This is a genomic window from Gammaproteobacteria bacterium, from assembly GCA_030949385.1.
Taxonomy (GTDB): Bacteria; Pseudomonadota; Gammaproteobacteria; order JAUZRS01; family JAUZRS01; genus JAUZRS01.
In genome coordinates this window covers 166685-224355 of the sequence record JAUZSP010000003.1, presented here as the reverse complement: position 1 = coordinate 224355, position 57671 = coordinate 166685, and the positions used below count along the sequence as shown (strand labels likewise).

General features: G+C 48.9%; 55 protein-coding genes, 1 pseudogene and 1 riboswitch (2 of these 57 running past the window's edge). Of the genes and pseudogenes, 18 read left to right on the top strand and 38 right to left on the bottom strand.

The window, feature by feature from the left end; genetic code table 11:
* From recF to dnaA, 3 genes are all read right to left on the bottom strand, one after another.
* Positions 1-871, bottom strand: the 5' portion of a protein-coding gene (gene recF, locus Q9O24_04750) for a DNA replication/repair protein RecF (protein ID MDQ7074460.1). Its footprint begins 206 nt before the window's first position; 871 of the gene's 1077 nt are visible here — the first part of the coding sequence; it begins with the start codon at positions 869-871; its stop codon lies off the left edge, out of view.
* Position 872: 1 nt separating this feature from the next.
* The gene (gene dnaN / locus Q9O24_04745) at positions 873-2054 is read right to left on the bottom strand and encodes a DNA polymerase III subunit beta (protein ID MDQ7074459.1); all 1182 of its coding nucleotides are present in this window, start codon (positions 2052-2054) and stop codon (positions 873-875) included.
* A gap of 148 nt (positions 2055-2202) precedes the next feature.
* The gene (gene dnaA, locus Q9O24_04740) at positions 2203-3573 is read right to left on the bottom strand and encodes a chromosomal replication initiator protein DnaA (GenBank protein ID MDQ7074458.1); all 1371 of its coding nucleotides are present in this window, start codon (positions 3571-3573) and stop codon (positions 2203-2205) included.
* Positions 3574-3788: 215 nt separating this feature from the next.
* Between dnaA and rpmH the strand changes: the two genes are divergently transcribed.
* The 10 genes from rpmH to Q9O24_04690 all read left to right on the top strand — a co-directional run bounded on the left by rpmH (position 3789) and on the right by Q9O24_04690 (position 11505).
* Entirely contained in the window at positions 3789-3923 is a 135-nt protein-coding gene (gene rpmH, locus Q9O24_04735) for a 50S ribosomal protein L34 (GenBank protein MDQ7074457.1), read from the top strand.
* Complete coding sequence (gene rnpA, locus Q9O24_04730; protein ID MDQ7074456.1) at positions 3916-4320, top strand: ribonuclease P protein component; 405 nt, start codon at positions 3916-3918, stop codon at positions 4318-4320. The genes rpmH and rnpA overlap by 8 nt, the downstream gene beginning before the upstream one ends.
* A complete protein-coding gene (yidD, locus tag Q9O24_04725) occupies positions 4302-4529 on the top strand; it encodes a membrane protein insertion efficiency factor YidD (GenBank protein ID MDQ7074455.1) in 228 nt (75 codons plus the stop codon). Before rnpA ends, yidD begins: the two co-directional genes overlap by 19 nt.
* Positions 4530-4549: 20 nt before the next feature.
* Positions 4550-6226, top strand: a complete 1677-nt coding sequence (gene yidC / locus Q9O24_04720) for a membrane protein insertase YidC (GenBank protein MDQ7074454.1) — start codon at positions 4550-4552, stop codon at positions 6224-6226.
* 12 nt (positions 6227-6238) lie between these two features.
* On the top strand, positions 6239-7588 hold the full coding sequence (gene mnmE / locus Q9O24_04715) for a tRNA uridine-5-carboxymethylaminomethyl(34) synthesis GTPase MnmE (GenBank protein MDQ7074453.1): 1350 nt from the start codon (positions 6239-6241) through the stop codon (positions 7586-7588).
* A 255-nt stretch (positions 7589-7843) separates the two neighbouring features.
* On the top strand, positions 7844-8011 hold the full coding sequence (locus tag Q9O24_04710; GenBank protein ID MDQ7074452.1) for a DUF2782 domain-containing protein: 168 nt from the start codon (positions 7844-7846) through the stop codon (positions 8009-8011).
* Between the two features lie 54 nt (positions 8012-8065).
* The gene (locus Q9O24_04705; GenBank protein MDQ7074451.1) at positions 8066-9019 is read left to right on the top strand and encodes a homoserine kinase; all 954 of its coding nucleotides are present in this window, start codon (positions 8066-8068) and stop codon (positions 9017-9019) included.
* Positions 9009-9521: a TRAP transporter small permease subunit gene (locus tag Q9O24_04700; protein MDQ7074450.1), complete on the top strand. Its 513-nt coding sequence runs from the start codon at positions 9009-9011 to the stop codon at positions 9519-9521. The genes Q9O24_04705 and Q9O24_04700 overlap by 11 nt, the downstream gene beginning before the upstream one ends.
* The gene (locus tag Q9O24_04695) at positions 9521-10894 is read left to right on the top strand and encodes a TRAP transporter large permease subunit (GenBank protein MDQ7074449.1); all 1374 of its coding nucleotides are present in this window, start codon (positions 9521-9523) and stop codon (positions 10892-10894) included. The genes Q9O24_04700 and Q9O24_04695 overlap by 1 nt, the downstream gene beginning before the upstream one ends.
* Before the next feature lie 98 nt (positions 10895-10992).
* On the top strand, positions 10993-11505 hold the full coding sequence (locus Q9O24_04690) for a hypothetical protein (GenBank protein ID MDQ7074448.1): 513 nt from the start codon (positions 10993-10995) through the stop codon (positions 11503-11505).
* 31 nt (positions 11506-11536) lie between these two features.
* Here Q9O24_04690 and Q9O24_04685 read toward each other — a convergent pair whose 3' ends face one another.
* The 17 genes from Q9O24_04685 to gshA all read right to left on the bottom strand — a co-directional run bounded on the left by Q9O24_04685 (position 11537) and on the right by gshA (position 26426).
* Positions 11537-12202: a hypothetical protein gene (locus Q9O24_04685; protein MDQ7074447.1), complete on the bottom strand. Its 666-nt coding sequence runs from the start codon at positions 12200-12202 to the stop codon at positions 11537-11539.
* Between the two features lie 54 nt (positions 12203-12256).
* Complete coding sequence (locus Q9O24_04680) at positions 12257-13024, bottom strand: hypothetical protein (GenBank protein ID MDQ7074446.1); 768 nt, start codon at positions 13022-13024, stop codon at positions 12257-12259.
* 12 nt (positions 13025-13036) lie between these two features.
* Positions 13037-13708, bottom strand: a complete 672-nt coding sequence (locus tag Q9O24_04675; GenBank protein MDQ7074445.1) for a prepilin-type N-terminal cleavage/methylation domain-containing protein — start codon at positions 13706-13708, stop codon at positions 13037-13039.
* 746 nt (positions 13709-14454) lie between these two features.
* Positions 14455-15600: a HupE/UreJ family protein gene (locus Q9O24_04670; protein MDQ7074444.1), complete on the bottom strand. Its 1146-nt coding sequence runs from the start codon at positions 15598-15600 to the stop codon at positions 14455-14457.
* Between the two features lie 106 nt (positions 15601-15706).
* The gene (locus Q9O24_04665) at positions 15707-16111 is read right to left on the bottom strand and encodes a hypothetical protein (GenBank protein ID MDQ7074443.1); all 405 of its coding nucleotides are present in this window, start codon (positions 16109-16111) and stop codon (positions 15707-15709) included.
* Between the two features lie 208 nt (positions 16112-16319).
* The gene (locus tag Q9O24_04660) at positions 16320-17309 is read right to left on the bottom strand and encodes a PD-(D/E)XK nuclease family protein (GenBank protein ID MDQ7074442.1); all 990 of its coding nucleotides are present in this window, start codon (positions 17307-17309) and stop codon (positions 16320-16322) included.
* Positions 17310-17531: 222 nt separating this feature from the next.
* Complete coding sequence (locus tag Q9O24_04655; protein MDQ7074441.1) at positions 17532-18818, bottom strand: dihydroorotase; 1287 nt, start codon at positions 18816-18818, stop codon at positions 17532-17534.
* A complete protein-coding gene (locus tag Q9O24_04650) occupies positions 18815-19825 on the bottom strand; it encodes an aspartate carbamoyltransferase catalytic subunit (GenBank protein ID MDQ7074440.1) in 1011 nt (336 codons plus the stop codon). Before Q9O24_04650 ends, Q9O24_04655 begins: the two co-directional genes overlap by 4 nt.
* A gap of 10 nt (positions 19826-19835) precedes the next feature.
* A complete protein-coding gene (gene pyrR, locus Q9O24_04645; protein ID MDQ7074439.1) occupies positions 19836-20303 on the bottom strand; it encodes a bifunctional pyr operon transcriptional regulator/uracil phosphoribosyltransferase PyrR in 468 nt (155 codons plus the stop codon).
* A gap of 35 nt (positions 20304-20338) precedes the next feature.
* Positions 20339-20773 (bottom strand): Holliday junction resolvase RuvX, encoded by a 435-nt coding sequence (gene ruvX / locus Q9O24_04640; GenBank protein MDQ7074438.1) that lies wholly within the window; start codon positions 20771-20773, stop codon positions 20339-20341.
* Positions 20774-21325: a YqgE/AlgH family protein gene (locus Q9O24_04635; GenBank protein ID MDQ7074437.1), complete on the bottom strand. Its 552-nt coding sequence runs from the start codon at positions 21323-21325 to the stop codon at positions 20774-20776. It lies immediately after the preceding gene.
* Between the two features lie 13 nt (positions 21326-21338).
* Positions 21339-22232 carry a TonB family protein gene (locus tag Q9O24_04630; protein ID MDQ7074436.1) on the bottom strand — a complete coding sequence of 298 codons (894 nt, stop codon included), beginning with the start codon at positions 22230-22232 and terminating at the stop codon, positions 21339-21341.
* A complete protein-coding gene (locus Q9O24_04625) occupies positions 22229-22750 on the bottom strand; it encodes a Gx transporter family protein (GenBank protein ID MDQ7074435.1) in 522 nt (173 codons plus the stop codon). Before Q9O24_04625 ends, Q9O24_04630 begins: the two co-directional genes overlap by 4 nt.
* Complete coding sequence (locus tag Q9O24_04620) at positions 22750-23121, bottom strand: NusG domain II-containing protein (protein ID MDQ7074434.1); 372 nt, start codon at positions 23119-23121, stop codon at positions 22750-22752. The genes Q9O24_04625 and Q9O24_04620 overlap by 1 nt, the downstream gene beginning before the upstream one ends.
* Positions 23121-24152 (bottom strand): FAD:protein FMN transferase, encoded by a 1032-nt coding sequence (locus Q9O24_04615; GenBank protein ID MDQ7074433.1) that lies wholly within the window; start codon positions 24150-24152, stop codon positions 23121-23123. Before Q9O24_04615 ends, Q9O24_04620 begins: the two co-directional genes overlap by 1 nt.
* Positions 24152-25108 carry a glutathione synthase gene (gene gshB, locus Q9O24_04610; GenBank protein ID MDQ7074432.1) on the bottom strand — a complete coding sequence of 319 codons (957 nt, stop codon included), beginning with the start codon at positions 25106-25108 and terminating at the stop codon, positions 24152-24154. Before gshB ends, Q9O24_04615 begins: the two co-directional genes overlap by 1 nt.
* A 10-nt stretch (positions 25109-25118) precedes the next feature.
* Positions 25119-26426 carry a glutamate--cysteine ligase gene (gene gshA, locus Q9O24_04605; GenBank protein MDQ7074431.1) on the bottom strand — a complete coding sequence of 436 codons (1308 nt, stop codon included), beginning with the start codon at positions 26424-26426 and terminating at the stop codon, positions 25119-25121.
* Between the two features lie 226 nt (positions 26427-26652).
* Here gshA and Q9O24_04600 point away from each other — a divergent pair, with 226 nt between their 5' ends.
* The 6 genes from Q9O24_04600 (at position 26653) to Q9O24_04575 (ending at position 36260) form a co-directional block, all read left to right on the top strand.
* Positions 26653-27048 carry a response regulator gene (locus Q9O24_04600; GenBank protein MDQ7074430.1) on the top strand — a complete coding sequence of 132 codons (396 nt, stop codon included), beginning with the start codon at positions 26653-26655 and terminating at the stop codon, positions 27046-27048.
* An 85-nt stretch (positions 27049-27133) separates the two neighbouring features.
* Positions 27134-27499, top strand: a complete 366-nt coding sequence (locus tag Q9O24_04595) for a response regulator (GenBank protein MDQ7074429.1) — start codon at positions 27134-27136, stop codon at positions 27497-27499.
* The gene (locus Q9O24_04590; GenBank protein MDQ7074428.1) at positions 27499-28056 is read left to right on the top strand and encodes a chemotaxis protein CheW; all 558 of its coding nucleotides are present in this window, start codon (positions 27499-27501) and stop codon (positions 28054-28056) included. Before Q9O24_04595 ends, Q9O24_04590 begins: the two co-directional genes overlap by 1 nt.
* A gap of 222 nt (positions 28057-28278) precedes the next feature.
* Positions 28279-30216 carry a methyl-accepting chemotaxis protein gene (locus tag Q9O24_04585; protein ID MDQ7074427.1) on the top strand — a complete coding sequence of 646 codons (1938 nt, stop codon included), beginning with the start codon at positions 28279-28281 and terminating at the stop codon, positions 30214-30216.
* A 46-nt stretch (positions 30217-30262) separates the two neighbouring features.
* Positions 30263-35806 carry an Hpt domain-containing protein gene (locus Q9O24_04580; GenBank protein ID MDQ7074426.1) on the top strand — a complete coding sequence of 1848 codons (5544 nt, stop codon included), beginning with the start codon at positions 30263-30265 and terminating at the stop codon, positions 35804-35806.
* Positions 35799-36260: a chemotaxis protein CheW gene (locus tag Q9O24_04575; protein MDQ7074425.1), complete on the top strand. Its 462-nt coding sequence runs from the start codon at positions 35799-35801 to the stop codon at positions 36258-36260. Before Q9O24_04580 ends, Q9O24_04575 begins: the two co-directional genes overlap by 8 nt.
* Position 36261: 1 nt before the next feature.
* Here the strand turns inward: Q9O24_04575 and Q9O24_04570 are convergent, their stop codons facing one another.
* The 14 genes and pseudogenes from Q9O24_04570 to Q9O24_04505 all read right to left on the bottom strand — a co-directional run bounded on the left by Q9O24_04570 (position 36262) and on the right by Q9O24_04505 (position 51073).
* Positions 36262-36993 carry a 16S rRNA (uracil(1498)-N(3))-methyltransferase gene (locus tag Q9O24_04570; protein ID MDQ7074424.1) on the bottom strand — a complete coding sequence of 244 codons (732 nt, stop codon included), beginning with the start codon at positions 36991-36993 and terminating at the stop codon, positions 36262-36264.
* Between the two features lie 22 nt (positions 36994-37015).
* Positions 37016-37865: pseudogene (metF, locus tag Q9O24_04565) on the bottom strand (methylenetetrahydrofolate reductase [NAD(P)H]).
* Positions 37866-37909: 44 nt separating this feature from the next.
* On the bottom strand, positions 37910-39313 hold the full coding sequence (gene ahcY, locus Q9O24_04560; GenBank protein ID MDQ7074423.1) for an adenosylhomocysteinase: 1404 nt from the start codon (positions 39311-39313) through the stop codon (positions 37910-37912).
* A gap of 7 nt (positions 39314-39320) precedes the next feature.
* Positions 39321-39396, bottom strand: a riboswitch (S-adenosyl-L-homocysteine riboswitch).
* A gap of 57 nt (positions 39397-39453) precedes the next feature.
* On the bottom strand, positions 39454-41214 hold the full coding sequence (gene dnaG, locus Q9O24_04555) for a DNA primase (GenBank protein ID MDQ7074422.1): 1761 nt from the start codon (positions 41212-41214) through the stop codon (positions 39454-39456).
* Between the two features lie 38 nt (positions 41215-41252).
* The gene (locus Q9O24_04550; protein ID MDQ7074421.1) at positions 41253-42929 is read right to left on the bottom strand and encodes an SPOR domain-containing protein; all 1677 of its coding nucleotides are present in this window, start codon (positions 42927-42929) and stop codon (positions 41253-41255) included.
* Positions 42930-43001: 72 nt separating this feature from the next.
* Positions 43002-44078: a 3-dehydroquinate synthase gene (aroB, locus tag Q9O24_04545; protein MDQ7074420.1), complete on the bottom strand. Its 1077-nt coding sequence runs from the start codon at positions 44076-44078 to the stop codon at positions 43002-43004.
* Positions 44079-44135: 57 nt separating this feature from the next.
* Positions 44136-44648, bottom strand: a complete 513-nt coding sequence (gene aroK, locus Q9O24_04540) for a shikimate kinase AroK (GenBank protein ID MDQ7074419.1) — start codon at positions 44646-44648, stop codon at positions 44136-44138.
* A gap of 39 nt (positions 44649-44687) precedes the next feature.
* A complete protein-coding gene (locus tag Q9O24_04535; GenBank protein MDQ7074418.1) occupies positions 44688-46868 on the bottom strand; it encodes a type IV pilus secretin PilQ in 2181 nt (726 codons plus the stop codon).
* A gap of 16 nt (positions 46869-46884) precedes the next feature.
* The gene (locus Q9O24_04530) at positions 46885-47397 is read right to left on the bottom strand and encodes a pilus assembly protein PilP (protein MDQ7074417.1); all 513 of its coding nucleotides are present in this window, start codon (positions 47395-47397) and stop codon (positions 46885-46887) included.
* Positions 47394-48008, bottom strand: coding sequence for a type 4a pilus biogenesis protein PilO (pilO, locus tag Q9O24_04525; GenBank protein MDQ7074416.1), 615 nt, complete (start codon positions 48006-48008; stop codon positions 47394-47396). The genes Q9O24_04530 and pilO overlap by 4 nt, the downstream gene beginning before the upstream one ends.
* A gap of 3 nt (positions 48009-48011) precedes the next feature.
* Positions 48012-48569 carry a PilN domain-containing protein gene (locus Q9O24_04520; protein MDQ7074415.1) on the bottom strand — a complete coding sequence of 186 codons (558 nt, stop codon included), beginning with the start codon at positions 48567-48569 and terminating at the stop codon, positions 48012-48014.
* Complete coding sequence (locus tag Q9O24_04515) at positions 48569-49630, bottom strand: pilus assembly protein PilM (GenBank protein MDQ7074414.1); 1062 nt, start codon at positions 49628-49630, stop codon at positions 48569-48571. The genes Q9O24_04520 and Q9O24_04515 overlap by 1 nt, the downstream gene beginning before the upstream one ends.
* A 321-nt stretch (positions 49631-49951) precedes the next feature.
* Positions 49952-50461 carry a DUF302 domain-containing protein gene (locus Q9O24_04510; protein ID MDQ7074413.1) on the bottom strand — a complete coding sequence of 170 codons (510 nt, stop codon included), beginning with the start codon at positions 50459-50461 and terminating at the stop codon, positions 49952-49954.
* A gap of 15 nt (positions 50462-50476) precedes the next feature.
* Positions 50477-51073 (bottom strand): c-type cytochrome, encoded by a 597-nt coding sequence (locus Q9O24_04505; GenBank protein MDQ7074412.1) that lies wholly within the window; start codon positions 51071-51073, stop codon positions 50477-50479.
* A 218-nt stretch (positions 51074-51291) separates the two neighbouring features.
* On the opposite strand from Q9O24_04505, the gene Q9O24_04500 reads away from it, so the two are divergent.
* Positions 51292-53769, top strand: coding sequence for a penicillin-binding protein 1A (locus Q9O24_04500; GenBank protein ID MDQ7074411.1), 2478 nt, complete (start codon positions 51292-51294; stop codon positions 53767-53769).
* 32 nt (positions 53770-53801) lie between these two features.
* On the opposite strand, the gene Q9O24_04495 is transcribed toward Q9O24_04500, so the two are convergent.
* The 4 genes from Q9O24_04495 to rpsU form a co-directional block, all read right to left on the bottom strand.
* The gene (locus tag Q9O24_04495; protein MDQ7074410.1) at positions 53802-54626 is read right to left on the bottom strand and encodes a hypothetical protein; all 825 of its coding nucleotides are present in this window, start codon (positions 54624-54626) and stop codon (positions 53802-53804) included.
* Positions 54627-54897: 271 nt separating this feature from the next.
* Positions 54898-55965 (bottom strand): uroporphyrinogen decarboxylase, encoded by a 1068-nt coding sequence (hemE, locus tag Q9O24_04490; GenBank protein ID MDQ7074409.1) that lies wholly within the window; start codon positions 55963-55965, stop codon positions 54898-54900.
* A gap of 122 nt (positions 55966-56087) precedes the next feature.
* Complete coding sequence (locus tag Q9O24_04485) at positions 56088-56543, bottom strand: GatB/YqeY domain-containing protein (GenBank protein MDQ7074408.1); 456 nt, start codon at positions 56541-56543, stop codon at positions 56088-56090.
* 20 nt (positions 56544-56563) lie between these two features.
* Positions 56564-56779 carry a 30S ribosomal protein S21 gene (gene rpsU / locus Q9O24_04480; GenBank protein ID MDQ7074407.1) on the bottom strand — a complete coding sequence of 72 codons (216 nt, stop codon included), beginning with the start codon at positions 56777-56779 and terminating at the stop codon, positions 56564-56566.
* 213 nt (positions 56780-56992) lie between these two features.
* On the opposite strand from rpsU, the gene tsaD reads away from it, so the two are divergent.
* Positions 56993-57671: the 5' portion of a tRNA (adenosine(37)-N6)-threonylcarbamoyltransferase complex transferase subunit TsaD gene (tsaD, locus tag Q9O24_04475; GenBank protein ID MDQ7074406.1), read on the top strand. It continues 338 nt past the right edge of the window; the window shows 679 of its 1017 coding nt (coding positions 1-679); the start codon lies at positions 56993-56995; its stop codon lies off the right edge, out of view.

Genomic DNA, 57671 nt, shown 5'->3' with positions numbered 1-57671 from the left:
ACAACTGAAGCTGCGCTAATTTTATTGCAAAAGTGATCAACTTGACCTGCCCTCTCGAAAGCACACCTTTCACGGACAAGCCGTTCATCTTAAACATCAGATCGGCTCGATGCGCCCCGACAGAACTGTAACCTTGTTTAAAATCTTGTGGCAACTGTTTCAGTAAAGCATCAGACAAATCAATATCTGGATGCCAACCTGGGTAAAAAATCAGCTCCAAACTGTTTTCAGGCATCAAATATTCAATCGTGGCATTGAAACGTTTTCGTAGTGCGGCAACGTAATTCGTTCTAAAACGAGTCAACTCCAACGCCAAAGGAATCAACTGCTGATCCCAGCTGGCAATTATTTTAGCCGTAAGCCGAGATTTTAGAGCACGGTTCCTCTGTTCCAGAACACGGGCATACGTTCTCCACACCGTTTGAAATTGATGTTCCACGTGAAACACACCCCAATCAATCAACTGTCGTCTCAACTTGGATTGAGACAGAATCAAATTGGAACTGGTTGGATGAAGTGTTTGGATCGGAAACAGTTGAACCAAGTCAGACAATTTTTGAGTTAGATCACGATTGATTTGAATTTTTGATTTCTGGGATTTTGATTTTGAAAAACCCACATTCATCAATAGAGATCGTTCTTCATCAAAGACCTCGGCATTAACAACAAATTCACGACTGCCGTGATGGATTAGGTCATTGAGCTTTACATGGGTAAAAGATTTACCAAACCCCAACAAATGAATTGCCTCCAGAACAGAACTTTTACCAGAGGCATTTTCACCATACAAATAATTAAGATGAGGATCCGGAAGCAAACACGTTTGTTTATGATTTCGAAAATGGTGCAGAGTTAATTTCTGAATCTGCATACTACAAACGCATCGGCATCACCACGTACTGAGAGGTAGTATCACCCTCGTTATGAATCAGGCAACTGCTGCCTGAGTCTTTCAGATTAAATTGCACCAACTCAGAATCAATCACATTCAAAATATCCATCAGATAGTTAATATTGAATCCGACCTCAACTGCACTACCAGGATAATTTACTTCCAACTCTTCTTCCGCCTCTTCCTTTTCAGGGTTATGGGTTTTTATTTTTAACAGGTGATTATCGAGCTGAAAACGAACGCCCTTGTATTTGTCATTGGTCAAAATGGCGGTACGAATAAGAGCACTGCGTAACTGCTCTCTGTTTGCCAGCATCATGTTTGGACAGTCCGAAGGCACGACACGGGAATAATCAGGAAATTTGCCATCAATCAACTTCGAAGTAAAACGGGCATCTTTTAATTCAACTTGAATATGATTTGAAGTCAAAGAAATTTCCACTTCATCATCTGAATCATCAATGAGACGCAATAATTCAATAATCCCTTTGCGTGGCAGAATAATTTGCTGGTTGGAATCAATATCCAATGATTGCTCCACGCTAGACAATGCCAAGCGATGCCCATCGGTGGTGACACTTTTGATTGAATTTGAATTAATTTCCAACAGCAAACCATTCAAATAATAACGAACATCCTGTTGAGCCATAGCAAAAGCTGTTTTATCCAATAGCTTTTTTAACGCCGATTGGCTGATTTTAAAAACAGTTGGGTTTTGCAGCGCATCGAGTACCGGATACTCTGTGGCAGGTAATGTTGACAATACAAATCGACTTCGATTGGAGACTATGTAAACACGCCCCTCCTTCAAAGTAAACTTAATTTGACTGTCGGCAGGTAGAGTACGGCAGATATCGAATAACTTACGGGCTGGAACTGTGATTTCTCCAGTCTCATGAGTTTCCAACAGAATTGCTTCTGAACCGATTTCTATTTCCAAATCGGTTGCTTTGAGCTTTAATCTGTCTTCATCGCAAATAAGCAGAACATTGGCGAGTATTGGGAGTGTCTGACGTTTCTCAATAACCGTAATGGTTTTTTGTAAAGCAGCCAACAAATTTTCAGTCTGTATTATATAGTACATATATATATATACCTTATAGTTATAGTTATAAGGGAGCCCATTTTCTGTGGATAAGTCATTTTTCTCTTTTAAATTCATGCCATTAGCATGTAGATAAACCTCTGGATAAGTTGTTCATAAGTGGCCTGTTTCCTGTGGATAAGCTGTGGATTAAATTGTGGATAAGTATTTGTCTTTCTTATCAACAGCTTTTGCACAGCTTATCCACAGGGTTATACATGGGTTATCAACAGGCTAAAATACGATTTAAATTAATATAATCTTCCGCTATAGAGGCATCACTCTGCTTGAGTTCTTCCACTTTTCTACAGGCATGAAGTACAGTTGTATGATCCCTACCTCCAAACGCATTACCGATTTCAGGAAGGCTGTGGCTGGTTAATATTTTCGCAAGACTCATGGCAATTTGGCGTGGTCGAGTAATGGAACGAGTGCGACGTTTGGAGAGCAGATCTGCCACTCGGATCTTATAGTATTCTGCTACGGTCTTCTGAATATTTTCAATGGTTACCAATTTGTTTTGTAAAGATATTAAATCTCCAAGCGCCTCTTCAGCAAAAGCTTGGGTAATGGCGCGACCAGTAAACTGGGCATTTGCAACCACTCGTCGTAATGCGCCTTCAAGCTCTCGAACATTAGAACGTATACCCTTGGCGATGAAAAAAGCCACATCGCTGGGTAGGTCAATGTGATTTTGCTCCGCTTTGTTTTTCAAAATTGCGACGCGGGTTTCCAGTTCAGGAGGTTCGATGGCAACCGTCAAACCCCAGCCAAAGCGAGATTTGAGCCTCTCCTCAAGACCATTAACCTCTTTGGGATAACGATCACAAGTAAGAATAATCTGTTGCTTGCCCTCTAAAAGCGCGTTAAAGGTATGAAAAAATTCTTCTTGTGAGCGCTCTTTTCCGGCAAAAAACTGAATGTCATCTACCAACAGAGCATCTAAGGATCGATAGTAGCGTTTAAAGGCGTTCATTGTATTGCGTTGTAGACCCTTGATCATATCAGCCACAAAGCGTTCTGAATGCAGATAAAGCACACGTGCTGCTGGGTTTTTTTGCAATATGCTATTGCCTACCGCATGCATCAAATGGGTTTTACCCAACCCGACTCCACCGTAAATAAACAGAGGATTGTAAGCTGAACCTGGATTATCTGAGATTTGCAAAGAGGCTGCTCTGCCAAGCTGGTTGGATTTACCTTCAACAAAGGTTTCAAAGGTAAAAATAGGGTTTAAATTGCTTTCTATTGGTTGTAAAGGAGAGTTGTCTTTTTTGAGAAAATTGATATGTTCTTGGCTGGGTTTTTCAGCAGGTGCTTTTGGTTTTTCAATAACAGTGGTGGCTGTCGGTTGTTTGTTAACCCCGACTTCCAGCATCACAACAACGTTGTTTTGATCCAGTTGAGCAATAATACGTTCTATGTTTTCTAGGTAATTATTTCTCACCCAATCTTGAACAAAACGATTTGGGGTAAAAAGATGCAGGCAGCCATCCTTTAGCTCTGCTTGTAAAGGGCGAATCCAGGTGTTGAGTTGTTGCTCATCCAGTTCGGTCTCTAATAACAAGAGACAACGGTTCCACAGAGATGTGCTCACAACATCACTCCTAGTTAAGGGTTAATAACGGGCTCAGCGGCGCAGTTTAACGTTGTTTAAAAAAGTTATCCACAGGTACGATGGGGAGAAAATGAGATCTACGGATAAGTAATTGATTGACAACTGGGGGTGTTTGAATGTACGTTTCGCCGTTTTGCAGTTGCCGCTGATAGAACGTCGTGGCCGTTGCTGTTTTTCAAATTGAGGTCATAGCCATGAAAAGAACATTCCAACCCAGCACCCTGCGTCGTAAACGTACTCACGGTTTCCGTGCTCGCATGGCCACCCGTGGTGGTCGCGCTGTCTTAAGAGCCCGTCGTGCTAAGGGTCGTGCTCGTCTGAGTGCTTAATCAGCACGATGGTGGTGCAGCCTCACCGAACGAGGCTTTTCCTCGTTCGGTGAGGCTGTTAACACCAGAAGATTACAAAAACGTATTTCAGCAACCCATTCGTGCTGGTGATCGCCTGCTTACTGTTTTAGCACGTGTCAACGGAGAACAGCCTTCTCGATTGGGTTTGGCTATTGCCAAAAAAAATGTGCGCCATGCTAAGGGTCGAAATCGCATCAAACGTATTGTGCGTGAGAGTTTTCGCCTGAACCAAGCGCAGATTGAACACCTGGATATTGTAGTCATGGCTAAGCGGGCGGCTGCGGATGCCGATAAATCGGAGCTAAGAAAGAGCATTGATCGCCAATGGATTTATCTGTGTAAGCAGTTAAAAAAACAGTGCGAAAAATCCTCTTAGCGCTGGTGCGTTTTTACCAATATGGGATCAGTCCTTACTTGGGTAATCGTTGTCGCCACATTCCAAGTTGTTCTGAATACACTTTTGTCTCGATTCAGCGTTTTGGCAGTGCGCGTGGCTCTTGGCTGGCTTTAAAACGTATTTTTCGTTGTCACCCTTGGGGAAGCAGTGGTTACGATCCTGTGCCCGAAAAACCTCACAAACATTAGATGGGAACCTTTACAGACTCATGGATAATCAGCGCCTTTTTCTTTTTGCCGGTTTAGGTTTTCTTTTGCTGTTAATTTATCAAAATTGGCAGATGGATTATGGCGTTGATCGCCAAACTGCGGTTCAAAGCAGCACTCGTATCTCTCCAATGGGTCAAACCGATTCCGTTGCTAATGATATTCCTCAGGCGGCCTTGCAGTCCAAGTCGGTACCTTCAATGAAAGGTGGGGTGGCGCAAGAAGAGGTGGTGAGCAAAGGGCAGCGTATTGCTGTTTACACAGACACCTTTCAGATAATTATTGACAGCCAAGGTGGCGGTATCAATCAGGTGCTGTTGTCAGAGTACCCCATTTCTCCTGATCAGCCTGATGTGCCGTTTCAGTTGATGGATGATCGTTCGGGTAGCTTTTTCATCGCGCAGTCTGGTCTACAGGCAGCAAAAGGGGATGCGCCTACCCATCACGCTCTGTTTCAGGTTAAGGCTTCTGAGTTTCGTCTAGAAGAGGGCAAAGATGAGTTGCGAGTGCCACTTTATTGGAGTGGTGATAACGGTGTGGAGGTGATCAAAACCTACGTCTTTCATCGAAATAGCTATCTGATTGATGTGGAATATCAGCTGAAAAACGGCTCTGATCAGCCGTGGCGGGGTCGTCAATATCGTCAATTGCAGCGTAAATTTGTCGGTGAAGATGAGCAGCCCGCGTTTATTTACACCTACATTGGTGGGGTGTTGTACAGCGAGGCAGAAAAATACGAGAAGATTGATTTCTCCGATATGGAAGAGGCCGATCTCAATCGCAGTTTTAAAGGCGGTTGGGCGGCGATGATTCAGCACTATTTCCTCGCTTCTTGGGTTCCTGCTGTCGATGAAGAGAACACCTTTTACACCAAGGTGGTGCAGAGCAATTTTGGTAAACGTTACGTGATGGGGTTGTATTCAGCCGCAGTAGAAGTTGCGCCTAACGACAGTGTTAATTTGAGTTCTCAGCTCTTTGTCGGGCCGAAAGATCAGGCGCGTCTGGAAGCAATTCAGGAGAGTCTCAAGTTGACCGTTGATTACGGTATCTTGACCATTATTGCCCAGCCGATTTTCTGGCTATTGAAATGGCTGCACAGCTTCTTGGGTAACTGGGGTTGGGCCATCATCTTCGTTACCTTGATCATTAAGCTGATCTTCTACAAATTGTCGGAAGCCAGTTACCGTTCGATGGCCAATATGCGCCGCCTGCAACCCAAATTGCAGGCGCTTAAGGAGCGTCACGGTGATGATCGGCAGAAGATGGGTCAGGCAACCATGGATCTTTATCGTAAAGAGAAGATCAATCCACTGGGTGGTTGTCTGCCGATGTTGGTGCAGATCCCCGTTTTCATTGCTCTCTACTGGGTGTTATTAGAAAGTGTTGAGATGCGCCAAGCGCCCTTTATGCTCTGGGTGACGGATCTCTCGGCGAAAGATCCCTACTTCGTTCTGCCGTTGATTATGGGTGTGAGTATGTTTGTTCAGCAAAAACTCAATCCAGCGCCGATTGATCCAGTGCAGCAGAAAATCTTTATGATCATGCCGGTAGCCTTCACCTTTTTCTTTGCCTTCTTCCCTTCAGGTCTGGTGCTGTATTGGGCGGTAAACAACCTACTCTCCATTGCTCAACAGTGGTACATCACGCGCCATGTGCTGGCTGGTGAAAAGAAAAAATAAGCGTTTTTTATTTTGAGCGACAATGACACCATTGCAGCATTGGCCACCGCGCCAGGTCGTGGCGGCATCGGTGTGGTGCGTGTTTCTGGTGGCAGAGTTGCTGAGATTGCGCGCGAATTAGTTGGTCAACTTCCCTCTCCGCGTTTGGCAACTTATCTGCCCTTTTTAGAGCAAGATGGGACGCACATTGATCATGGTTTGGCGATTCGGTTTGTCGCGCCCCACTCCTACACCGGAGAAGATGTTTTAGAGTTGCAGGGACACGGTGGGCCAGTGGTGATGGATATGTTGCTAAAACGGATTCTTGCCCTTGGAGTTCGAGTGGCGCGTCCTGGAGAATTCACCGAGCGTGCGTTTCTCAATGGCAAAATGGATCTGGCACAAGCGGAAGCGGTCTCTGATCTGATTGAAAGTGGCAGTGAGCAGGCGGCGCGAGCTGCCCTGAGTTCCATGCAAGGCGCGTTTTCCCTGCTGGTGAAGGAGTTGCTTGAGCGTTTGATTCATCTGCGTATTTACGTTGAAGCGGCTTTGGATTTTCCCGAAGAGGAGATCGATTTTCTTGCTGATGCGACGATTTATCAGCAATTAGATGAGCTGAAAAAGGCGTTGCTGGATGTGCAACGCTCGGCGCGTCAGGGGCAGTTGCTCAAAGAAGGCATGTCGGTGGTGATCGTCGGTCGGCCTAATGTGGGCAAGTCAAGTTTGTTAAACCGTTTGGCAGGCCACGAAGCGGCCATTGTGACCGATATTGCCGGTACCACGCGAGATGTGTTGCGCGAGCAGATTCATCTTGATGGTTTGCCATTGCATGTGATTGATACCGCTGGTTTGCGTGAGACCGATGATCTGGTTGAAAAAGAAGGCATTCGCCGTGCTCGTGCTGAGATTGATAAAGCAGATCGTATTTTGGTGTTGATCGACGATGAGGTGGGTTTAAGTGCGGAGGTGCAGCAGTTATTGGACTCTCTGCCTTCTGACATTCCTCGAGATCGAATCCACAATAAAATTGACCTCAGTGGTCGTTCGACGGAGATTAAGCAGAGTGAGACCGGTACGGAGATCTGGCTCTCCGCCAAAGCGGATGTGGGTATTGAGTTGCTAAGAGAGCATCTCAAGTCCTGTATGGGTTATCAGCAGAGCGGTGAAGGACGTTTTATTGCGCGTCGCCGTCATCTTGATGCATTGAGGCTGGCTCAAGAGGCCATCGACGCTGCAGAGCAGGTGCTGCGTGAGCAAGGTGCGGGTGAGTTGGCTGCCGAGGAGTTGTTGTTAGCACAGCGCTATCTCAATGAAATTACAGGAGAATTTAGCAGTGATGATCTTTTGGGTCGTATTTTTTCCAGTTTTTGCATCGGTAAATAAGAGCGCATTGTGGATAACTCTGTGGATGACGGTGGATAATGTTAAACGGACGTCGCAGCAGCGAAGCGGTTAAACGTATTTGTTAAATTCAGTGCTACCTTTAAAGAGAAAGGTATAGGGTAGGTACGAATTTTAAGAGCGAGGAGGTGTCATGAAAGCAGGGTCTTTATTAGCGCTGTTTTGTTTCTGTTCCGTTGTGTCGGCGGTCTCTGCCTGAAGCGGAGATTGTGATTAGGCCTAGGCAGTGAAGACAGTATTGAAGAGTATCGGGTTAACAACCAACTTTATATGCTGAAAATCACTCCAAACATAGGGCCAGCGTATTATTTGATTGACCGTGATGGTGACGGTGATCTGGAAACCAAACGCTTTGAGCTGGATGAAAATTTTCAAGTCCCGCAATGGGTTCTGATTCGATGGTAAACTCCCTCACTTTTGTTCGACCATTAGGTTGATAAATCTTAATTTGAGTGAGTCATGTCCGTTTTTACTTCCGTCAGCTCCGAGCAGCTGCAAATTTTTTTGTGCCAGTTTAATCTGGGGTCTCTGATTAACTTTGAGGGCATCAGTGCTGGGATCGAAAACAGCAATTATTTTGTTAATACAACTGAAGGTGCTTTTGTCCTCACTCTGTATGAAAAACACTCTGCAGACGAGATCAATTTCAGTGTTCAGTTAGGTGCTTTTTTAGCCGCCAAAGGCTTGGCTGTTTCTTACCCTCTTGCTGCCAAAGATGGCCGATTGCAGCGGGATTTTTTGGGTAAAGCAACGGTGCTCAGTCAGCGTATTGTCGGTCAAAGTGTTTTCTCCCCAAAGGTTCAGCATTGCCAACAGTTAGGCACGGCTTTGGCCAAGGTGCATCACGCCAGTCAAACGTTTCCATTGAGTGAGCCAAAGCTGGACGCTCATCTCTGGCGGCAGCAGAGCCTGCAAAAATTGCACGATAAGTTGGATCCAGAGACGTTGCACACGTTGCAACAGTTGGTGCGGCGTTACCAAGATGATGTTGCTTTGGATCTGCCGCAGGGGGCGCTGCACAGCGACCTGTTCCGCGACAACGTGCTGTTTGAGGGCGATCAACTCAGTGGCATTATCGACTTTAACAGCGCCGTTCATAGCCCGCTGCTTTTTGATGTCGCGGTGGTATTGAACGACTGGTGCAGTCGGCCTGATGGTTCGTTGGATCTGCCGCTGAGTCGGGCGTTTATGAGTGCGTATCAAGGTCTGCGTCCGTTTAGCGAGTCTGAACATCGTGTTTGGCCTCGTATGTGTGAGCTGTCTGCTCTGCGTTTTTGGCTTTCGCGGTTATTGAATCAACACTTCCGTCAAGCGTCAGAATTGACTTGTGATAAAGACCCTGAAGAGTATCGCTGTCTGTTTTTGCATCGCCAACGGCATCCGATTGCTTTGAGGCGGCTTTATGATGACTAGAGTGGCGTTTATTGACCTCTGTGAGGAGATTACTGAAACCTGTGGCCAGTGGGTCTCGTGGTTGAGTCTGTTGATGGTGCTGGTGACCTTTTTGATTGTGGTGCTGCGCTACGGCTTTAATCTCGGTTGGATCTCCATGCAGGAGTCGGTGGTGTATATGCACGCCCTGCTCTTCCTGTTGGCCAGTGCGTATACGCTTAAATTGGACGGCCATGTGCGGGTGGACATCGTTTATCAAAAATTGTCCCTTAGAGGCCGAGCTTGGGTGGATTTGATCGGTACGTTGTTACTGCTGTTTCCCATGAGCCTGTTTATTCTCTGGCTCAGTTGGACGTATGTAGGCAATTCTTGGGCGTTGTTGGAAGGCTCGCGTGAGGCGGGAGGTTTGCCGCTGGTGTTTGCTTTAAAAACGGCCATTCCAGTAATGGCGATTTTATTGATTGTGCAAGGTTCGGCGGACATTGCCCGTCGTTTGCCGTTGCTGGCTGGGAAAAAATCCTAATGGCTCTGTTGCTTTTTTTGACCCTGATTGTGGTGTTATTGGCCGGTTATCCGGTGGCGTTTACCTTGGGCGGCACGGCGTTGATTTTTGCTGCCATCGGCACTCTGACAGGCAGTTTTGATGGTGATTTTTTGACGGCGCTGCCCAACCGTCTGTTTGGCATTATGAGCAATGAAACCTTGATTGCGGTGCCGCTGTTTGTCTTTATGGGGGTGATGCTGGAACGTTCCAAGGTCGCTGAAAACCTGTTGGATACGATGGGGATGCTGTTTGGCAGCCGTCCTGGCGGCATCGGCATCGCGGTGATTTTGGTCGGCATGTTGTTGGCGGCCAGTACCGGCATCGTTGGTGCCACGGTGGTGACGATGGGGCTGCTCTCGCTGCCGACGATGTTGAAACGAGGTTACGATCCGGCCATCGCTACCGGTGCCATTTGTGCCTCGGGTACTTTGGGGCAGATCATTCCGCCGTCGATTATTTTGGTTTTGTTGGGTGACGTGCTCTCCTCAGCGTATCAGCAAGCGCAACTGGATATGGGGGTCTATTCGCCGAAAACCGTCTCTGTGGGTGATCTTTTTATGGGCGCGTTGATCCCGGGGCTGATGCTGGTAGGGTTGTATCTGCTTTACATTATTTTTATGGCCAAGCTCAAGCCAGAGAGTATGCCTGCGCTGCCCAAAGAAGAGTTGCCTGAATCACGCCAAGCGTTGCTGCTGCAGGCGCTAAGGGTGTTGCTGCCGCCGTTGTTGCTTATTTTTGCTGTCTTGGGTTCGATCATCGGCGGGTTTGCTACCCCCACAGAAGCGGCCTCTGTGGGGGCGATGGGGGCGATGTTATTGGCCTTGGTGCATCGTCAGCTGAGTTTATCAACCTTAAAAGAGGTGGTGCAGCAGACCAGCAAAGTCACCAGCATGGTCTTTATGATCTTGATTGGTGCCTCGATTTTTTCCTTGGTGTTTCGAGGTTTTGGTGGCGATGAGTGGGTTCATGGTCTGCTCAGTGATCTGCCTGGTGGTCTGTTTTCCGCCATGTTGGCGGTGATGCTGCTGATGTTTGTGCTCGGTTTTGTCTTGGACTTTATCGAGATCACGTTTGTCATTGTGCCCATTGTTGGGCCGATTCTATTGTCGATGGGCGTTGATCCGGTTTGGCTGGGGATTATGATTGCGATTAATTTGCAGACCTCTTTCCTCACCCCGCCTTTTGGTTTTGCCCTGTTCTACTTGCGTGGCGTGGCTCCTGCAGAGGTGAAAACTGCGCAGATTTATCGGGGGGTGGTTCCGTTTATTGGTATTCAATTATTCGCATTGATGTTGTTGGCGCTTTGGCCGCAGTTGGCAACGTGGCTGCCAAAACTGGTTTATGGCGAGTGAGCGGGTTTAAATCATAATATGTGAACCGCCCCCTGCCCTTTTTTGACAAAAACGCTACAATAGGTAGCACAAAAACCACATTCTTGGAGAATCAAACCATGTTCAAACCATCCCTTCGCCATTTTGCTTTGCTGTTAAGCCTGCTGATCAGCCCTCAACTGTTTGCCGGTGGCCTCTATTTTGGTGCTAAAACAGGCCGTATGATCCTTGACGATACAACGACGGTGTTATTGAACGGCATTGACACTCAACCGACCAACGCCAGTTTGTTGGTGGGTTATGAAATTATGGGCATTGTCATTGGTGATTTGGCCGTCGAGGGAGAGCTGAGCCGTACCTTGAGCCCTGGGGTGAGCAACAATCAAGACGTGGAAGTGGAAAGCAGCGCGGTGTACGCGACGTTGCGTACAGCAGGCCCGTTTTACTTCAAAGTGAAAACCGGTTTTGTGAATCAGACTGTGACTCGTGGTACAACCAGTGTTTCAGACACTGGTGCTTCCAGTGGTGCAGGCATCGGTATTGGCATCGGTGTGGCGCAGCTTGAGCTGGAGTGGACGGTGCTGAAAAACGACACCAGTTACGCTTCTTTGGGTCTACAGATTGATCTGTAGTTCCGGAGGGGCGGATTCCATATCCGCCCTTTTATTGTTTGTTCGGTTGTAATTTAATAAACTGTTGCTCTAAAAAATGTTGCTCTGCTGGGTCTTTTATTTCGCCGCTTTTTAATAATGCGGCAATTAAAGTGGCCGCTGCTTCTTTTTTCCCCTCTCCCGCTAAAATAAACACGGTCATCTGTTTGACCCAACGGGGTACGTTTTTATTTCCTTTGGTGAGCCGCATTAGTTTTTGACTTAATCTTAGGGCTAGCTCTGCATCGTGCAGTTTATGTTGCGCCAATAACACCATTTTTACCATCCAAGGCCACTCTCGTGCGGGTGCTTGTTCAAATTTATTTGCTACAAAATCAATAATTTGGCGTAGTTTGTCCGAATCGTTCACGTTGCTGTAGAGGTGGCTGGCGCTGAGCAGAGGGTAACGATTGTCACCATCCAGCTCTTGAATAGCATTTAACCAATTGATTAAATGAGTATAATCTAGCTGTTTATATTTGAGGCTTTGACCGTGTTGATAATCAAAGTCTTGCAGCCAGATTGAAAGCAGACGTGAAGCCAGTGCCGGTTCATTAAAGCTGAGTTGACGCAGTAAAACGCTTTCTGGTGGTGAGGTGAGTTTGTTTATTACGATTGTTTTATCGGGTTGTTGTGTTTTTAAAACAATAAAACCAATAAGAAAAATTAACAGGCTCAAAATCAACCCATTGGGCAGTTGTTTAAAAGGTCTTAACGTGTGCATAAATTCAATTTAAAAAACCCGTCGATGCAGATCAATTAAGGTGGCTGATATTAATAATAAAAGATAGAGAAACGCTTCCAGTGCTGAGTAATAAAAGTGATCTAATGATACCGGTGTTTGAATTAACCACTGGCTCAGAGCAAAGTTATTCAATGAAGGCAATAACCAAGAGAGTGCGGTTAAAAAGAGCAAAGCCATTTGATCGAGCCAAGAGTGGGGATTAAAAAAAGGCCCTTGAGCAATCTGCACCAAGTTATCTGCCAGCCGCGCAAACAGATAAAAGAGCAGCAAGGCCAAGCTGGCCAGCACGCTGCTTCGCAGCCCAAACGCCAGCCAAAGCGCCATGCTGTTGACCAGCAGTAACTCCAAAAAAAACGAACATCCCCAATAGAACAGAACGCTGTTTTGGCTGTAAAAGAGCAGGATGAGGCTGCTAAACAGCGCAACGGTTAAGGAGAGCAGCAGCGTGCTGAGCAGTTTGCCAAAATAGAGTTGGCTGCGGTTGATCTGGGTGGAAAGCAGCAGTTGGGTGTGGCCACTGTTTAATTCGTTGTGATTGATGTTGATGACCAGCATGGCGCTGATCAATAGACCAGTGAGGCGTAAGACCACTGCCAATAGACCAAGCTGGGTGCTCTGTTGCTCTGTGATGGTGATGGTGGCGGCAAACTCGCTTAGGCTGATGGCGAGCAGAGCACAGATAAACAGGGCGCTGAAAAGACCGGCGTGCTGAATCTGTTTGAACGTTAATCGGGCAATTATAAAACAGGCGTGCAAAAGAGGGCGCTCCTAAGGCAGTCGTTGGGCGTTGATCATGGTGTACTTCAACAGGCTGTCCGGTACCCAGATGAGCAGGTCGTTAAACTCGGCTCCGGTCAGTAGGCTGTGGCCGCGTTTGATAAAGTTGAGGTCGCCGTCCAGATTTTCGGCTTCCAAAGTTGAGTTGAAGCCCCGTGGCTGGCCTTGAGAGAAGAGGATAAAAGGCACCTGTTGAGCCAGTTGATCACTGCCATCGAGGTTGGCGCTGACGCTCAGAGTCGCCTCAGAGCAGAGGCTAAAGGAGATGCCCGTTGAAACGGTGGCGCAGCCCGCCGCGCCCTCAATTTGATCGGCGTAATCTGGGCTGACGGCCAAGCCGATGGATTGATTCCAAGCGTCTGTTGCATTAACCCCCAGATCACGCCACGGCAGAGTACCGTTATTATTTTGGCAACTTGAGTTGCCGAGTCGGTTTTGCCAGCCATTGCCGTTGCTGTCGGGGCAAGGCAAATGGCCTTGGCTGAGGGTGTAACCGAGAATCACCTTTGAAAGGCGTTCCAAGCTGATTTTGGTGCTGCGAATCTGTTGGTTTTCCCGTTGGGCTTTAAGGGGGGTTAACACACCCGCGGCCAACAGGGAGACCACAAACAGCACCACGGCCAGCTCCAGCAGTGAAAATCCAGCCTGATAATCTGTTGCCATTTTTCAACCCCGTGTTGATCTTGGTTGGGGTTATACAGATTGTGTACCGGTTTTGCGTGCGTGCCGAATATCAGCCCCGAGGAGGAAGACGGGTTGGTCTTTATGTTTTTTTACAGCGTTTGTCATTGGATTCCAATTTATTATCTGTGGCGACCCAATATTACGGATGAAGCCGATAAATTTTTAATTGAATTGGGGTTAGCCAGACATGCTACGCATATTCTTACCAATAACGGATGTTACGCAGTGAGTGAAAAAACACGCGAACAATTCCCCTCCTGTGGAGGAGTGCCTTGGAGAGGTGGGGTGGTTTCTTCAACGTAGGCAAAGGTGCTGAATTCGCTTCAGGGTGGAACCACCCCGTCAGGCTACGCCTGCCACCCCTCCAACGGAGGGGAACAGTGCGGAACGTTCAGCGGGGTCACTTTCCGCCCCCTGAGAGTTAAGTTTACTGATTCAACTCACCGGACAACTACCCTGACACAGGGGGGGCATGGCTGTGACCATGATCATGTCCAGAACCTGCCAAAACAGGTGCGCCAAAAAGCAAGGATGATAAGACAAGTGTTGTTGCTAAAGTTTTCATAATTTTCTCCAAATGTATCAGTTAATTGTGTCGTGTTTAGTAGGTGTGTGATCGTGTGAATTGTCATTATGTGAGTGTCCTTGATCGGAGCAGCCAGCCACCATAATGATAAAAACACCGAGTAATAATAATTTTATTGTTTGCATGTTAATGCCTCCTATTAATCAATGGTATCGTGAGTTGATGGGTTAAGAATTGGTGCAGATTTTGTTTTCCCAATGTCAGACTTTAAGTCCAAACGTTGATACTCGCCTGCTACATTTAGAATAATAACAATAGGAAAAGCATTATTGTTTTTCCAGTACCAGCCGTGTGTACCTTCAAATATTGTAGTTAAAGAACCGCTTGCACTGGATTGGGTATCTTTTTCAAATGTTTTAAAATAACCCGTTGTATCGCCTTTAGGCTCACCATGAAAGTCATAAAATAATTCTCCTTTATCCGTTTTCCATGTGTATTCAAGGGTCGCCCCTTTAGCCAGTTGTAATTTATATTCTTTTTCACCTCTGGCTGAAATATTGATAATTATCTTATCCTTCCAATCAGATTTTTGAACTTGCTGAAGGCTCACTTTTGTTTGCCCCACTGGCTCTGCATTCACTACAAACTCATCCGCATTGGCGGTATGCTCATAGCCGTGCATCTGCATAAGGAATAGATAGGCTCCTGCAAGAATTAAAAAGTAATTTGAAATTTTGCTAAAGGTGGGAAATGAGTGGCTTTTACGAAATGCAGCAATAAGCAACAACATAAGAGCCAGGGCAGAAATTTGACCGAGTTCAATCCCCACATTAAATGAAACAATATTCATTAATAGCTGATCTTCATTCAGTGGCAACTGCTGCAAGCGTGTCGATAGACCGAGACCATGTATCAAACCTAAGCTAAAAATCATTGCCAACATATTTGGCGCTTTGACATTTAGATATTTTTTAAATCCATCCAAATTGTGAAAAGCTATATAGCAAACGCTTAATGCAATGACCGCATCGATTAAAAAATAATTGATTTGAATCGCATTAAAAGTAGCATAGATAAGGGTGATACTGTGCCCAACGGTGAATGCTGTGATGTATTTAACAATATCCTTAAACTTGGTTAAGAAAAAGATAATGCCAAACACAAAGGCTAAATGGTCATAGCCAGATAGCATATGAGTCGCACCGATCCAAATGTAGCGTAGATTACCTCCCTCAATGATAATTTGTTTTTCGGCCTCAGACATGCCATGAGCAAAGGCCAAGCTTGCAAAAAGCGTTAGACAGACAGCCAACAGCCATCGTGATTGTTTTATAATGTGTAACATAAATACCTCGATAAATTTTTATTCAGGGCGAGATTACTCTCCCTAAAATAACTAGAATTTCTGAACCCTTAATACGACAGTTTTCAGATTATAGAAAAATAAAAATTCAGGAGGTTTTTGGTGGGGCGCGAGGATTGAGTGTGGAATAGCAACAATAGGCTAATGTAGCGCTTGTGATAACCAGTTTTTTGTTACTGATTTGTGCCGGTGATGATGATGGTGGGAGAGTTGTAACCGCTATAACATCAAAAGACGTTTTCTGCTTTTTATGCTTTTTTACAAGGTAATTTTGCTCAAACTCTATCGAGTTGACATGATTCGCTTGGTGAGAAACATCAGTATCCGCTAATAAGCTGTGCGCATGTGTTTTAGATTGATGTTCATGGTGTATGCCATCATGGCTATGATGTTCGACTAAATGAATATGAACACTTGTCCATTGCATTGTAAGAAACGCAATGGTGAGCAAAAATAATATTGCGTAATTTGGTAGGGGTTTATTCGGATTCATATTATTTCATTATAACAAATATCGCATCATACGGGGAGCCTTTTACACATAACGGTTCTGCGGATAACCGGCGCTCCGTTGAAAATTTATTTTCATAAGGTTCGTCCGGTTCAGGCGCTTGATGGACTGCGCGCAGCGACGGCCAGCAAGGGGATGGACATCCGCAGAACCGATGCAGTAGGCGCGAAGCGCCTGCTGCATCGCCCAATTATGCGCTTTTATTCACTGACTTTAAAAAATTCTCTGCTTTTCTAAACAGCTCTATAGTTTTACCTATATCTATTACTCCATCCTCTACTTCTCGATATTCACCATCAAAAACACAAACTGTCATATATTTACCACTTCCAAACCTACCTGGCTTGATTAAGTTAAAACCAGTATCTTTATTATTTCTTACTTTGTCATTAAGGATTTTGTGCCATTTTGATCTGAGGAGTCTTCGCTCGTTTTCATTTTTTACCCATATTTTGAAACAAAATTTATCTTGCTCAAGCTGGAGATATTGCTTACAGTTATCAGTACCCTGAAAATGCCACCAAAACCCAAGAAATCCTCCCGCAGGATTTGCTACATAGTCCCAATGCCCACTACCAAGCTGTTTTTGCAATTCAAGATAGAACCCTATCCAAGCGTACCGACCCCATTTAGATATTTCTTTGGATTTGTAACTTTCAACTTTATCAGAAATTGATTTAAGATGACTTCGGTAATCAACGAGTATTGCATTTACTCCATTATATGCGTTTAAGATTTTTAAAAAATCTTCCCTTAAATAAGGCTTATACCCATTTTCTTCAACACTTGAATAACTGGCTTGGTCTTCCGTTTTAAAATAAATTGGGATTATATTTTGCTCTTTAAAGTCTCTGTTTTTTACATCTTCAAGATAACGAGTCAGTTGATTTGAATGATGTTTTGTTCCCGTTTTATCTTCAATCAAAATAGGGTAGGTATTATTAATGATACATAGCACATCAATATTATTATCTTGTTTTCTAACTTCAACTTGCTCAATATTTGATGGAATACTTATCTTGTGTTTATCGAATAATGATTTAATGAGATTAATTGCACACTCATGTAAACCTTTGTCAGAACCTTTGAGTTCTGGTGATGCCCAAGATAATAGCCAGCAAATAAAAGCATCCTGAGAAAGCTCACTTGTTGCATATGAAAATAGGTTTGGCTGGTTCATTTTTTCCTTTATTACGCAGAACCGATGCAGTAGGCGCGGAGCGCCTGCTGCATCTCTGTAATAAACGGCCACTGGCCGTTTATTTAGTTAACACGGCCAATTCTTAAAGGCTGATCATAGCCTTATAATCAGCCACTTACACAACAAATAGAACGATATTGCCATAAAAAACACGGCATGAACAGGAGTTTACAGCTCGGTTATGCGTAGCGGTTACTGCATCTATAAAGAGTGAGAAAAAACCTTCTCTCCAGCCAGAAAAACCTGCTGAACTTCCGCTTGAAAACACCAACCGGCAAACGGGGTGTTTTTACCTTGGCTGAGTAACTGTTGCGGTTCCAGCTCCCAGTACGCATTGGGATCAAACAGACAGAGATCGGCGCTGTGTCCTGGGGTCAGGCTGCCCAGTGGCTGTTGAATCACCTTGGCGACGTTGTGCGTCACCAGCGCAACGGCCTGCGAGAGGGTGAGCACCTTTTCCTCCACCAGTTTCATCGTCAGGGGCAACAAAGTCTCTAGCCCAGAGATGCCCGCCTCGGTTTGTGGAAAGGGTTGCAGTTTGGCATCGGCTTCGTGAGGTTGATGGTCGCAGCAGATCAGGTCGATGGTGCCGTCTTGCACGCCTCGGCGCAGCGCCTCTTTGTCCCGCTGGCTGCGAAACGGGGGTTTAACATGGCACTGGCTGTTAAAACCGTCCAGATCCATCTCGGTAAAAAAGAGCTGATGAATCGCCACATCGGCGCTGATGGGCAAGCCTTGCTGTTTGGCGGCGGCGATCATCTCCACCGCTCGGCGTGAGGAGAGGTGGCTAAAGTGGCACCGTGCGCCGGTCTGCTCCACCAGCGCCAACAAACGCGCCAGCTCAACGGTCTCTGCTGCCACGGGGCTGGCATTGAGGCCCAAACGGGTGGCAACCGCACCTTCGTGAGCGCAGCTGCCTTGCGCCAACCACGGATCTTCCGCTTGCAGAATCAAGGTGATGTCAAAGGTGGTGGCGTACTGCATGGCGCGGCGCAGGATTTGAGTGTCTTTGATGGCACGACCGGCGTTGCTAAAGGCGATGCAACCCGCCGCTTGCAAGGTGGCCATTTCGCTCAAACAGTCGCTTTTTAGACCACGGGTTAATGCCCCAATGGGCAGAACACGGGCAAAGCCCGCATCTTCGGCGCGACGATGAATCAGCTCCACGGTGGCGGTTTCGTCGATCACGGGGTGGGTGTCGGGGGTGCAGCAGAGGCTGGTGATGCCCCCCGCAGCGGCGGCGCGGGTTTCGGATTTGATCGTGGCTTTGTACTCTTTTCCTGGTTCGTGTAGACGCGCACTGAGGGCAATCATCCCCGGCATCACGATTAATCCTTTGGCATTGATGATCTCATCAGCACTAAAACCATCGGGAGCCGTATCGCCAACGGCGCAAATCTTACCTGCGTGCAAATAGACATTGAGGATGGCATTTGTCTGATTGGCGGGGTCAATGACACGCCCTCCTTGAATCAAAATACGGCTCATGCGCTGGCTCCTGCGTTTCTCATCACCAGAGACATCACCGCCATGCGTACCGCGATGCCGTAGGTGACCTGCTGCAAAATGACCGATTGTGGCCCATCTTGCACCTGCGATTCAATCTCCACGCCGCGATTGCTCGGCCCTGGGTGCATGACGATGGCATCCGGTTTGGCCTGTTGCAAACGGGCTTGGGTCAAACCGTATTGTTGGTAAAATTCATCGCGGCTGGGCAGAAAGCCGCCTTTCATGCGCTCTCGTTGCAGACGCAACATAATCACCACATCCACATCGTGCAGGCCGTCGTCCATTTTATGGTAGACCTGCACCCCAAGGCTCTCGACGCTTTCGGGCAGCAGGGTACGCGGAGCGATCACCCGTACCTCGGCGGTGTTGAGCAAGTTGAGGGCGTGAATCAGTGAGCGTGCTACCCGCGAGTGCAAAATATCGCCAACGATGGCGACTTTGAGACGGGTGAAATCGCCTTTGCAACGGCGAATGGTAAACATGTCGAGCATTGCCTGCGTGGGGTGGGCGTGTTGGCCGTCGCCGCCGTTGATCACCGCAATGTGAGGCGCAACGTGGCTGGCGATAAAGTGCGCTGCACCCGAGTCGGCGTGACGAATGACAAACATATCACTCTGCATCGCCTCTAAATTGCGCAGGGTGTCGAGCAAAGTTTCGCCCTTGGTCGTGGCCGACGTGCTGATGTTCATGCTCAGTACGTCGGCGGAGAGCCGTTTGGCCGCCAGTTCAAAGGTCGTGCGGGTGCGGGTGCTGTTTTCAAAGAAGAGGTTGACCACGGTTTTGCCGCGCAGCAGCGGGACTTTTTTGCTGCTCTTTTCGTTAACGCCCATAAAGGATTCGGCGATGTCCAAAATCTCGGTGAGGTGGTCGGCCTTCAAACCATCAAAAGAGAGAAAATGACGCAGCTTTCCATTTTCATCCAATTGCACGTTGTTGGCGTTGGGGTGCAGAGAGGAGGGCGCTGGACGCAGTATTTTTAGGCTCATAACGGACTCGTTAGCGTTGGCGTTCTTGCAGGGTGAGGCCGAGGTCGTCGGCATTGAGTTTCACTTGTTGGCCTTCGCGCAGCGCCAAGCGGCTGCCGTAGACGTTGGCTCGGATCGGCAGCTCTTGGCCTTCACGTTCCACCAGCACCGCTAGAATCACCCGCGCAGGACGCCCGTAATCGAAGATCTCATTGAGGGCGGCGCGCACAGTGCGACCGCTGTAGAGCACGTCGTCCACCAAAATGACGGTTTTGTTTTCGATTTCAAAGGGCAGGTGAGAGGGTTTTACTTCTGGGTGCAGGCCGATGCGGCTGAAATCGTCTCGATAAAACGAAATGTCCAGAGTGCCGATGTCGTTGGGCAGTTTGAGCCGCTGTTGCAGCTCGGCGGCAACGCGCACCCCACCGCTGTGAATGCCGATCATGACGGTCTGTTGTGGGTCGCTCTGCTCCAGTTGACGCTGCAGGTAGGTGGTCATGTTGTCGAGCCACAGCTCGACTTGGGAGACGCTGATCATAAGGTTACTTGTCCGTCTAACCAGCGTTGCAAAATCACGCTGGCGGCTATTTTATCCACATCACCCTTTTGGCTTCTGCCACGGGTGCCGTTTTGTCGTCCGAGTTTGATCTGTTGTTGGGCTTCGCAGGAGCTGAGGCGTTCATCGGCCTCAAAAATGGGCAGTCGATAACGCCCTTCCAATTGGCGGGAAAATTTCCGTGCTGCTTTGCTCATCTCCTGCTCCTTGCCGTCCATCTGCAGCGGAATGCCCACCACCAGTGCATCGGGTTGCCACTCTTGGATCAGTTTAGAGATAGTGTCCCAATCCGGTTTGTGGTTGATGGCGTGAACGGTGGTGAGGGGGTTGCTGCTGTGGGTGATCTCTTGACCGACGGCGATGCCGATGCGTTGCCGCCCGTAATCAAAGGCCAGCAGAGTACGGGCGCTCATTTAGGCGCGGCCTGTTTGGCTGGAGATCAGGCTGAGATCAATGCCGATCAATTGGGCAGCGGCCTGTAGACGCTGTTCGGCGGGCGTATCGAACAGGATCTGGCTGGTGGCGGGGCAGCTGAGCCAGCTGTTTTGGCCGATCTCTGTTTCCAGCTGGCTACCACCCCAACCGGCGTAACCGAGTGCGGTGAGGGTTTTTTCAGGCCCCTTGCCTGCGGCAATGGCTTTGAGAATGTCCCGCGAGGTGGTAACGCAGATCTCATCTTGAATCTGAATACTGGCTCCCCAAGCGCCTGTAGGTTGATGCAGAACAAAACCGCGTTCCGACTCCACAGGGCCACCGTAATAGACGGCATGTTCGACCTCCACTTCCTTGGCTTGCTGGATCTGCATATGGGCAAACAGCTCTTGAATGTCAACATCAAGGGGCTGGTTGATGATCAGACCCATCGCGCCGTTTTTATTGTGCTCGCAGATGTAGGTCAGACTCTGTTGAAAACGGGGGTCTTGCATGTTGGGCATGGCGAGCAAAAAGTGGTGGGTTAGATTCATCAGTGTGTCTCCATCAGTGGCTGGTGAGGCGGTTGTTGCTGAGAAACTGCCAACTGCGGGTGATGTAGAGAATATCGACTTTCTTTTTTAGCTCGGTGGAGAAGTTGCCGTAGGGTGCGGCCAGTTCGACGATGCGAATGGCGGCTTGATCAAGCACGGTGTGACCTGAGGATTCAACCAAAATGGTTTTTTGCAAAGAGCCGTCGGTGTTGATCACAGCAGTTAAAATCAGGGTGCCGCTGAGTTGGCTGCGACGGGCTTGATCGGGGTAGTTGAGGTTGCCGATGCGCTCGATTTTTTTCACCCAGTTGTACATGTAAGTGGCCGAAGGCGTGCCTTGGGTGCTGGCATCAATGTAGTCGCGTCGTGGACGTTTGGCGTGCATCTGCATCTCTTTGTCGATTTCGGCAGTGAGACGGGCAATTTCTAAGCTGTGTTCGATCAGTTTGTTGCTGAGTTTGGGGATCGGTTTTTCTTGTGGCTGGCTCTGTTGCTGTTTTGGGCTGACTTTTTCTTCAGCGTGGCGCTGGGTCAGAACCGGTTGTTCATTTTTTGGGCTGATGTGCGGCGCACTGGCTTGCAAGCGCACCGCCGAGAGGCCGTCGGTTTGTGTTGGTTCGGGGGCGCTAAAAGGCGAAGTGGGACGCACCTTTTCCTTGCTGTCTCCGCCGCCCTGTTGACTGACTTGAGCCAAATAGTCTGCTTTATCCGGTGCGGTTTCGCTCTCGGTTTGCACCAAGATGACCTGCAGAGCATGAGGAATGTTGCTGCTGAAATCGAGGTGGGTAAAACCAACGCCGAGAATAATAATGCCGTGTATCACCGCTGCAATAAAGAGGGTAAAGGTAAGACGGTCATTGGCCCGAATGGGGTTGGGGGTGAGAGGTGCAGTTGGGCTGGTGCTCATGAGAGTGATATGGGTTTCGTCTTGAGTTGTTTTAAGGCGGCGTGGGCAATTGTACCGCTAACCAGACCAAAAACCAGCGCAGCGGTCATTAATATCGGCAGCAGATGAAACAGGCCGCTGTGTGGAATAAAAAGAAAATAGGCGGTGAAGAATTGTCCGAGCATGTGTGCCAGTGATGCCAGTAAGCTGAGTCCAAAGAGGCTTAAGGGCAGTTTTCGCGCCAAGGCCAGCACCAACAAGCTGCAACAAGCTCCACTTAAGCTGAGAAAAAAAGCCGGAGAGAGAAAAGTGCCTAACAATAGACTGCCTGCCAACACGCGCAACAGACTGACCCAGACCGCTGAAGCAAACCCAAAGTAATAAAGGGTAAAGAGGGTAACGATGTTGGCTAACCCCGGTTTTACCCCAGGTAATGGACTGGGCAGGGTGGCTTCAACCACATAAATGGTGATGGCCAGCGAGGTAAGCCAGACGATGCGCAGGTCGTGGCGGTCGGTTTTTAGGGTTTTATTGCTCATCAAAAATTGATCGAGTCAAAGCGGCTGTCGCCGCCCACCAGACTTAAGGTGACGCTGTTGGGTAGGCAGGCGATTACCTCGCCGCTGTGTTTGAGCCAACCGTAATGGATACAAACTTTGCTGCGACAAGGGGAGTCGATAAAACGGGCGAAACCGTCTTTGATCTCAATGGTGCTGATGCCGATTTTGCCGTTGATGTGCAGCAGTTGGCGATGTTGCAGGCTGGCGCTGCGTGGCTCTTCTTTTTGCACTTGAATGAGGGCGTGACTGGCGGGTTTTTGTCCACCCCACAACAGAGGGTAGAGACTCAAGACGGACAGGGTGGCGAGCACCACCACCACACGGTCTAATAGTGTCTCACCCCAAAACATCAGAGCGACTCAACCACGATCTTGTCTGGAGTTGGGCCTTCAAATTTGAGCCGTTTCTGCATCGCAGGGGTGATATGAACGGTGCCTTGTTTGTCGATGAGCATTACTTGATCCAGTTTCATGCTGCGGGCGATTTCCAGCCAGTGATCACCACCGGCAATGAACAGCGCGGTGGCAGCGGCATCGGCCAAAGCAGCGTTGTCGGTGATGACGGTGACCGATTGGCAGTTGTCGGCGGGTGTGCCGCTGCGGGGGTCGATGATGTGGTGATAGCGTTGACCTTGGTAATCAAAAAATCGTTCGTAATCGCCGGAGGTGAAGACGCTTTCGCCTTCATGCACGGAGAGGGAGGCGATGATGCCTTGTCGCCGAGGGGCGCGGATGCCGATGCGCCAAGGGCGACCTTCTGGGTGGCCGATGGCGCGCAGGTCGCCACCGGCATTGACGATGGCATTTTTGATCCCCAGATGTTTGAGAGTCTCGATGGCTTGATCGACGGCGTAACCTTTGGCGATGGCACCAAAATCAAAATGAACATTGGGATTGTTGCTGCTGATTTCCGTTGTCTTGAGGTGAATGTCACTCATGCGATTTTTATGCGCCAAGAGCGTTTGAATCGCTTTTTCTGCTGGCGGTGTGGTGGGCAGATCGTCGCTGTGAAAGCCCCACAGAGCGATTAATTCACCGATGGCGGGGTTAAATAAGCCCTGACTGCTGAGCGAAAGCTGCTGAGCTTGTTTGAACAGCGGTTGCATCTCTGTGGGCAGTTGAGCGGTTTTACCTGCGTGCAGTTGTTGGTTGATTTGCGTTAAGGGGCTGGGATCCCAAGCGTGCCAGCGGGTGTCGAGTTGCTCGAACAGCTGAGTTAATTTTTGGATGGCGAGGCGCTGTTTTTCCTCTTCAACTCCGTAAAGGCTGATGTCCACCAACGTGCCCATCGCCAAAAAACGTTCGTTGTGGATCTGGGGCTTTTTGTCACCACAGGCGCTGAGCAGAAGCAGCAGGGCAAGTAAGGAGAGTGTTCGTAACATTATGATTGTTCCGTTAATTGTGCGGCAATGCACTCCATTAAATCACCTGCAATGTCCAAGTTGCCTTCCCGATCCAGCTCGCGGATGCAGGTGGGGCTGGTAACGTTGATTTCGGTCAAATAGTCGCCGATTACATCGAGACCAACAAACAGTAGGCCTTTTTCGCGCAGCGTGGGTGCGACCTGTTCACAAATCCAGTGGTCCCGATCACTGAGCGGTACCGGTACACCGCGTCCTCCGGCTGCAATGTTGCCGCGCAGCTCGCCTTTGGCGGGGATGCGCGCCAGTGCTAAGGGAGCCGGTACACCATTGACCAGCAGGATGCGTTTGTCACCGGCACTGATTTCGGGAAGGAATTTTTGCGCCATGATCAGGCGCTGGTTTTTATGCGTGATGACTTCCAAAATGGTGCTGGTATTGGGGTCGTTGAGGCGCAATCGGAAAATGGATTCACCGCCCATGCCGTCGAGCGGTTTAACCACGATGTCTTGGTGTTGCTGTAAAAAAGCCAACAGGCGCGGCGCTTGGCTGCTGACCAAGGTGGGCGCGCAGCACTGCGGGAATTCGGAGGTGAAGAGTTTTTCATTCGCATCGCGCAGACTCGATGCTCGGTTGACCACCAAACAGCCCGCCGCTTCAGCGCGCTCCAGCAGGTAGGTGCTGTAGATGTAATCCATATTAAAGGGCGGATCTTTGCGCATTAAGATGGCATCAAGGTGATGCAGCGGTTGATCGCTTTTTTCACCCAGTTCAAACCACTTGTGCGCATCGTCTGCGACGCTGAGAGGGCGCATCGTTCCCCAAGCAATCTCCTGTTCTAAATAGAGATCATGCTGTTGCAGGTAGTGCAACGACCAACCGCGTTTTTGCGCCGCCAGCAGCATGGCCAAGCTGCTGTCTTTGTGCGGTTTGATCTGTTCGATGGGGTCCATGACGATGCCGAGTTTGAGTTTCATGACCTCTCCCTTAGCTTTGTGAGTTTTGGCTGTTGGCAATTTCACGCGCCGCAGCGAGCAGGGCGAGGCGAGCGATAACACCGTAGGCGTAAAACCGATTCGGTTCAGCGTCAGGTGCTTGGCTGGGGTCGGGGGTGGTGCAGGTGTCGGCAAAGGCGAGTGGTTCGAACGTCATCCCAGGAGCGTTGAGGTTTTCAGTGCGTTTGCGCTTGTTGTGTACTCGATAAAAGCCGCCGACGACAAAATGGTCGATCATGTAGACCACTGGCTCAGCCACCGCATCGTTGTTGCCCCAATATTCGTCGGTGTAAACGCCCTCTTGCAAAATCACTTGGGTGATCGCTTTGCCTTCTTTACTGGAGGACATGCGGTTGCGCTGTTTGCGATTCAGGCTGTGTACTTCGTCAATGTTTTTCACCGACATAATGCCCATGCCGTAGGTACCCGCATCGGCTTTGATGATGACGTAAGGTTCTTGATCAATTTGGTATTGGTCGTATTTTTTCTGGATGGCATTTAGCAGTTGTGCGACTTTTTTCACCAGACACTCTTCGCCTTCTCGTTTGAGAAAGTTGATCGCGCCGCAGTTATTGAACAGCGGGTTGATGAGCCACGGATCCAGTTCAACCAACTGGGCAAATTGCTCGGCCACTTGATGGTACTGGGCAAAGTGATCTGATTTGAGTCGATTAGACCAGCCCAGTTCGGTGGGCGGAAAAACCATCTGATTGAGGTTTTCCAGAATGTCGGGGCGGCCACCGGAGAGGTCGTTGTTGAGCAAAATAGCACAGGGCAGATAATCGCCGATCTGGAGCTGTCCGCCGTGGCGTTGAATCGGTTCCAGCAGCACATTTTTTCCTGAGGGTAATTCAAAGGTCTGTGCGGCTGTGATGTCGGGGTTGAGGCTGCCGATCTTAACCTCGTAACCGGCCAGCGTAATGGTTTCAGCTAAGACGGCTAAACTCTCCAGATAAAAGAGGTTGCGGGTGTGGTTTTCGGGAATGATCAACAGCTTAACGGCCTGAGGGCAGATGCGCTCCATCGCTGATTGCATGGCTTGAATGCAGAGGGGCATGAAGTTTGGGTTGAGGTTGTTAAAACCGGCAGGGAACAGGTTGGTATCCACGGGTGCCAGTTTGAATCCAGAATTGCGCAGATCAACAGAAGTGTAGAGCGGGGCGGGCGTCTGTAACCACTGCTGGCGAAACCACGCTTCGATTCGGCTTTGATGTTGCAGCAAATGGGATTCAATCTCTTGTAACGGCCCTTGATTGGCGGTGGTTAGGTGCGGTACGGCTGGGACTGACTCGGCGCTCATGGTGTTTCCAGTGTGAAAGGTAATGGCGTAGTTTACCCGATAGACAGGCTGTTTTGTGATGCGCTGATGCTCGGTTTTCAGATCGTGGTGTAACAATCGAAGTGACATATTGTTCGTCGTTGTTCAAAAGTGAGAGATTAGGGCTGTTGCTGGAGGACGAGTTGCGCTAAATTGTGGAACGGTAGGGAGTTTCTTCAAGTGATAGGGATCAGTGAGAGAGGTTGATGTGTCTACGAGAACAGAAACAGAGCGGACTAAAACGGTATTGGTGGTTGATGACAGCAACACCATTCGTCGCTCGGCTGAAAATTTATTGAAAAAAGAGGGGTTTGAGGTCGTGACCGCTGAAGACGGTTTTGAGGCGTTGTCTAAAATTATGGCGCACAAACCGGACATTGTGTTTATCGACATCATGATGCCAAGGCTGGATGGCTACCAGACCTGTGCTTTGATCAAACACAACAGCTTGTTTAAAAATACGCCAGTGATTATGTTGTCGAGCAAAGACAGCATTTTTGATCGTGCGCGTGGGCGCATGGTGGGTTCGGAACATTACGTTACCAAACCGTTTACCAAAGAAGATCTGCTGGGTGCGATCAAAACCTACGCTGTTTTGAGTTAAAAGATCAGTTTGTTTTGTTGGTTGCGAGCGTTGATGGGGTGCTTGTGTTGTATTTGGACTTAATGTTGATATTTGGAGTAAGACGATGCTCAATGTGTTGATTGTGGATGATTCTCCGACAGAGGTTCATTTCGTTCAGAGCATATTGGAGAAAAACGGGTTTAAAGTGAGTGTGGCCACGAACGGTGAAGATGGGGTGCAACAAGCAGGCTGTTTGCAGCCGGATTTGATTTTGATGGATGTGGTGATGCCGGGAATGAACGGTTTTCAGGCCACTCGGCAGCTGCACAACAATGAAGATACTTCTGCGATACCGGTGATTATGATTACCACCAAAGATCAACACACCGATAAGGTCTGGGGTTTGCGCCAAGGAGCGGTGGATTACATTGTAAAACCGATCAAAGAAGAAGATCTGTTGCGGCGCGTGAAAGCGAGCTTAAACAACTGATGATTGAGTTAAGTACCAGCTCACCGTTCAAAATTTTGCAAGAGTATGAACGCCGAATTTTGCAGCGTAATGTGGCGCTTCCCAGTCGGGAAGAGGTGCGAGATAAGTGGGCGGGCATTGCTTTTCATCTGGGTAAGCAGCGGTTTGTGGTTGCCATGAGTGAGATTGCTGAAATTTTAGAGCAGCCTTCTTATGCTCGGGTACCGCGCACCCAAAGTTGGTTTGTCGGCATTGCTAATATTCGTGGTGCTCTGTTGCCGATCAGTGATTTGAACGGTTTTTTTTATGGCACAAATTTAGTTAATCGAGCTTCGTCTCGGGTGTTAATGTTCAATAAAAAAAATCTGCGGGTCGGTGTAAAAGTGGAAAATGTTTTGGGTTTGAAACATTTTTATATGGAAGAGAAAATAAAAACACTGCCCCCTTTAGAGAAGTCTATTGCACCGTTTGTGCATTCGATGTTCAAACGTCTTGATGAAGAGTGGTTGGTGTTAAGTTTACGAGATTTGGTGGCCAGTGAGGCTTTTTTGCAGGTTACAAAACAGCAAGCCTCATAAGCTTTGCTGCCGGTTTGGGTCAGCAAGGGATTATAAAATGATGGAAAAGCATGTGGGTATTCGAGGAGAGAGAGGATGAAGGCGCGGGGATCAATTTCCGTACATAAGTTCAGCGCGGGTAAACCCAGTGTCTTGCTTGGCATCCTGTTGGTTGTTTTTATCACGGCCATGGCTGGGGCTTTCATCTATGGAGCGGTACACGGCCGCTATGATAATGAATATATGTCCATTGTGAGTGAGCAGCGGTTGTTATCGCAGCGTATCGTTGCCAATGCGGCTGAATCTGCGCGTGGCAGTCGGGCCGCCAGTACACGTCTACAGGCCTTTGAAGAGCGTTTTTTAGAGACTTTAGATCTGTTAAGAAATGGCAATCCAGCAACGGGTTTGCCTCCGATTCCTGCTGAATTACTGCCCCCGCTGGTGGCGGTTGAAAAAAGCTGGCAGGCGGGGCGGGTCAATATCGATACCATTCTTGGTGGACGTGATTCAATTATCAGTGTGAACCGTTTTGTTGATGGTCTGCATGATTTGACTCCTAAACTATCGGCCATATCTGAAGAGGTGGTGAATATTTTAGTATCGAAAAAGGCCAAACAAGATCTAATTTATTTGGCTACCCGCCAATTAATGCTGGTGCAACGGATTGAAAATAACCTCAATAACATTGTTGCTGGACAGAAGGATGTGGCGACGGCAGCTGATTTTTTTGGTCAAGATGTGGCACTGTTTGGGCAAGTATTGGAAGGCATGTTAAAAGGTTCCAAAAGCCTTAATATCAAAGTGGTTAAGAACTCGACGATTCGTAAAAAATTGACAGAGGTTGAAACGCTGTTTGCTGAAATTCATCAAAATATGGGCGGTATTTTAGAGCTGTCACCGTTGCTGTTTTCGGTTAATGAAGCGGCGGGAAAAGCGGAATATTTCAGTGCCGACCTGTTGGCTTCGACCACTCGTCTCGAACAGGGTTTTGTCCACTATTCACGTCGTTTGGATGTGCTTTTTTTCCAAGGTGTGGTGGCGGGTCTGTTGGCGGTCGCGACGTTGTTAGGTTTGGGTTATTTTCTGGTACGTGAAGCACGTCAACGTTTGGCAGAAACGACGGAACAGGGGCGGCGTAATCAACGCGCTATTTTGCGTCTGTTGGATGAACTGACTAATCTGGCCGAAGGCGATTTGACTACCCATGCGACGGTCACCGAAGACATTACCGGTGCCATTGCCGATTCGGTTAATTACGCCATTGATGCCCTGCGCAGTTTGGTGACCACCATTAATCAAACCGCCGGTGAAGTGGCTTCGGCGGCAGGCACCACGCAAGCGATTGCGATTGATCTAAAAGACGCCAGCGCTCATCAAGCCAGCGAAGTGGCCACCGCCAGTCACTCCATTGGTGAGATGGCGGCAGCAATGGATAAGGTCTCTAAAAACGCCCTCGGTTCTGCGCGGGTGGCGATGAGTTCGGTGGATATGGCTTCAAAAGGAGCCAGTACAGTGCGTTTGAGCATTGAGGGTATGGATACCATTCGTGAGCAGATTCAGGAAACCTCGAAACGGATTAAACGTTTGGGTGAAAGCTCGCAGGAGATTGGTGACATCACTGGTTTGATTACCGAGATTGCCGATCAAACCAATATTCTGGCTCTGAACGCAGCGATTCAAGCTTCGACAGCAGGTGAAGCGGGACGCGGTTTTGCGGTGGTGGCCGATGAAGTTCAGCGATTGGCGGAGCGTACCAGTGCAGCTTCTAAACAAGTTGAGGTATTGGTGCGTACCATTCAAGCGGACACCAGTGAAGCGGCCAGTTCGATGGAGCAGAGCACAGCCGGTGTGGTGAGAGGGGCCAATTTGGCTGAAAACGCTGGTGAGGCTCTGATTGCGATTGAATCTGGTTCCAAAAAATTGGCCAGCCTGATTCAAAATATATCCAAGGAGGCGAGTCAGCAGGCGCAGGCGGCGACCACGATCTCCAATACCGTGGATGTGATTCAAGACATTACTGCCCAGACCTCGGGCAGTATTAGCAAAACGGCCTCCTCGATTGGTGAGTTAACGCTGCTGGCGAACTCGTTACGGGAAAAGGTTAAGGGTTTTAAACTGCCCGAGATAGATCAGGCTGAAATGGATACGGTGATTTTGCGTAACAAAGACTTACTTGGTTAAATTAATGTAAATCCGCTTGGTGACTATAAAAGGCGACAGCTGAGCCATGAGACGACAATTTAAAGCTGAAATTTTAAGCTCAGCAAACAAAGTTATAGATATTTTAATTCCCCTTCTGGGGGGGGTTCAGAGTCGCTTGGAGCGTTACGCCGAGGGAGACTGTAGAGAATCGGGCTTGTTGGGCGATTGTTCTGCGACTTTACATCAGGTGACGCAGACGCTCTCTCTGATGGAAGTGTACGGCGCGGCTATTTTGGCCGAGGAGATGGAGTTCTTATTGCAGGATTTGTTGGCTACTGATGAGCCTCCCCGTGCGGAATCATTGGATGTTTTGATGAACGCCGCCTTGGCGCTGCCTGAGTATTTGGGGCGAGTGCAGTCTGGCAGTCCTGATGTGCCTTTGGTTCTATTGTCGGTTTTGAATGACCTCAGAGCCAGCCGCAATAAAAACTTGCTCTCTGAAAGTGTGCTTTATTTCCCCGACTTACTCTTGCCCAAAGCGGCTTTTGTACCGCTAAAAAATCCTAAAACGCCTTCTTTGCAATTAGCCGCGAAAAAATTACGCCCCCATTGTCAAAAGGGTTTGCTTGGCTGGCATAATTCCAGTGATTCTTTAAAAAGTTTGCGTTTAATTCAGTCGGTTTTAGAAAAACTGTATGCTTTCTCGCGTGGGGCTAGAACACGTCGTTTGTGGTTGATTTACAGCGCAGTCGTTGAGTCCTTGGCTGACGGTGGTTTGCAGGTCAGCGCGGCAATGAAGCAGCTGTTAGCGCAGTTGGATCGTCTGTTAATGGGGCTGATTCGAGTCGGTGATGCGGCTTTTGAACGTCAGGTGCCTCTGGGGGTGATGAAAAATCTGCTGTACGTTGTTTCTCGTTCCAGCTCCTCGGCAGTGAACGTTAAAAAGGTCAAACAGCTTTATCAGTTGGATGCCTTGTTGCCTTCGTTGCAAGAACTTGAGCATGCAAAACGAGCCTATGCCAATCCAACCAAAGATCTCCTGCAAGCGGTTAATCACGGCATCAAGGAAGACATTTCACGTATCAAAGATATTATTGAGATTTATGTTCACAGTGAAGAGCGTAATCTAGCCGACCTAGAGCCTTTGCAATCCATCTTGACTCGGATCAACGATACCCTTGGTATGCTTGGAATGGCAGCGCCGCGTGCTTTGTTAGAAGAGACAATGCCGCTGTTGACCCTGCTGCTGCAAGGTCAGGAAGAGGTGAGCGGGGATGATTTACTGGATTTAGCGGCGACCCTGCTGCAGGTAGAGATCAAATTGGATGACTATATCGTCTCTCTGGTTGAGTACGATGAAACCAGAGACGGTGTGTTGCGTCGTCTGCCCGCAAAAGAGCTGCCAGAAACGGAGTTTCGTCTGCTGTTAACGACGTTGATGCGTGAGATGCAGCGTGACGTTGATAAGATAAAAGAGTCCCTGTTGATCTATTTTAGCTCTCAAACGGTTTCGGCTGAGGGTTTGCAAGAGGTGCCACGATTGCTGACGCATCTTTCTGGCTGCGCTGATATTTTACCGTTGCCGCTTTTGTCACCGTTGTTGATTGATGTGCGTCGTTACATTCAAGAGGGCTTTTTAAGCGCAAACCTAAAACCGACCAACCAAGAACAGGATCTGTTGGCTGATGTGGTGGTGGGGATTGAGAATTATTTGGCCAGTATTGGTGAGTTTGCTCTGGATGTTCCCAAGCTGCTAGATCAGCCAAACCGTGCCATGGTGGTGCTGATAAAAACGCTGGCTGAGTTGCCCGAAGCAAACGATTCTCAGCCTAAAATAGCCAATAATGTCATTGAACTGCGCAGCGCAGAGAGTGAGTCTGTTGCCTTAAACGAAGAGCAAAGAACCGCTCTTTCCGTTGAGAACAGTGAGTCGTTGCCGAGTAAAGTGGTGCCTATCTCTGCCAATGTCTCTGCAATAACAGATCAACCTAAGATTGAGCCGCCTGTTGTTTCTGTTATGGAAGATGTTCCGATCACTAATAAAGCAGCCATCACGGTTGTGCAAGGATTGGAGGGAGAGCTGAAGCTGCAAGTGTTGGCAGACAGCGAGGTGGATGAAGAGATTCTGGAAATCTTCATAGAAGAGGCGCTGGAAGAGTTGGAGCGCGTTGGAGAGTATCTACCACAGTGGCGACATGACCCCAAAAATGAAGCGTTTTTAACCACCTTAAGACGCTCGTTTCATACTTTAAAAGGCAGTGGTCGTTTATTGGGGGCTGAGTTGATGGGCGAGTTTGCTTGGTCGATGGAGCGCTTGCTAAACCGTGTTTTGGAAGAGGATCTGCCTGCTTCTGAGCTGGCTTTCAACTTATTGGAAGAAGCTTTGGGGGTGTTGCCGCAGTTAATTGAACAGCTGCAGGGCAATACGGAGCCAGTGGAAAAAATTGCTCAGCTGATTGAGCGAACGCATCAAATAAAAGTCGGCGATGAGTTACTTGTTCCTGTGAAGAAAGTTGCTTCGCCTTTTGAGGTGTTGAATGAGGACACATCCGTAACGCAGTCGCTGCCGGAGCCTGTCTCTGAGTTAGAGCCAGAATTAGAGCAGAGTGCAATAACAGATGAGGCAGCAGAGGAGAAAAAGGACGCTCCATTAAAACCGCATCAAGAGCTTGAAACCAGCATGTTTAGCCCTGCTGATTTTGGGGCAATTGATCCTGATTTGTTGAGGATTTTTCGGGAAGAGTCACTTGTTCATCTGGATACTTTGCGCCATCTGTTGGATGAGGCGCAAGAGCAGGATGATCTGCTGCCCATGAGTCGGGAGCTGTTGCGTGCCTTGCACACCTTGCACGGCAGTGCTCAGACCGCTGAGGTGGAAGACATTGCGTTGTTGAGTGGTGTAATGGAGAACATTGTTCGCCGTAAGCAGGAGGCGGGCAAACTGCTCGAAGGTAACGATACCGCTCTGTTTCGTGAGTGTATGACCGCGATTCAGTTGGCAGTGAACTGTTTGGTTGGAGAAAAAACAGAGCCACCTTCACTGCGGAAGTTGATCGCCAGTTTAGCGATGTTATTGGAAAAGGTAGAGCTGGAAAACACGCAGGCCATCGTTATTGAAGACATGGATCTGTTGGATATCTTTATTGATGAAGCAGAAGAGTTGTTAAAAGCCTGCGATACCATTCTTGATAAATGGCGTTTAGAGCCTAATGAGCAACTGTTGGTGATGGATTTTCAGCGTCAGTTGCATACGTTAAAAGGGGGGGCTCGGATGGCGAGTTTTACCCCAATTGCGGATCTCAGCCATAATTTAGAATCGTTGATTTTTGTCATAGAGAATCGTGATAACCAGCCGACTGAATCTGATTTTGAGTTAATTCAGGCTTCGGTTGATGCATTGAATGTCATGTTGGAACAGGCGGTGGAGCGCAACCCTGTCAGTTGGGATGAAGATCTGCAACAAGCCCTGCGTAATGCTTTACAAGAACCAGAACTTGAGTCTGAGCCAGAACCTGAGCCAGAACCCGAGCCAGAACCCGAGCCAGAACCCGAGCCAGAACCCGAGCCAGAACCCGAGCCAGAACCCGAGCCAGAACCCGAGCCAGAACCCGAGCCAGAACCTGAGCCAGAACCTGAGCCAGAACCTGAGCCAGAACCCGAGCCAGAACCCGAGCCAGAACCCGAGCCAGAACCCGAGCCAGAACCCGAGGCAGAACTTGAGCCAGAGCCTGAACCCGAGTTTTTATTACCACTGGAACCGGTGTCTGAAACGACACAGGAACAGACTCGGGTGCGGGCTGACTTATTGGATAAATTGGTCAGTTCCGCCGGTGAGGTGAACATCCTTCATACTCGACTTGCCGAGCAAATTGGCGATTATCGTTTTAATTTGACCGAACTGGATCAGACCGTGACCCGTTTGAGCAGCCAGCTGCGCAATATGTCGGCCGAAACGGAAGCGCAAATTCTGTTTCGACACGAGCAGGATGATGATCCAACGTCGTTGACCTCTTCGCAATTGGAGTTTGATCCACTGGAGTTGGATCGTTATTCGGCTTTGCAACAGCTCTCTCGTTCGTTATTAGAAAGTGTCAATGATCTACGTAATATTAAAGACTTTTTAGAAGGTTTAACCCGTGAAAGTGAAGATCTGTTGCAGCAGCAGGCTCGGGTGGGGGCTGAACTGCAACAGGGTTTAATCCAGACCCGTATGACTCGTTTTGATGTTTTGGTGCAACGTTTTGCTCGTACCGTTCGTCAAACAGGCGGTGCTCTGCATAAAAAAGTCTCGTTTGTTATGGAAGGCGGTGAGATTGAAATTGAGCGCGGTGCCCATGAAAAAATGGTGGCTCCCCTTGAGCATATTTTACGCAACGCCGTTGCGCATGGCATTGAATCGTTAAATCAGCGTCGTCATTTGAATAAACCGGAAGCAGGTCAAGTTCAGATTATCTTAAAACGCGAAGGTAATGATGTTTTGATTGCGGTGCGTGATGATGGTGCAGGCATGGATCTGAGCCTAATTCGGAAAAAAGCGGAACAACAGGGTTTGATTGACCCTGATAAGCAGCTCAGTGACAGCGATTTGTTGCTACTGACCTTAAAAGACGGTTTGAGTACCGCATCGGCTGTGACCCAAATTGCTGGTCGAGGCATGGGTTTGAGTGTGGTCGAGAGCGAAGTTAAACAGATGGGGGGCAGTCTCAGCATCAAAAGTGAAAAGGGCGTTGGCACTGAGTTTTTGATTCGTCTGCCGCAGACTTTGGCTGTTGCTCACTCTTTGCTGGTCAAAGCTGCTGAAGAGATTTATGCCATTCCGGTAATGGCGATTGAGGGTGTGACCCAATTGCCCGTCGAACAGCTGGCGGGTTATTACCAAGATCGTTCCCTGCGTTATGAGTATTCAGGTGTTGAGTACGAAGTTCAGAGTTTGGCTTCCGTACTGGAGATTGGTGTACCAAACTTAGAGAGTGAGGAGGCCACCCAGCCGTTGATTATGTTGAAAGCAGGTCAGCGACGAGTGGCGATTCATGCCGATCTTTTGCTGGGGCGGCAAGATTTGGTGGTGAAACCCACCGGTCAGCAAGTGAACGCGGTACGCGGCATTGCCGGTGCTTCGATTCTTTCCAATGGCAATGTGGTTTTGGTGCTGGATCTAGGTGCGTTTATTCGCTCTGGAGGGGATTTTTCACAGGGAGCCAAGCAGCAATCACAACTACTCAGTGACGAGTTACGCAAACCTAAAATTTTGGTTGTAGATGACTCCATCACTATGCGAAGAGTGGCAACGAGAGCCTTGCAACGTCATAATTTAGAGGTTTTTACCGCAAAAGATGGCGTTGATGCCTTGGCGCATCTGGGTAACTCGATACCGGATCTGATGTTATTGGACATTGAAATGCCAAAAATGGACGGTTACGAAGTCGCTTCGTATATGCAGAAAAACGAACGGCTGAGTCGAGTGCCTATTATTATGATTACTTCGCGCACAGGTGAAAAACACCGAGAAAAAGCGGAAGCCTTGGGGGTAAAACACTATTTGGGTAAACCCTACCAAGAGAGTGATTTACTGGCTCGCATTCGGTTGGTGTTAAAAGAGGTCGGGCTGGATGAATACCTCCATGACTGATGCTGATGTATTGAAATGTTTGATGATGCCGCTGGAGAGTTTCAATCTTTTGTTGCCCAATGTGATGGTGGCTGAGGTGGTTCCCAGTCGTAAAGTAGAGCAGTTGAATTCTGCGCCCCATTGGTTGTTAGGTCAGTTTGAGTGGTGTGGTTTGGACATTCCGTTAATCTGTTTTGAGGAGTTGTGTGGTACTGGCAGTATGAAGGCAGGGCGTGGTCGCATTGTGGTGTTGTATGCTTTGAGCAGTCACTGCGTGTACGGCTATTACGGTCTGTATATGCGCGATATTCCGAAGTTTTTTAGTCTGCAGGAGTCGGACTTGGTGGCAATAGAGGTCAATGGCAATTGTCCTTATATTGCTAAAGAGGTGGAAGTGAATGCCAGTGTTATGCACATTCCGAATATTAGTGCATTAGAAAGCAGCCTGAACCGTTATAAAAGCAGTTTGAGCTGATTTATACGTCGCCCCAGTGAGCTTGCAGTACGGTCAGCGCCACTAACGCTGCGGTTTCTGTTCTGAGAATACGTGGTCCGATGCAAACCCCTTCAAAGTTGTGTTGTTGAGCCAACTGAATTTCTTCTTTTGATAACCCGCCTTCTGGGCCAATTAACAGCGTCTGTTCTGGGTGATGTTCGCGTTGAGAGAGCGTTTCACTGGCTTGTGGATCTAAGATTAGGTGTGGGTGTGTTGCTTCCGCTTGGCTTTGCTGTAACCACTGCTCAAGATTGAGGGTGGGTTTCAGTTCTGGCAGGCGGTTACGGCCACACTGCTCGCAGGCGCTGATGATCACCTCTTGCCAATGTTGTTGGCGTTTTTCCAGCCGACTGCCTTTGAGTTTCACCACGCTGCGTCGAGAGAAGAGCGGCTGAATGCTGCTGACCCCCAGTTCCACACTTTTTTGCAGGGTGTAATCCATGCGGTCGCCTTTTGAGATCACTTGAGCGAGGTGAATTTGCAACGGTGATTCGCAGCTGTGATCCTCAAAGTCGCTGGTTTCAACCGTGATCCTTTTGTCCAATTGCACAATATGGGCGCGGTATTGCCCACCTTGGCCATCGAATAAGATGATGTGATCGCCGATTTTGAGCCGCAACACAGAGGTGATATGGCGGCTGGCTTGTACTGAGAGCGACAGGTTCTGTTGTAGGCTCAGCGGTGTTGCTGTGTAAATTCGTGGTATGCGCATGAGGTTTCGCTGGCTGTGAAGGTTACGACAGTTGCAGTCGTTGCCAAATGGCAAGGCTGCTTTCGGCGCGGTTCATGGTGTAAAAATGCAGCCCGGGTGCGCCACCGTCGAGTAAGGTTTGCGCGAGTTTACTCACCACATCCAGCCCAAAATTGCGAATGGAGTCACTGTCGTCGCCGTAGGTTTGCAGTTGTTGGCTCATCCAGCGCGGGATTTCAGCGCCGCAGGCGGCGGAGAAACGCGCCAAACTGCTGTAGTTGGTGATCGGCATAATGCCGAGGCACAATGGGAACGTGTATACCTATTTTTTCACAGCGTTCGACAAAGTAAAAATAGGCGTCGGCGTTGTAAAAATATTGGGTGATGGCGCTGTTTGCTCCTGCGTCCACTTTACGTTTGAAGTTGAGCAAATCGCTTTCGCTGTTCAACGCTTGCGGGTGGGTTTCGGGGTAGGCGGCCACTTCGATAAAAAAATGATCGCCGGTTTCAGCACGGATAAACTCAACCAATTCATTTGCGTATTGCAAATCGCCATAACCGTGGGTGCCGGAAGGCAGATCACCGCGCAGCGCCACCAGATGGCGAATGCCGGCCTCTTGATAATGCTGCAAGGTCTCTAACAATTGGCTTTTATTCGCCCCAACACAGGAGATGTGCGGTGCGGCTTGCAGGCCATTTTGTTGAATTTCCAACACGGTTTCTAAGGTGCGGGCTTGGGTTGAACCCCCAGCGCCAAACGTGACGGAGTAGAAATTAGGCTTGAGGTTTTCCGCCAACGCCGCCCGTGCGCTGCGCAGGTTTTGCATGCCTTGTTCGGTTTTGGGGGGGAAAAATTCAACGCTGACGGTTTTGTTGTGTTGTTGTTTCTGCATGAGTTAGAACAGAGAGTCGTTGTCCGACCCTCAGCCTCAAATGTTTAGTAGCGGTAGTGCTCGGGTTTGTAAGGGCCATCTACCGAAACGTTGATGTAGTCGGCTTGGGCATCACTGAGGGTGGTCAGTTCGGCATCAATTTTGGACAGATGCAGACGAGCGACTTTTTCATCCAGATGTTTGGGCAGCACGTAAACTTTGTTTTCATACTTGCTGCCGTCGTCGTTCCATAATTCCATCTGTGCCAGCACTTGGTTGGTGAAGGAGTTGGACATGACAAAACTGGGGTGGCCGGTGGCGCAGCCCAAGTTCACCAAACGACCTTCGGCCAGTAAGATGATCCGCTTTCCGTCAGGGAAGATGATGTGATCCACTTGGGGTTTGATGTTTTCCCATTGGTACTGACGCAGGCTGGCGATGTTGATTTCGGAATCAAAATGGCCGATGTTGCAGACGATGGCTTGATCGCGCATCGCCGCCATGTGGTCATGGTCAATCACATTGACGTTGCCGGTGGTGGTGACGAAGATGTGGCCTTGGCTGGCCACCTCGTCCATTTTCACCACCCGATAGCCTTCCATTGCCGCTTGCAGCGCGCAGATGGGGTCAATCTCTGTCACCCAGACGGTGGCACCCAAACCGCGCAACGATTGCGCGCAGCCTTTGCCCACATCACCGTAACCCAATACTACGGCGGTTTTACCGGCGATCATCACATCGGTGGCGCGTTTGATGCCGTCCACCAGAGATTCACGGCAGCCGTAGAGGTTGTCAAATTTGGATTTGGTCACGGAATCGTTGACGTTGATGGCAGGGAACGGCAGGGTGCCTTCTTCTTCCATCTGGTAGAGACGATGCACGCCGGTGGTGGTCTCTTCCGTTACGCCTTGGATGTTCTGCTTGATGTTGGAGTAGAAGTTGGGCTGTTCGGTGAGCTTCTTTTTGATCGAGTTGAAGAGAGAAATTTCCTCTTCGTTGCTGGGGTTGTCCAGCAGGCTGAGGTCGCTTTCGGCGCGTGAACCCAGATCCACTAACACAGTGGCATCACCGCCGTCATCAAGGATCATATTGGGGGTACCACCGTCGTGCCACTCCATGATCCTGTGGGCGTAGTCCCAATATTCATCCAAGCTTTCGCCTTTGTAAGCAAACACCGGCAGACCTTGTTCGGCGATGGCGGCGGCGGCGTGATCTTGAGTTGAGAAGATGTTGCACGAGGCCCAACGCACTTCGGCACCGAGGGCAACCAAGGTTTCGATCAGCACAGCGGTCTGAATCGTCATGTGCAGGCTGCCCGCAATGCGCGCGCCTTTGAGGGGTTGGCTGTCGCGGTACTCGTCACGAATACTCACCAAACCGGGCATTTCTGTCTCTGCGATACGGATCTCTTTATGGCCCCACTCGGCCTGAGAGAGATCGGCAACGATGTAGTCTTTGCTCATCTGCATTCTCCAAATTGACCGAGCGCCGTTGATCGTAAGTCCTGCGTTGAGCCTGGCAGGATGATCCTGTCGCAGCGCTCCTCAACGAGGAGGGTAAATCCGATTAAGCCGACAATTGTAGAACAAAAAAAATCAAATTGCAGACTTTAGCTGCGCAGCAGACCGCGTAGCTCCTCTTTTTCGCTGGCGCTCAGGGGCTGCTGCTGTTGAGTAAGCTGTTGCAGACGCTCTTTTTCATAGTGTGTTTGCAGTTGTTGCAAAGCGTGTTGGAAGTAGAGCCGATTCAGTTCTTCGGTTTCGTTTTCCAGCTCTTCTGGGTCGCCCTCGCTGAAGGTGGCGGGCTGCCATTGGCAGAGGCGTACCAGATGGTGTTCGGCGGGTTGATCACGAAAGCGTTCCAGCAGGGCGGCGGTGTGAATATTGGGGCTTTGTTGAATGATGTTCAGCAGTTGTGCCAGCAGTTCAATGCCAGGAATATCTTGTTTGAGAAACGCGGCCTTGGGATCAATTTCATTAAACAGATCAGGCTGTTGCAGTAACAAGGCGATGACCGAACGAATCGGAGTCATGCTCAGGCTGTTTTCAGGTGTGCTGCGTTTTGTTACTGGGGCGGGTTCGTGTTCGGCGCTGTGACGCAGTTGTTGATTGACTTGCTTTTCGGTCAATTGAATCAGGTCTGAGAGGCGTTGCTTGAGCAGGGTTTTGTAGAAGCCTTCTTTCAAGTTGCCAATGTGTGGGGTGCAGAGTTCCGCCAGTTGGGCGCGTCCGGCGATGCTGGCGAGATCCACCTGCTGTTTTAGGCTGTTGATCAGGTAGTCGGCCAAGGGCGTGGCTTGGCTAAGTTGTGCTAAAAAGTCCTCTTGGCCAATTTTCTGCACCAGACTGTCGGGGTCTTCGCCGTCGGGCAGAAAGAGGAATTTGGCTTCACGGCCATCACTGAGATGAGGCAAGGTGTTTTCCAAGGCGCGCCATGCGGCTTGTTTACCGGCGCGGTCGCCGTCAAAGCAGAAGATGATTTCACTGCTGGCTTTGAACAGGCGCTGAATGTGGTCGCCGCTGGTGGCGGTGCCAAGGGTGGCGACGGCGTTGTGAATGCCCTGTTGTGCGAGCGCCACCACATCCATATAGCCTTCGACGACCAAAATATGGGGGAGCTGCTTTTCGCTTTTACGTGCGTGGTAGAGGGCGTAAAGTTCGCGACCTTTGTGAAACAGCGGCGTTTCGGGGCTGTTGAGGTATTTGGGTGTGCCGTCGTCGAGTACGCGGCCACCGAAGGCGATGACGCGGCCTCGATAGTCGTGAATCGGAAACATAATACGCGCTCGAAAACGGTCGTAGATGCGGCTTTCGTCGTTTTCAATCAACATGCCGCTTTTGAGCAGCTCACGCTGTTTTGTCTGACCCAGAAGTTGTTCCAGTGTGTGCCAGCCATCGGGAGCGTAGCCGAGCTGAAACTTGGCTGCGATCTGGCCACTGAGGCCACGCTGTTTGAGATAGTCGATGGCTTTGGGGGTCTGTTTTAGTTGCTGGCGATAGTAGTCGCTGCATTTTTCCAGCAGGGCATAGAGATCCGTTTCATCGAGTTTACGGGGCGAGTGTCCCTGCTCTCGCACCACCTCCATGTGGGCGTTTTGCGCCAGCAGTTCAATGGCTTCGACAAACTCAAGTTGTTCGTACTCCATTAAAAAGCTGATGGCAGAGCCGTGGGCACCGCAGCCAAAACAGTGATAAAACTGCTTGCTTGAGCTGACGCTGAAGGAGGGGGTTTTTTCGCCGTGAAACGGACAACAGGCTTTGTGGTTGCTACCGGCTTTTTTCAGTGGCAGGTAGCCGCTGATCAACTCGATAATGTCGGTACGACTGAGAAGTTGATCTATGAAGGTTTGGGGTATGCGACCGGATGACATGCGCTGATTTTATCAGGCTTGTCTGTAAAAAGGGGGGTTTAACGGTTGTTGATCATATTTTGAATGGCTTTGAGGCGGCGTATCCACGGGCGATTTTGTTGCAGTGAAACGGGTAGGTCGTTGATGGCGTGTTTGGCTGCGGTGAGGCTGGTGAAACTGCCGTAGGTGAGGGCGTACCAGGTTTTGCCTTTTTTTAGGCTGCGATAGTGTGCGGTTTGATTTTTGTTCAGATTCAGTTGTTGTACTTCATCTAAAAATGCAGCTTCATTTCGCATGGCCATAATCTGCAAGGTGTAGTGTTTCGGGTTTTGTTGCAGCAACCAAGATTCATTGTGCAGTTGCTCGGAGTGGTTCGTTAAGTTTTTTGATTCGATTTTGTTCTGAATGGCATCAGGAAGGGGGAGGGTGGAAGTTGTTTCTATAGGCGCGGCTTTTATGGGTGCTGTTTCTAGCGGAGATTTTTTTACGAGCGTTGATTTTAGTGGTGTGATGTCAACAGAAGTCATTTCCACCGGAAGGATTTCCACCGTCGCCACTTCCACTGGAATCACTTCCTTTGCAACGCTTTTCATTGGAACTGTTTTTATTGCAGTCTTGACTGGGGCTACTGCTAAGGCCAGTGAGTCTATAGGGGTTATTTTTTCAGCCGTTGTTGGCGCTGCTGTTACGGGTGCAGAGAGAGCACTAAAGAGTATCTTTTCTTCAGGGGAGGCAGCCGGTTCCAGATCGTTGGCAGGTGGAGGCTCTTCTGCTGTATTGAGCTGTGGTTTCTGCTTGAAAGCACTGTTGTGTTGAATTTCCGACCAGAGAGAGACTTTGGGTTCAAGCCAAGCGAAGGTCAAAGAGGCGATGATCAAGGTGATCGCGGGAACGGCAATAAAGGGATTGTGCAAACCCCAGCTTTTGACTCGCTCAAGGCTGGCTTTGGGGGTGTAGAGGTTATTCAGCTGCTCAGCGGTGAGTTCAAGAACTTTAAGTGGGTTGCCTTGCGACTGTTTGTGGATCGTTTGCAGTTGGGTTTCTGTCAACGGGAAATCTTCATTTTGATAACCGCTGCGCCGTAATCGATGTTGGATCAGATTTTTTTGTTGGTGTTTACTAAAGCTTTTAATCTGGCTGTTGTAGAGTCGTCCTTCGTCAATTTGCTGAGAATGAACCTGAGAAAGTAGGTTTTCAATGCTGATTTCAGCCAGCAGTAAAATCCGCAAGTAGCCGTTGCTGCGGCTGTTGAGCAGATCAATGTGTTGCAGCAGATTATTAAGCGTTGCGGTGCTCAATTTATGCGCATCATCTACTAATAGGATGGCGGAGATGGAGCGGCTTTCCAGATCTTTGATGTGTTGGCTGAGCTGTTTTATGCCTTGAGCACGCGAGGTGGGGGGGGCATCGGTAATACTGAGCAGCATACTGCGGATGATCTGATCCATATCCAGCTTTTTACTGCTGCGAACCAGAAAAACATGGTGGCGTTTTTTATCCAGCGCTAATAATCGCAGCGCGAGTGAGGATTTACCTCCACCTTCGGGAGCAATCTGAATCTGGAGAAACTCACTGTAGATCAGGTGCTGTAATAGAGCCTCAAATTGCAGATCCAGCGCGCTGTCGCGATAGAGTTCGACCGCGTGTTCAACGGTAGAAAAGGGCTGCTGTCGTAACCCCAATGCTGATAAGGTCAAGGGGTTTAACTGTGTTTTTATAACCGCTGGCAGGCTCATAAATTTATAATCAATTTTTTACGCGGGTGGCATTTGGCTTGGGTGTTATTCAGCAGGGTGTATGCCATCTGTTTAGTGGTAACTTTTCAGCAGCGTGTGCAGTGCGTCGTGGGAGTAGTCTTGGCTCACCACACTGTGGCCGAGGCTCTGCATTAGGATTAGGCTTAATGCCCCGTCTTTGACTTTTTTATCCACCTTCATTAGCTCTAAAAAGTGTTCACTGCTCATTTCGTTGGGGGGCAGCAGGGGCAGTTTGGCTGCGTGTAACAAAGTATGAATTCGGTTCTCATCTTGTTCTGTAAGCCCGTCAAGCTGTTTGGAAAAACGCGCCGCCATGCAGATGCCAGCAGAGACGGCTTCGCCGTGCAGCCAGTTGCCGTAACCGCTGTGGGTTTCGATGGCGTGGCCAAAGGTGTGGCCTAAATTGAGTAGGGCTCGTTGACCGCTTTCCCGTTCATCGGCAGAGACGATTTCGGCTTTGTCGAGACAGGAGCGTTCAATGGCGTAGGCCAGTGCTGCTGGCTCGCGTGCCAGCAGTGCTTGCATGTTGTTTTCCAACCAATGAAAAAAATTAAGGTCACGGATCAGTCCGTATTTGATTACCTCGCCCAGTCCGGCGCTCAGCTGGCGATCTTCTAAGGTATTGAGGGTGGCGGTATCGGCAATAACACATTTGGGCTGATAAAACGCCCCGATCATGTTTTTACCCAGCGGATGATTAACTCCGGTTTTGCCGCCCACGGAAGAGTCCACTTGTGCCAGCAGGGTGGTGGGGATCTGGATAAAAGGCACCCCGCGTTGATAGGTGGCGGCAGCAAAACCGGTCATGTCGCCTACCACACCGCCACCAAGGGCGATGAGGGTGGTGTTGCGATCAAAGTGGCCTTCTAACAAAGTGTCAAAAATGCGGTTCAACTGTTCGAGGGTTTTGTACTCCTCTCCATCGGGCAAAATGACTTCGGTGGTTTTGAGACCGTCCAATGCCGGTTTCAGCCGATGCAGATAGAGCGGTGCGACGGTGGTGTTGCTGACGATGACGGCGCTGTTGCCAACAATGTGCTGGCGCAGCAGCTCCGGTTGATCGAGCAGATCTTGGCCGATGTAGATGGGGTAGCTGCGTTCAGCGAGGTCAACGTTTAGGGTGATCATGGGCGATGGCGAATCTGTTTTGAGAATATTACGATTGTAAACGGAGTCCCCACCATTTTACAGCTGCTTGATGATCTGATTCAGTATTGAGCGGCTGTTACCTTGATCGGTGGAGATGGTGAGGTCGGCCAGCTCTTCGTAGAGAGGCGCGCGAATGGTCTGCAAGGTTTCGAGGGTTTTACGCGGGTCGTCTGTCTGCAACAACGGTCGTTTGTTGTCTCGTCCGGTACGTTCCAGCTGATGTTCGATGGAGACCGAAAGGTAAATGACCAACCCCCGCGAGCGTAAAACTTTACGATTGTTGGGTTTCAAAATTGCGCCACCGCCAGTGGCGAGTACGGTTTCAGAGTGTTGACTTAATTCATTGATTAAGTGTTGTTCGCGTTTTCTAAAGCCTTCTTCGCCTTCGAATTCAAAGATGGTGGCAATATCAACCCCTGCCCGAGTCTCCAGCTCTTTGTCGCTGTCGACAAATTGGTAGTTGAGTTTGCGCGCCAGTTGACGGCCAATGGTGGTTTTACCAGCCCCCATAGGGCCGATTAAAAAGAGACGATTGTAGGGTTTAATCATAGGAAAACTTAGTTTAACGATGTCTGATGTAAGTGGGTGTCAGTAGTTTAGGCCGACGCTGTTTTTGACAATTTTTGGAGTGACAAACACCAGCAGTTCGTTTTTCTGATCCTGAACTAGGGTTTTTTTGAACAGGCCGCCGATAAGAGGCAGTTCAGAGAAAAAGGGGATGCGGTTGACTTGATGAGTGTTGCTCTGTTCATAGATGCCGCCAAGTACGACGGTTTCACCGTTGTTGACCAAGACCTGTGTTTTCACTTCGCGGGTATCGATGCTGGGAACCCCTTCAAAAATTTCTCCAACGCTGTCTTTGTTAACTTGAAGATCCATAATCACATGGTCATCGGGGGTAATTTGTGGGGTTACTTTTAGGCTCAACACCGCTTTACGGAAGGTGATGGTCGCGGCCCCACTGGAGGAGGATTCCAGATAGGGGATTTCAACCCCTTGTTCAATCAACGCTTCTTTTTGGTTGGCAGTAATGACTCTCGGACTGGAGACGACTTCACCACGACCTTCGGCTTGCATGGCGGAGAGTTCCAGCTCCAGCAGAGTGCCAAAGGGAAGTTTGGCCAGCGCTAAGGCGATGGAGCCTGCTGCATTTGCCACAGGCAAATTGACATTAAAACGGTCTGGCGACGTGAGGGCTTCATTTTTAGAAAATTCGGTGACGGTATTTGAACTGGAGGTAATGAGAGTACCTCCAGTGGAACCGGTGCTGAACAGATCGTTTTGATGCACCCCAAAACGCACACCGAGTTCTTTACCAAAATCGTTGCTGGCGATGACAATGCGGGATTCGATCAAAACCTGTCGTACGGGAATGTCGAGCTTGACCACCAAACCACGAATTTCATTGAGTTTTTCTGCGGTGTCGTGTACCAACAAGGTGTTGGTGCGTGGATCGACGCTGACATTACCTCTGGTGGAGAGCAGGCTGCTCTCTTTGGATTTTAGCATTGCAGCGATTTCAGCCGCTTTGGCGTAGTTGATCTGGATAAATTCGGTTTTGAGTGGTGCGAGCTCTTCCACTTGTTGCAGGGCTTCCAGCTCTAATTTTTCTCGGGTAGCGATTTCTTCGTTGGGTGCAACCAATAAAACGTTGCCATTTTTACGCACACCCAATCCTTTGCTCTTGAGAATGATGTCTAGGGCTTGATCCCAAGGCACATTTTTCAGCCGCAAGGTTAGACGACCGGTTACGGTGTCGCTGACGACGATATTGAGCTCGGTGAAGTCGGCCAACAGTTGCAGTACGGCACGCACTTCGATGTCTTGGAAGTTGAGCGACAGACGTTTGCCGGTGTAACCAAATTTTTCTTTGTTCTTCTTTTCCAGCGCGCGTTTGCTAATGGGCCTCAGCTCGAGGGTAAATAGGTCATCGGATTGATAGGCAAGTTGTTCGTATTCTTGGTTGATGGGGCTGATAATAAGGCGGGCATTGTTGCCACGATTCATAACGTCAATGTGTTTAACAGGGGTGGCAAAATCCAGTACATTGAGGCGACGGACTAACTTCTGTGGTACACCGGTGCCGAGAAAGTCGATAACAATTCGGCCGTTCTCTTCGTTAACGTCCATTGGAATGCCTGCTTCGGATAATTTGATAATAATCCGCCCTTCGCCGTCAGCGCCGCGTCGAAAGTTGATATTGTGAATACTACGCAAGATGGCGGGTGGAGCCATGCTGGTGGGCGCTGTTTTATCTATTTGGCGACTGGTGGTGATGGTTTTGTTGTTGTTTTGGCGTTGGTTGGCACCGCGTGTGCCGGTATCTAAGGTTAAGTAGAGTGTGTTGCCATCAATGTGGGTTTTATAGGGTGTGAGTTTATTGAGGTTTATGACCACTCGGCTGCGGCCACTGGCTTCTACGGTATTGATGGAGCGTACAACACCAACGCCGATTGGGATAAGGCGTTTTTTCAGGCCGTTTTTTGTATCGGCCAGATCCAGAGTGATTCTGGCTGGATTATCGATGGTAAAACCTTGAGGAGTGGATGGAGGATGTGTCATCTGTAGGGCAATTTGCAGTCGATTGCCGGTTAAGGTGGAATAACTTATTTTTTGCAGAGTATTGCTACTGGCAGCATGAGTGCTGTTTATCGAGGTAAGAACCAGCAGTAGTGCGCTAAATAGGAATAAGATTGAGCCTAAAATGCGTTTTTGTCTGTTTGTTTTGTGGCTTGAAGTCCATGTTTCTATTGCTAGAGTGGGAGTCATACCGTTTCTCCGTTTTTTATTCATTGCCCATTACCAAGGCGGCATTACGTGAAACATAATTACCCAAACCGTCGTTGACGATCTCTTTTATGCTGATTTTTTGTTCACTCACGGAGATGATTTTACCGTCATTCTCACCGAGGTGGTTACCGGCCAAGACTTTGTGGATGGTGCCGTCAGGGGCTTGAATTAGCCCCCAGTTCGTTTGATTTTGTTCCAAAATACCAACCATTTTTAGGGTGTCTAAGGGGAACTGTTCCAGAGGCTCTTTGCGTCTTTGTGCATCCGGTGTAATGCCGTTGTCCACGGATTTTTTGCTTTGGCTCTGTTGCTGAGAGACAAAGGGGTCGCGTAGAACTTCAGCATGATAGGTGAAGCTTTGGTAGGGAACAAATTCGGGCAGGGGGTCAACAAAACTGCGCTGTCTTTTTTGGGTTTCGGCGACAAAGTTTTCCAGATCTGCGGTGCTGTCGATGCAGCCGGTAAGGATGAGTAGGCTTATCACTGTAATTAAGAGGCGAGAGATCATTTTTTACCCTCATCCAGATAACGGTAGGTCATCGCAGTCAATTCCATTTTTAATTTACCAGGGGCGGATTTGTCTGCGTTAGATATGGAGATATTATGGATAGTAATGATGCGAGGCAGTGATGCTAAGCCACTGATAAAACTACCAAATTGATGATAGCTTCCAATCACACTTAACTCAATGGGGTGTTGGGCGTAAAATTCTTTGTGCTGTTCGTTGCCTGGTTTGAAAAATCGAACTTCCAGACCGCTGGCGACGCTGGTTTGTGACAGATCAATTAATAGACTTTCAATGTCGGTGGTATCAGGCAGTTGACGCAACATGGCTCCGAAAGAGATTTTCATCTCATCCAGCTGAACTCTGTAAGCCTCTAAATTAGATGATTTATTATGAATGATACTGAATTTTGTTTTTAAACTTTTTTCCTGATCTTGCAGTATCTTTAACTGATCTATTTGAGGAATAATCAGTAACCAGATACCCAGTGCGATTACCCCAGCACAAAGAAAAACAATCACTGAAATCCGTGCTGCTGCTGGCGCACTGCCAATCTGTTTTAGGTCAGCCAGATCAAAATTATTGATGTCTTGTAGAATTTTTCCAATGTCCATGACTTATTGCACCTCCGTATTCATGCCGGGGGCAGACTGTTGTAGGTGCAGTTTAAAATAGCTGATGCGTTCGTTTTTATCCGCTTCAATTACCTCTAAGCGCGGTGCCGTCAGCCAGTCTGAAGCACTGAGATTGCGCATGTAAGCTGATACACGCGCATTGGACTCTGCTAGACCCTCTAGGGTGATGGTATTACCCTTCTGTTTTATGCTGCGCAGGTAGGAGCCATTGGGCAGAGTGTCGGAGAGTTCGTGAAACAGGTGCACCACTTGTGGGCGACGGATTTGCAGGCGTTGAATGATGTCCATGCGGGAGAGCAGTTTTTTCTTGGTGTTTTCCAGATTTTTGATCTCGTTGAGTTGCGAAAGCAGTTTTTGAGTTTCCAGCTCCAGATACTGGTTGCGGTTGTTTTGCTGTTGCAACATGCCGCTGATGTGGAATTGAGCGTACAGCACCAAGGCAAAACAGAATACGGCTGCCAACAGCGCGTGTAAGGTAAATTCTTTGCTTTGTTGTTTGCGCTGTTCTTCGCGCCACGGCAGAAGGTTGATCTGTGCCATCAGTCAAAGCCTCGCAGTGCTAGACCACAGGAGATGAGCAAGGACGGTGCATCGGCGTTAAGACGCTGTCGATGCACCTTTGGCGCAATGGGCATACCAGAAAAAGGATTGGCAATACTGGTCGGGGTTCCGATTTGGGCTTCGATGAATTCGTCAATGCCTGGAATGGAGGAACAGCCGCCCGCCAGCATCAGTTGGTCAATGCCGTTGTGATCTCCGGCGGAAAAATAGAACTGAATAAAACGGTTGACCTGTTGCGCCAGCGTGGTTTTGAACGGCTCTAAAATTTCTGGTTCGTAGTTGTCAGGCAAACCGCCTATTTTTTTGACCCGTCCGGCATCTTCATAAGAGAGTCCGTAGCGACGCATAATTTGTTCAGTGAGTAATTTACCGCCAAAAGGCTGTTCACGGGTGTAGATGAGCTGGTTGCCAGAGATAACATTGAGGCTGCTCATGGTGGCGCCAATATCAATAATGGCGATGGACTTGTCTTTGACTTCGGCGGGCAGTTGATCTTTTAACAGTCGGTAACTGTGTTCAATGGTGTAGGGCTCGACGTCGATTACTTTGGTGGTGAGCCCACCAATATTGACGGCTGCGGAGCGCATTTCGACGTTTTCGCTCTTGGAGGCAGCGAGTAAAACATCGACGGTTTCAGGGTTGTTTTCTGTTGGACCGATGATCTCAAAATCGAGGTTGATCTCATCCAGTGGATAGGGAATGTATTGATCGGCTTCCAATTGGATTTGGGTTTCCATCTCTTTGTCGCTTAGAGCGATGGGCATGGTGATGACTTTGGTGATCACCGCAGAGCCGGAAACAGCGACAGCGGCGATCTTGGCGCGGGTGCCCGATTTTTTCACTGTGCGTTTGATGCATTCGCCCACGGCTTCCACGTCTTGGATGGTTTTTTCGGTGACCGCATTCAGTGGCAGCGGTTCGACTGCATGACTTTCGATCCGAAATGAGTTACCAGAACGGCTCAGTTCAATCAGCTTTACGGAGGTGGAGCTGATGTCTAAACCGACCATCGGAGGCGTTTTTTGCCTGAATAGGAACACAGATTTTTCCCTACGTGCTCGAACAATTAGTGCTATTGAAAGTTAAGAATATGGTTTAAATAATAGCCGCAAGTTTCTAAGAATACTAGCCTAGTGGCTGCTTCGATGAAATAAAAGTAACTGTTTTCAACAAAACCATTTTTCACTCTTAAAAACGACGAAACATGAACATACAGGATATTGTTTGCTTAGGGAAATTACTGGATGGCGTTTTGAGAGGTTGGTTGGTCTTTATATTCTTTGTTGTGCGGCTGCCTTGTTTCTGGGCTGGAGATTGTTGAACTGTGCGAACCGAGAACCGGTTCGCGGACAGTGACCGAGTTAGAATTCGCCGGTGCTGGCAGAGCTCATGATTTCGAGAATGGCACCATTGACGCTGGTGGCGATGCGACGCAGATCATCGGGCAGTGCGACTTTGTTGATCAAGATGTCCAGATTGAGGGTCAACAACCAAAATTGGTTGTTTTCATCTTCAACCAGCGCGATGCGACAGGGCATGTAGGCGGCGTAGATGGGGTTGAAGGCGACCATTTTGGCGGCATCTTCGGGGTTACAGAATTGGAAGATTTCTAAATGTCTGCTTTCGACACCGCGTGATTTCAGCTCTTTTGATACTTGAAGGCGACCCACTTGACGCATATTAACTTCGGCAGCACGGGAGAGCATCGCTTCAACGGCATCTTCAGGGCTTACGCCTTCTTGCAAGGAGAGTTTGACCACCGTTTGACCAATATCGTAGATCTCAATAATGGGCGGTTTGGGTTCGGCTGCAGCAACAAGGCTGGTGACCAACAACAGGCCAGTAGCGAGTAGAGCGGTTATTGTTTTCATTTTAGGATCCTCGGTTTAGTCGTCCAGTGTTGAGATAAAAGCCAACATGTCTTGGAATTGAGTGGGGCTGAAGTCATCAAAGGTTTCATCGTCTTCATCGTTGTCGTGATGACGAACTTTATTTCTGAAATCGGTGATCTGTTTGGCTAAATAACCGCTGTATTGACCTGCCAGTGAAGGTGAATCTTTTTTCGGTTTGCCTTCGCCTTTCTTGCCATGACAGGTTTTGCAATCGCTGCGATAGAGTTTTTTACCCTTGTTGACGTTGCCCGCGAGTGTGGGGATTTGCAAGGGTGCCTTTTCGCTGAGATCAATACCGGAGAGGTATTGAGAAATTTTTTCGATGTCCTGATCACCCATGCTCAAGATGCCACCGATGATGTTCATCGAGTTATCTTGACGAACGCCGGTCTTGTAGTCTGTGATCGCTTTAACCAGATATTCTTTATTCAAACCGGCCAGACGGGGGTAGAGTCCACCGATAATGCCTTGTGACCAAACGCCGTGGCAGAGGGCGCATTTTTTATTGATCTCTTCGCCGGTTTGTGACCAAGCGTTGGTGCTGCTTATGCTCAATAACAGCAGGGCAAAGGTGGTAAAAAGGTGTTTCATTGGGTTATTTCCTCCAAAGTGGGTGGCTTTTATCTGTTTTTCCTTACTGAAAACGACATAGGCTATCCTAGCCAAACGGAAGAAGGATACTCTTATTGGGTTAATCTGCCATTGCGAAATATCAATCGGTATTCTCGCATAAAAGGCATACAATGGCCGACTTTAAGTCGAATTTGGCTCTCCATGGAGAGGTGCGAACTATACAGGGTGTTGTTTGAATGGGTACGTTTTTCGCTGTTGTTGCAAAGGGTTTGTTGGGTGCGCTGTTTGCTGGTCTGACCGCCTCTTTGATTGGTCTGGTGGGGCTTTATGTTTATCTTTCTCCCAGTTTACCCTCGGTGGATCGCTTGCGAGAGGTGCAGTTGCAAGAACCGCTGCGGGTTTACAGCAAAGAAGGCGTTTTGATTGCCGAATACGGCAATAAACGCCGTATTCCTTTGAAGATTGAAACAACCCCACAACGGCTGATTGATGCCTTTTTGGCCTCCGAAGACGACCGGTTTTATGAGCACCCTGGGGTGGATTATCAAGGCATCTTACGGGCGGTGGCACACCTGATAAAAACCGGTAAAAAAGGTCAAGGGGGCAGCACCATCACCATGCAGGTAGCGCGTAATTTTTTCCTCTCCAGCGAAAAAACCTATCTGCGTAAAATTAATGAAATCTTCTTGTCGTTCAAAATCGAGCAAGAACTGGAAAAAAACGAAATTCTTGAACTCTATTTCAATAAAATTTTCCTAGGTCATCGCTCTTATGGCGTGGCAGCGGCGGCTCAAGTTTATTATGGTAAAACGCTCTCTGATTTGAGCTTGGCGGAGATGGCAATGATTGCCGGTCTGCCTAAGGCACCCTCCCGTTATAATCCGATTACCAATCCTAAACGTGCTGTGGTTCGGCGTAATTACGTCTTGGGGCGTATGTTGACTCTGGAGAAGATCAGTCAAACCGATTTTGATGAGGCCAAAGCACGACCGGTAACGGCTCAACGTCATCAAGCCCCCAGTGATCTGGAGGCGGGTTATGTGGGTGAAATGGTGCGCAACTGGGTCAGCAAAAATTACGGTAAAAAAGAGGTCTATTCACAAGGTTTTCGGGTTTACACCACCATCAATGCGGAGCAGCAGCGGGTGGCTACTTGGGCGTTGCGTAAAAACTTGTTGGCTTACGAAGAGCGGCACGGCTACATCGGTGCCGTTACTCAGCTGAGCGCAGAGCAGTTACAGGAGCCGAACGGCATAGAATTGGCCTTGGCGGCACGCCCTCATTTTGAAAAGATTCTACCGGTGGTGGTGACGGCTGTTGAAAAAGAGGCGGTGAGCATTCAATTTCAAACGGGTCATTCAGCTGAATTGAAGATGAAAGGCATGAAATGGGCGCGTAAACGTCTGCGCAGAGGGCGCGGGCCGAGTCCGAAAAAACCTGCGGATGTGGTGGCGGTGGGTGATTTGATTTACGTCTACGCCAATCAAGAGGGGGAGTATCGTTTGGCGCAATTACCCAAGGTGGAAGGGGCGATGGTGGCATTGAATCCGAAAAATGGCGCGATTCAGATTTTGCTTGGTGGCTTTGAGTTTCAACGCAGTAAATTTAACCGCGTTATGCAAGCTTGGCGACAGCCTGGTTCCAATTTTAAACCTTTTATCTATTCGTCGGCCTTGGAGAAGGGCTACACCGCTGCGACTCTGATTAACGATGCGCCAGTGGTGGTCAATGATTCTGCTCTGGAAGGGGCGTGGCGACCAGAAAACTACAGTGGCAAATTTTTTGGCCCGACGAGGCTGCGTTGGGCGTTGGCCAAATCGCGGAATTTGGTCTCGATTCGTATTTTGCGTGCCATCGGAGTCGATTACGCACTGAACTATGTGGAGCGATTTGGTTTTGAGCGTAAGGATCTGCCACGCAACCTCTCCTTGGCCTTGGGAAGCGCCTCGGTAACACCGATTCAGCTGGCGACCGCCTATGCGACCTTTGCCAATGGGGGGTTTAAGGTGGAACCGTATTTCATTGAGCGCATTGAAGATGCGCACGGTGAGGTCATTTACCGTGCTGATCCGGCGGTGGTCTGTCTGCCGTGTGAGAAAGAGGCGGCAAAACGCGCATCGGCTCAGGCCGCAGGTGAGTCGATTGAGGCGGCGGTGTTGGATGAAATTGAATCGAATGAGTCAGAGCCGAAACCTAATTACGCACCACGGGTGATCGAAGCGCGTAATGCCTTTATTATGCGGACGATTTTGCAGGATGTGGTGCGTTACGGTACGGCAGTCAGAGCAAAAGTACTGAATCGACGTGATTTGGGTGGCAAAACCGGCACCACCAACGATCAACATGACGCTTGGTTTTCCGGTTTTAACAGTCACTTGGTCGTGACCGCTTGGGTGGGCTTTGATAAACACATTCCCTTGGGAGCCAAAGAGACCGGTGGCCGAGCGGCTCTGCCGATGTGGATTGAGTACATGCGTTTTGCCCTTAAAGGGGTGAAAGAGGATCGTTTGCTGGAGCCAGATGGTATGGTGACAATGTTGATTGATGCTGAAACGGGAGGTTTAGCGGGAGCCAGTGCGCGCAAAACCTTGTTTGAACATTTTCGTTCAGAGTATGCGCCACACGCTCAAGCGGAGAACGACGAGGTGTCTGTTCCCATGGGTGCTGCACGTTTAGACGAGAGTCAAGAGCTGCAAGAAGAAGAGCTTTTTTAGATCATCACCAGCTGAATGGGAAAAAGCGGGTTTTACGGTATCTTTTTATGATGAACCACAAAGGGTTTTATTAGCTGAGCTGGTTTGCTCCATTTTTTTTGCTTATTTGTTGTGGCTGCCATGTGGGGGTTTTTAGCAGTGGTTTTCTCTTGAAGCTGATTTGGGCGCACTTTTTTCATAAAAAATAGAGGCGGGATTGAGCTACCAAAGATTGCAAATCCTGCCAGTGACAATAGATCAATTAAGATTGAGATAAAACCAAATACCGTCCAGTGAAGATGATCCACACTCCAGCCGAGTGCGGTTGAGATGCTGTTCCAGAAGGTCACCGTACTGGATTCTCCAGGCAAGGTTTTGAGTTTGATCAGCAGGCTGTTTTTATTCGTTTCCAGAGCGGCTATGTCACGTTGCAGTGGGTTAATGCAATTTGATTTCCAGCCTGATGGACAGGCTGCCAGCTGTTGAGTGATGGCGGCTTGTTGCCTTTTTAAGACGCTGATGGACTCTTGTATCTCTTGGTATTGGTAGGATTTTCGTACTGTTTCTGATGATTCTCCATCAAGAAGGCTCTTAAAAAAGAAGGTGCCTGTAGCACCCGAAAGCCCGATCAACACCGCCAGCAGTCCGAGCAGTGCGAGTCTTCTTCGTCCATGGGTGTGGATTAAAAAAGCCGCACCCAATATCTTTACCATGGTGAGTGAAGCTACAATGGCAGCGCCCAAAATCATGAAACCAACGCTGGGATTAATGGAATAGTAGGTGTACCAGTCGGCGGTGGCGGATACGGAGGCCAGTAAAAGCCCAATGGCCAGTCCCATCCATTGTTCGATGCTGACATTAATGCGTGATGGTTTCATGGTTCTGTTCCTAAGCAGTTGTTTTATGTATTGGATGGGAGGGGGCTGTTATCAAGAATTTTTTTCTTAGCCCTATTTCCCCTACATACCTCAACGGCTTGTTTTGCCTAACCTGAAATTCTGTTTTTATTCTAAGCAGATAAAAAAGAATTAAAGGATTTGCTGGAGGAGTTGAGTCGATGGAGCGGAAGGAAAGATGTTGTGTTTTGGTAGGATAAGCGGAGTCATGCCATCAGATGAAAGTTGATGGCAGAAAATTAATCTGTTTGCATTATTTGGCGTGGTAGGGCTGGCTCAATTCGTGAACGGCTTCAACAAAGGTGGACACTTTATCGGGGTCGATGTGCTGGTGAATGCCGTGACCCAGATTAAAGATGTGGCCTTCACCGCTGCCGTAACTGGCGAGCACTCGCGCCACTTCGTCTCGAATGGTTTGATGCGAAGCGTAGAGCACATTAGGATCCATATTGCCTTGCAGGGCAACACGATCACCGATGCGCGCCCGCGCTTGAGACAGATCCGTTGTCCAATCAACTCCGATGCCATCACAACCGCTGTCAGCAATGCTTTCCAGCCATTGGCCGCCGTTTTTGGTGAAAAGAATGATGGGGATCTTTTCGCCTTCGTGCTCACGTTTGATGTTGTCAACGATCTGTTTCATGTAGTTGAGCGAAAACTCTTGATAACAGCGCGGTGAAAGTACCCCGCCCCACGTATCAAAGATCATAATTGCTTGCGCGCCCGCCTCGATTTGAGCATTGACGTACTGAGTCACAGAATCGGCGATTTCGTTGAGCAAGCGGTGCATCAGTGCTGGTTCGTCGTACATCATGGTTTTGACGTGGGAAAATTCTTTGCTGCTGCTGCCTTCCACCATGTAGGTGGCCAGTGTCCACGGGCTGCCGGTGAACCCGATCAAAGGCACTCGTCCATCCAGCTCACGGCGAATGGTGCGTACTGCATCCATGACGTAACGCAGCTCATTTTCAGGATCGGGTTTTTTCAGTTTGTCCAGATCGCGAGCGCTGCGAATCGGGCGTTTGAACTTGGGGCCTTCACCTTCGACAAAATAGAGCCCCAATCCCATGGCGTCGGGCACAGTGAGAATGTCGGAGAAGAGAATGGCTGCGTCGAGGTCATAGCGTTCTAGGGGTTGCAAAGTGACTTCACAGGCCAGCTCAGGATTGGTGCAAAGATCCATAAAACTGCCTGCTTTGGCGCGTGTGGCGCGGTATTCGGGCAGGTAACGACCGGCTTGACGCATAATCCAGAGGGGAGTGCGGTCAACGGGTTGGCGCAAAAGGGCTCTTAAGAAACGATCATTTTTTAAACGTGTCATGGAATTGGGGCCGATTGGTAAGGTGGGTTTTGCACCTGATCTGTTGTAGGCGCGCGTAACAAAGCCAAGTTAGAGTAATGCAGGCACGGCGCTAACTTGGCTTGAGGTAAAACAAAAATCGATCAGCTGTTGAGCAACGCTCGAATACGACCGCTGACTTTTTTCATGTCAGCGCGTCCTTGCAGTTTGGGTTTGAGTGCGGCCATCAGTTTGCCCATCTCTTTCATGGAGCTGGCACCGATGCTCTTGATCTCTGCTTGGATTAACTGCTCGATCTCAGTTTCACTCAAGGCACTGGGAAGATAGGTTTGAATGATCTCCAGTTCAGCGATCTCTTTGTCTGCAAGGTCGTTACGTTGAGCAGCCTGAAACTGAGTGATGGATTCGCGGCGTTGTTTGGCCATTTTATCCAGCACTTCGAGTACCTGTTGGTTGCTCAACTCAATGCGTTCGTCTACTTCACGTTGTTTGATGGCGGCGCTGATGAGACGTAGGGTGTCTCGGCGGAACTTTTCGCCCGCTTTCATCGCCACCTTGATGGCGCTGACGATCTTTTCTCTCAATAAGGGTTCGCTCATTATAACAGTGGCCTAAGCGACTAGTAGAGGCGGACGTGACGTGAGTTTTCTTTGAAGATTTTTTTCTGATGGCGCTTAACGGCAGCGGCTGCTTTGCGTTTGCGTTCAGTGGTGGGTTTTTCGTAGTATTCGCGACGACGGGTTTCGGTTAAAACACCTGCTTTTTCACAGGAGCGTTTAAAACGACGCAGAGCGGCTTCAAAGGGTTCGTTTTCTCTAACTCGTACAGCTGGCATGTTTTCTCACCGTAAATTTGTTGACGTGTAAAAATGCCTCACCTTGGAGACATCTCGAAAAAGGTTACCTCTGTGGACAGCGCGGTTGCGGCTTGTATCCAGCAAGATGCTGTCGCACAATCGGTCAATTATAGCCATATGGCCTAGGATTGCAAAAGATATGACCGCTTTTGCACGATTTTCAAACAGACGGTGGGGTTTTAAGGTGAAACAATGCGGGTTTTAGGAATTGAAAGCTCTTGTGATGAGACTGGGGTGGCGGTTTACGATGCGGAGCAGGGATTGATCGGTGAGGCACTTTACAGCCAAGTGGCGCTGCACGCCGAGTACGGCGGGGTGGTGCCGGAGCTGGCATCACGGGATCATGTGCGTAAATTGTTGCCTCTGCTGGATGAGGCCTTGGCCGATGCTGAGTGTGAACTGGAAAGTATTGATGCCATCGCCTACACCGCCGGCCCTGGTTTGATGGGTGCGTTGCTGGTGGGGGCTTCGGTGGCGCGCAGTTTGGCTTGGAGCCGAGGTCTGCCCTCGCTGGGCGTGCATCATCTGGAGGGGCATCTGTTGGCATCGATGCTGGATGATAATCCGCCTGAATTTCCTTTTGTCTGTTTGCTGGTCTCGGGAGGCCACACGCAGTTGTTTGAGGTCAACGGTGTGGGTCAGTATCATTTGCTGGGTCAAAGTTTGGATGATGCAGCCGGTGAGGCGTTCGATAAAACCGCTAAAATGCTGGGTCTCTCTTATCCAGGTGGGCCGTTGTTGGCTAAGTTGGCGGAGCAGGGTGATTCTGAGGTGTACCGTTTTTCGCGGCCAATGACCAACCGCCCTGGGTTGGATTTCAGTTTTAGTGGCCTGAAAACGCAAGCCATCACCACCTGGAAAAAAAGTCCAC

Excerpts from the sequence above, each read along its gene's own strand:
- dnaN (MDQ7074459.1), bottom strand. The coding sequence starts at position 2,054 with ATGAATTTAAAAGAGAAAAATGACTTATCCACAGAAAATGGGCTCCCT.
- rpmH (MDQ7074457.1), top strand. The coding sequence starts at position 3,789 with ATGAAAAGAACATTCCAACCCAGCACCCTGCGTCGTAAACGTACTCAC.
- yidC (MDQ7074454.1), top strand. The coding sequence starts at position 4,550 with ATGGATAATCAGCGCCTTTTTCTTTTTGCCGGTTTAGGTTTTCTTTTG.
- Q9O24_04705 (MDQ7074451.1), top strand. The coding sequence starts at position 8,066 with ATGTCCGTTTTTACTTCCGTCAGCTCCGAGCAGCTGCAAATTTTTTTG.
- Q9O24_04700 (MDQ7074450.1), top strand. The coding sequence starts at position 9,009 with ATGATGACTAGAGTGGCGTTTATTGACCTCTGTGAGGAGATTACTGAA.
- Q9O24_04695 (MDQ7074449.1), top strand. The coding sequence starts at position 9,521 with ATGGCTCTGTTGCTTTTTTTGACCCTGATTGTGGTGTTATTGGCCGGT.
- Q9O24_04690 (MDQ7074448.1), top strand. The coding sequence starts at position 10,993 with ATGTTCAAACCATCCCTTCGCCATTTTGCTTTGCTGTTAAGCCTGCTG.
- Q9O24_04675 (MDQ7074445.1), bottom strand. The coding sequence starts at position 13,708 with ATGGCAACAGATTATCAGGCTGGATTTTCACTGCTGGAGCTGGCCGTG.
- Q9O24_04670 (MDQ7074444.1), bottom strand. The coding sequence starts at position 15,600 with ATGTTACACATTATAAAACAATCACGATGGCTGTTGGCTGTCTGTCTA.
- Q9O24_04665 (MDQ7074443.1), bottom strand. The coding sequence starts at position 16,111 with ATGAATCCGAATAAACCCCTACCAAATTACGCAATATTATTTTTGCTC.
- Q9O24_04660 (MDQ7074442.1), bottom strand. The coding sequence starts at position 17,309 with ATGAACCAGCCAAACCTATTTTCATATGCAACAAGTGAGCTTTCTCAG.
- Q9O24_04655 (MDQ7074441.1), bottom strand. The coding sequence starts at position 18,818 with ATGAGCCGTATTTTGATTCAAGGAGGGCGTGTCATTGACCCCGCCAAT.
- Q9O24_04650 (MDQ7074440.1), bottom strand. The coding sequence starts at position 19,825 with ATGAGCCTAAAAATACTGCGTCCAGCGCCCTCCTCTCTGCACCCCAAC.
- pyrR (MDQ7074439.1), bottom strand. The coding sequence starts at position 20,303 with ATGACCACCTACCTGCAGCGTCAACTGGAGCAGAGCGACCCACAACAG.
- ruvX (MDQ7074438.1), bottom strand. The coding sequence starts at position 20,773 with ATGAGCGCCCGTACTCTGCTGGCCTTTGATTACGGGCGGCAACGCATC.
- Q9O24_04635 (MDQ7074437.1), bottom strand. The coding sequence starts at position 21,325 with ATGAATCTAACCCACCACTTTTTGCTCGCCATGCCCAACATGCAAGAC.
- Q9O24_04630 (MDQ7074436.1), bottom strand. The coding sequence starts at position 22,232 with ATGAGCACCAGCCCAACTGCACCTCTCACCCCCAACCCCATTCGGGCC.
- Q9O24_04625 (MDQ7074435.1), bottom strand. The coding sequence starts at position 22,750 with ATGAGCAATAAAACCCTAAAAACCGACCGCCACGACCTGCGCATCGTC.
- Q9O24_04620 (MDQ7074434.1), bottom strand. The coding sequence starts at position 23,121 with ATGTTTTGGGGTGAGACACTATTAGACCGTGTGGTGGTGGTGCTCGCC.
- Q9O24_04615 (MDQ7074433.1), bottom strand. The coding sequence starts at position 24,152 with ATGTTACGAACACTCTCCTTACTTGCCCTGCTGCTTCTGCTCAGCGCC.
- gshB (MDQ7074432.1), bottom strand. The coding sequence starts at position 25,108 with ATGAAACTCAAACTCGGCATCGTCATGGACCCCATCGAACAGATCAAA.
- gshA (MDQ7074431.1), bottom strand. The coding sequence starts at position 26,426 with ATGAGCGCCGAGTCAGTCCCAGCCGTACCGCACCTAACCACCGCCAAT.
- Q9O24_04595 (MDQ7074429.1), top strand. The coding sequence starts at position 27,134 with ATGCTCAATGTGTTGATTGTGGATGATTCTCCGACAGAGGTTCATTTC.
- Q9O24_04590 (MDQ7074428.1), top strand. The coding sequence starts at position 27,499 with ATGATTGAGTTAAGTACCAGCTCACCGTTCAAAATTTTGCAAGAGTAT.
- Q9O24_04585 (MDQ7074427.1), top strand. The coding sequence starts at position 28,279 with ATGTCCATTGTGAGTGAGCAGCGGTTGTTATCGCAGCGTATCGTTGCC.
- Q9O24_04580 (MDQ7074426.1), top strand. The coding sequence starts at position 30,263 with ATGAGACGACAATTTAAAGCTGAAATTTTAAGCTCAGCAAACAAAGTT.
- Q9O24_04575 (MDQ7074425.1), top strand. The coding sequence starts at position 35,799 with ATGACTGATGCTGATGTATTGAAATGTTTGATGATGCCGCTGGAGAGT.
- Q9O24_04570 (MDQ7074424.1), bottom strand. The coding sequence starts at position 36,993 with ATGCGCATACCACGAATTTACACAGCAACACCGCTGAGCCTACAACAG.
- ahcY (MDQ7074423.1), bottom strand. The coding sequence starts at position 39,313 with ATGCAGATGAGCAAAGACTACATCGTTGCCGATCTCTCTCAGGCCGAG.
- dnaG (MDQ7074422.1), bottom strand. The coding sequence starts at position 41,214 with ATGTCATCCGGTCGCATACCCCAAACCTTCATAGATCAACTTCTCAGT.
- Q9O24_04550 (MDQ7074421.1), bottom strand. The coding sequence starts at position 42,929 with ATGAGCCTGCCAGCGGTTATAAAAACACAGTTAAACCCCTTGACCTTA.
- aroB (MDQ7074420.1), bottom strand. The coding sequence starts at position 44,078 with ATGATCACCCTAAACGTTGACCTCGCTGAACGCAGCTACCCCATCTAC.
- aroK (MDQ7074419.1), bottom strand. The coding sequence starts at position 44,648 with ATGATTAAACCCTACAATCGTCTCTTTTTAATCGGCCCTATGGGGGCT.
- Q9O24_04535 (MDQ7074418.1), bottom strand. The coding sequence starts at position 46,868 with ATGACTCCCACTCTAGCAATAGAAACATGGACTTCAAGCCACAAAACA.
- Q9O24_04530 (MDQ7074417.1), bottom strand. The coding sequence starts at position 47,397 with ATGATCTCTCGCCTCTTAATTACAGTGATAAGCCTACTCATCCTTACC.
- pilO (MDQ7074416.1), bottom strand. The coding sequence starts at position 48,008 with ATGGACATTGGAAAAATTCTACAAGACATCAATAATTTTGATCTGGCT.
- Q9O24_04520 (MDQ7074415.1), bottom strand. The coding sequence starts at position 48,569 with ATGGCACAGATCAACCTTCTGCCGTGGCGCGAAGAACAGCGCAAACAA.
- Q9O24_04510 (MDQ7074413.1), bottom strand. The coding sequence starts at position 50,461 with ATGAAAACAATAACCGCTCTACTCGCTACTGGCCTGTTGTTGGTCACC.
- Q9O24_04505 (MDQ7074412.1), bottom strand. The coding sequence starts at position 51,073 with ATGAAACACCTTTTTACCACCTTTGCCCTGCTGTTATTGAGCATAAGC.
- Q9O24_04500 (MDQ7074411.1), top strand. The coding sequence starts at position 51,292 with ATGGGTACGTTTTTCGCTGTTGTTGCAAAGGGTTTGTTGGGTGCGCTG.
- Q9O24_04495 (MDQ7074410.1), bottom strand. The coding sequence starts at position 54,626 with ATGAAACCATCACGCATTAATGTCAGCATCGAACAATGGATGGGACTG.
- hemE (MDQ7074409.1), bottom strand. The coding sequence starts at position 55,965 with ATGACACGTTTAAAAAATGATCGTTTCTTAAGAGCCCTTTTGCGCCAA.
- Q9O24_04485 (MDQ7074408.1), bottom strand. The coding sequence starts at position 56,543 with ATGAGCGAACCCTTATTGAGAGAAAAGATCGTCAGCGCCATCAAGGTG.
- rpsU (MDQ7074407.1), bottom strand. The coding sequence starts at position 56,779 with ATGCCAGCTGTACGAGTTAGAGAAAACGAACCCTTTGAAGCCGCTCTG.